This is a genomic window from Leptothrix toolikensis (SeqCode) (genome assembly GCF_057922285.1).
Genome location: NZ_JBYSVC010000016.1, coordinates 1 through 40,991, shown reverse-complemented (window position 1 = coordinate 40,991; position 40,991 = coordinate 1). Strand labels below are relative to the sequence as shown.

Genomic DNA, 40,991 nt, shown 5'->3' with positions numbered 1-40,991 from the left:
CGCTGTCTTACTTGAGCAAGTTCCCGATCGACAAACTCAAGGTCGATCAGAGCTTTGTGCGCGGCATTCCCGCTGACCCGGTGGCGAGCGAAATCGCTTCGGTGGTGGTGGCCCTGGGTCACAGCCTTGGGATGGAAGTGTTGGCTGAAGGGGTAGAGACCCAAGCGCAGTTTGATTATTTGGTTGCCAAAGGCTGCAATACCTTGCAGGGCTGGCTGTTTGCACGCGCCATGGATCCTGCGGACGTGACGCCCTTGTTACGCTTGGGCAAAATTGATCCGGCTCAAGCACTGCCCACGCCAACACCTGCCGGGTAGGCGCTGCGTCAGGCTCTCAACCGAAGATGGGGGTTCGATTTTTTCGGAAGAGATCAAACCATGAGCAAGCTGGATGTTTTTGTCGTTGGCGCAGCGCGCACGGCCATTGGTACCTTTGGCGGTGCCCTTAAAGAAGTACCACCGACCCGCTTGGGTGCCATCGCTGTCAAGGCGGCCTTGGAGCGCAGTGGCGTTGCGGGCGACGCCGTGGGCCACGTCGTGATGGGCCAAGTGGTGGTGACCGAGCCACGCGATGCCTATCTGAGCCGCGTGGCCGCCGTGGAAGCGGGTATCGCCCAAGAAACCCCCGCTTTCAACGTCAATCGACTCTGTGGCTCGGGCCTGCAAGCCATCATCTCGGCCGCGCAAGCCATCGCCTTGGGCGACGCTGACATTGCGGTCGGTGGCGGTGCCGAGTGCATGAGCCGGGGCGCTTACCTGATGCCGGGCGCACGTTGGGGTGTGCGTATGGGCGAAGCGGCCATGGTCGATTACATGGTGGGCATCCTCCATGACCCGTTCCACAAGATCCATATGGGGGTGACCGCTGAAAACGTGGCGTCCCGTTTTGGTATCACCCGCGAGATGCAAGATGCGGCTGCGGTCGAGAGCCATCGCCGTGCTTCGCGTGCTATCGCTGAAGGTCGGTTCAAGTCGCAAATCGTGCCGGTCGAGATCGCCTCAAGAAAAGGCAGCGTCTTCTTTGACACCGATGAGCACGTCAAGCCCGATACCACCATGGAATCGTTGGCCAAGATGCGCCCAGCCTTCAAGAAGGACGGCAGCGTGACGGCGGGTAATGCGTCGGGCATCAACGATGGCGCGGGTGCTGTGGTGTTGGCTTCGGGTGCCGCTGTGGCCGCACGGGGCCTCAAGCCTTTGGCTCGTTTGGTGGCCTATGCCCATACCGGCGTCGATCCGGAAATCATGGGCATTGGGCCGGTCTCGGCGACTCGCAAGGCGCTGGAGCGTGCCGGCTTGAGCTTGGCGGATATCGACGTCATCGAAGCCAATGAAGCTTTTGCGGCTCAAGCGTGTGCGGTGGCCAAAGAGCTGGGGTTTGATCCGGCCAAGCTCAACCCCAATGGCTCGGGCATTTCGTTGGGTCACCCGGTGGCCGCTACGGGGGCGATCATCACCGTCAAGGCGCTTTATGAACTGGAGCGCATCGGTGGGCGTTATGCGCTGGTGACGATGTGCATTGGTGGCGGGCAGGGTATTGCCGCAATCTTTGAACGCACCTGATTCATCTTGTCGCGTTTTGTCGTTTTCCCCCTTGTTCCAGGGGTAAAGCGACGGTTATCTGCCACGAACCGCCCCCATTGTTAAGGGTAGTGAGTGTGCGCTGAGGCCCTTGGTTCGCTACGCTTGGCTCCATAGTCAATGTGATGACACTGGAGCTGAAGTGAGATACCAAGGGCACATCCAATCCTGGGACGAGTCGCGGAGTTGCGGCATCGTCTTGCGTGAGGGCAGTCATGAAGCCCTCTTTGTTCGACTGCACGATTTTCCGCTGGATGAAAATCCGCCGGTGGTGGGGGAAAAGGTCAGCTTCATGCTGGGCCTGGATGCACGCGGCCATCGCCGTGCTAACAAGTTGACGTTTGTGGATCGTCCGCTGGCGCTCAACATCATTGATCCTGCAACGGCTCAGTGGTACCACCACCCCATGGTGGCGCGTGCCAGTGCGCCCAAGGATGGCGGTCCCCTGACGGATATGCAAGATCTGACGGTGCCCGTGCCGCTCTATGGTCCGATGAGCCCCAGTAGCTTGGGGGGATCGTCGAGTCGGGGGGGGCGTGACGAGGTGGATCTGCGCGACCTCAGCTACCCACCGCACCGCAGTCGCATCGTGCCGGGGCTGCTGTTGGTGACGAGCGTGGTGGCCCTGATCTGGTCGGCCCAAGCACTGCTACATCACGCCATGGCCTCTGAAGTGCGTCCGGTGGTGGATCGGGCCAGCTTGGCACAACCCGCGCAAACGCCGATCAGTAAATTTCGCAGCACGGTCCGGCAGGTGTGGACTCAAAGTTCGTAGTTTTGCGACGCATCGCCATCCGGGTGGGTCAGGGTACGCATCAGCAGCGCACGCGTCAGTCGGGGCGAAAGTAACTCGGCCAACGTATAGACAAAGTGGCGCAAGTAAGCGCCCCGTTTGAAGGCGATTCGGGCCGTGTTCCGACCAAACAAGTAACCCACGGGTTTGGCCACCAAGGTGGCCGGCTGGAGCCCCGCCGCATCGAAAGAGGCCGAGAAAGAGGGGTCATCACGGACCGCCATCTCCGCCACGATGCCCACGCCCATGCCGAGCCGGACGTAGGTCTTGATCACATCCGAGTCAATGGCTTCCAAAGCGATTTGGGGATGCAAGCCACGCTGGGTAAAGGCGGCATCGATGCGTGTGCGGCCGGTGAAAGTCGGGTGGTAAGTGATGAGCGGCTCAGCCGCGAGTTGCTCCAGCGTGATGCGCTCCATCTTGGCCAAGGGATGCGCACTTGGGATGACCACCACATGCTGCCATTCGTAGCAGGGCAGGGTGACCAATTCATCGAACTGATCGAGGGCTTCGGTGGCGATGCCGATCTCCGCCTCATCGGCCAGCAACATGCGCGCTACCTGCTGGGGGGTGCCTTGGTGCAAGCTGACCGCTACTTTGGGGCATTGCCGGCGCAAAGCGGCAATGGGCTCCGGCAAGACATAGCGAGCCTGGGTGTGGGTGGCTGCCACCGATAACGTTCCCACCTCTTGCTGCGAAAACTCTTCGCCAATGCGTTTGAGGTTATTGAGCTCGCGCATGATGATTTCGATCGAACTCAGCACTTGATGGCCGGGTTCGGTGATGCGTGTCAAGCGCTTGCCGTGGCGGGTAAAGATATCGACCCCCAACTCCTCTTCCAGCTCCAAGATGGCTTTGGATATCCCCGGCTGGGAGGTGTGCAGGATTCGTGCGGTCTCGGTCAGATTGAGGTTGTGGCGCGCAGCTTCTTGGACAAAGCGAAATTGATGCAGGTTCATGTCGGGGTCGCTGCGTCCTGATCAGCCTGATGCACCAGCGTCAAAGCGGTCTCAGCCAAAGCGCGAATGATCGCCTCGGTTTGACCGATGGCGGGCGTGGCGTCGATCACCACGGTGGGGTTTTGCTCACGCAGCATGTTCACCAGCACGGGCAAGTCGTTCAGGATGTGGCCCCCAACCCCCAAAAACAGCGGCACCACGGTGATTTTTTGGCAGCCTTGCTCAATGAGCTCACGCGCTGCATGGGGCAAATCAGGCTGCATCAACTCCAGAAAGGCCAGCGTTACAGGTTGCTGGGGTGCGCACAGGCGCATGTGCGCAGCAATCGCATGGAACGGTGTCGCCCACGTAGGATGGCGTGCGCCGTGGGCAAAAAGCAGGATGCCGTGCATAAAGGGATCGAAAAGAGAATCAGCGGTAACGCACCAGCCAGCCAAAGGCTGCCAAGGACATCAGGAGGTAAATCAGGCTGGGTGCGCCAGCAGCGAGCCAAGGCGTCCAGTCATGCAGCAAGGCCAGATGGCCCACCACGTTGTTGAGCAGCACAAAACTGATGCCGAGCATGATGCCGCCGAAGACCTTGAAGCCGACCCCGCCGCGCCGGGTACTCAGATAAGCAAAGGGCAGGGCTAAGGCCATCATGACCAAGCAGGCAAAGGGGTAGAGCGCTTTCTTCCAGAACTGCAACTCATAGCGCTGCGCAGCTTGGGCCTGATCCGAGAGATGTGACATGTAGGTATAGAGCGCCAGCGTGGACATGGTGGCCAAGGGCAGCACAGCGGCGGCCACCACATCACGGTCCAAGCCACTCGCCCAAGTCAGGTGCGCTTGGTGGCTGTCGGCGGGCGGTTCTTGCTCCAGTTGCGCCGGCCAGTGGATTTGCGCCACGTCTTCCAGTTCCCAGTGGCCTTCGTCATCGACGTTGGCTCGGGCGGCGTTGATGCGGTGAGTCAGGCGGCCTTCAGCATCGAACTCATAAATGCTGACATCGGTGACCGCACCATCGCTGCGCGCCCCGGCCACGTTGACGGTGTAGTGGTGTTCCTTGCCTTGGGTATCGACATGGATGTCGCGCAACCAGACACCGTGACGCCCAAGCCGCAATCCACCAGAAAACTGCGATTGCATCAAGGTGGCACGCGTTTGACTCCACGGGGTCATGAAGTCCCCCACCACAAAGGTAAGGAGCACAAACCCCATGCCCAGGGTGCTCAGCAGCTTCAAGGCGCGTATCGGATCAAGGCCGCCGGTGCGCAAGATGGTGTATTCGGAGGATTGCGCCAAACGCGCCATGGCGTAGATTGCCCCGATGAGTACCCCGATGGGCGCTAGCTCATAGAAATGCCCGGGCACCTGAAGCAGACAAGCCAAGACGGCATCCAAGAAGGTGTAGCCCTGTTTGCCAACGTTTTCCATCTCGCTGACAAAGTCGATGAAGAAAAACAGGGCCAGAAAAGCCAGCATCACAAACGCGGTGGATGCGATGACTTCACGGTAAAGCAAGCGACGAACCGTACGCATCAGGGGGCCTCATTTCGAAGGCGGCGGGGCGACAAACGGGGTGCCGCCACGCCCAAATCACGCCACCACAACAGGCCCAATGCGCCCAGCAAAGAGGCTCCATGCAGACCGATCAGGCCGCCGATCAGGCCCACGCGACCGGCAGTGATCCAAGCTTGGAGCAGATTGACCAAATTGAGATAAACCACAAACGCCAGTAAAGCCAGCATCAAGGCGGCACTGCTGTTGCGGCGCGGGTTACCTGCCGGCAAGGCCATGCCGAGTAGCGTGAGATTGATCGAGCCAAAGACCAAGCTCAAGCGCCAAGAAAGTTCGGCCTCCATGTCCAAACGATGCTCGTGTTTCAGAAGATCCATGGTGTCGGTGGATTTAGGGGATCGGTCTACGAGCTTGGCGATGTTGGTTTCGCCGATCTTGATGCGGTATTCGTCAAAGTGCGCCACGGATTTGGCCCCCGTGCTTTGGGTGTGGTCCGAGCGGGTGCCGTTTTGCAACACCAAGTAGCGCACGCCCTCGGGGCTGTATTCGATGCGGCCACTCTGCGCGGTGGTGACGGACTCCCGACCTGGCGCCCGATCAACGATGAAGATGTTGCGGCTCGATAGGGAATCAGGGCTGTTGCGGTCGATGAAAAAAATCCGCCGGCCATCGGCGGAGGTCTGAAATTGTCCGGGCGCGACCCGAGAAAGGTCGGACCGCTGCTGATGGCGATCCCGCAGATCGTTGATCTGACGATTGGCCCAAGGCCAAATCACCAGTGAGAGGACAAAAATGGTCAGCACCACGGGGGTTGCCATGCGCAGCACGGGCTCAACGAAGCGAAACAGCGACACGCCGCTGGAGAGCCAGATCGCCATTTCGCTGTCACGGAACATACGAGTTAGCGAAGAGACGATGGCGACGAACAGCGACAAGCTCAGGATGGTGGGCAAATAGCCGAAGGTGGCGTAGCCCAACATCAGGACCACATCCTGCGGTGCCACGCTACCGCCTGCCGCTTCACCGAGGGTACGGATCAGCGCCATGGTGAGCACGGTGGTGAGAACGATGGCCAGTGTGGCCCCGAAGCTGCGTGACAGTTCTTTGCGAAGGGAGGAATCGAATAACATCAGACAACACTCAATCAAGCTGAATTATGGACTTCGAAGTTCTCTCCATCGCATCCGATGCACTGTCGGATCACGTCACGGACACCTTGCTGTTGCTCGTTCCCGCCGAAGAAACGCGCTGGGCCTTGCCGACAGCCCTCAAGGCCGAGTTGCGTCAAGCCGTGGACGCAGGTGATTTGAACCTCAAGAATGGGCAATGCCTGTGCCTGCACCGCCCTGCGGGTATCGCCGCGCAGCGACTGGTGTTGAGTGTGGTGGCATCCGGTCAAATCAAGGCGCAGCAAGCGGCTATCGCAGCGGGCTTGGCACGGGTCAAGACCAGTGGCGCAGGTACTCGCACGCTTAGCGTGGCTTGGGGCGGGGATGAACCCGTGGCAGCGGCGGCTTGGGCTGAAGCCTTGGTCAAGGCCGTTTCGGCCGCAGTTTATGTGTATCGGCACACCAAGCCCAGCGCGACACCCGCGCCTCGGATCACACGCATCGAGCTGCTGGGCTCGGCAGCCAGCATGACGGAGTTGCAAGCCGGTGTGCGTCAAGGTAAGGCGATTGCTGCTGGGATCGAGTTGGCGCGCGAATGGGCCAATCGTCCCGGTAACCATGCCACACCGACCCATCTGGCTGAGCAGGCCATCGCCTTGGGCCAGGCGTTCAAGAAACTCAAGGTGGAGGTGTTGGATACCGAGGCCTTGGCTGAATTGGGCATGGGCTCTTTCCTCGCCGTGGCCCAAGGCTCCGATCAACCGCCCAAGTTCATCGTGCTGAACTATCAAGGCAGCACCAAAAAAGTTGCGCCGCTGGTGCTTGTGGGCAAAGGGGTCACGTTTGATAGCGGTGGCATCTCGATCAAGCCCTCGGCCGAGATGGACGAGATGAAGTTCGACATGGGGGGGGCGGCCAGCGTGCTGGGCACGTTCCGCGCTTTGGCCGAGCTGCAACCCAAGATCAATGTGGTGGGCTTGATTCCAGCCTGTGAGAACCTGCCCAGTGCTCGGGCGGTCAAGCCCGGGGATGTCGTGACCAGCATGTCTGGCAAGACCATCGAAATTTTGAACACCGACGCCGAAGGGCGCTTGATCCTGTGCGACGCCTTGACCTATGCCGAGCGGTTCAAGCCCGCAGCGGTGGTCGATATCGCCACCTTGACTGGCGCTTGCGTGATCGCGCTTGGGCACCACCACAGTGGTCTGTTCAGTGCCGATGAGGCCTTGGCCACTGCGTTGCAATCGGCCGGCGAAAGCGCGCTCGACACCGCTTGGCGCATGCCCTTGGATGAGGTCTACGACGAAGGCCTCAAGAGCAACTTTGCTGATCTGGCCAATGTGGGGCCACGAGCTGGCGGCTCAATCACAGCGGCGATGTTTCTTAAGCGCTTCACGGGTGCCTATCGTTGGGCGCATTTGGACATCGCCGGTACGGCTTGGAAAAGCGGTGCCGCCAAAGGTGCCACAGGCCGCCCAGTGGGTTTGCTGACCCACTATGTGCTGGCTGAAGCCCAAGCCTTGGCGGCACGGAAATCTGCCTGATGGCCACCGTGGCGTTCCATTTCAACGTGGCGCATCGCAACGACTACCTGTGTCGCCTGATTCGCAAGGCGCATCGTCTGGGGGCTTGGCTGTGCGTGACGGCCCCTGCGGCGCGTCTCGATGAGTTGGACCGCCTGTTGTGGACCTTCGACCCCCTTTCTTTTGTGCCGCATCAGCGTGTTCGAGCGCTGTCACCCACCGCCACCTTGGCGCAAGGGCCCGTTTGGGTGCAGTTGGCTGAGACGCCACAACCCCGATGCACCACCGAAGTGTTGGTGAATGAGTCGGGCCAAGTGATTGCGGATACAGCGGGTTTTGCCAAGGTGATCGAAGTGGTCGGTCATGCCGAGGCAGATCGGCAAGCGGCTCGGGCACGTTGGCGCGCCTATGCCGAGGCTGGGTGGACCTTGGAGCGATTTGAGGTGAAAGCGTGAGTTCTTCTGTCCGTATCACAAGCGTGGATATCCCGATTCCGATGTTGACGGAAGTCGTGGATGCCCCCTCCAATCCGGGCTCAGGGGTTTGGTCATCGCCGCCGCCCGTGCTGTCTTCGGTAGATGCTGAGCAGTTGGCACAGCAAGTTTTGCTTGACTTGCATCGTCAGGTGGATCGGATGTTCGAATTTCGGGTGCGAGAGTCGGTCGCACCTGCCGTCGAGAGACTGGTCGATAACCTGATTCTTGAATTGCGCGATGAACTGACGGCCACGCTTCTGGATGTGGTGCGCAAGGCAGTGGCCCAAGAAATGGCGCGGCAGCGGTTGCGTTGAACTTTTTTCGATGAGGTTAGACATGACATTCAAAGTCACAGCAGTACTCGGATCCCTGATCTGGGCTGGAGCGAGTTCGGTCTTTGCTGCCACCGCTCAAGATCCCACCGTGGTGAAGATCGGTCACGTGTCACCCACTAGCGGCCAAAGCGCTCATCTGGGCCGCGATAACGAAGACGGGGCGCGTCTGGCTATCGAGGATTTGAATGCCCAAGGCGTGGTGATCGGGGGCCGCAAGGTCAAGCTGGAGCTGGTGGCTGAGGACGACGGCGCTGATCCCAAGCAAGCCACTGCGGCCGCGCAAAAACTGGTCGATGCCAAAGTGGCCGGGGTGATCGGACACTTGAATTCCGGCACAACGATTCCTGCCTCGAAGCTCTATCACGACGCCGGTATCGCCCAGATTTCACCTTCGGCCACCGCGCCCAAGTACACCTTGCAAGGCTTCAAGACGGCTTTTCGGGTTGTGGCCAATGACGTGCATTTGGGCGGCACCTTGGGGCGCTATGCCATTGAGCAGCTCAAGGGCAAAGTGGTAGCTGTGATCGATGACCGTACTGCTTATGGTCAAGGTGTTGCTGACGAATTTGAAAAGGGTGTCAAAGCTGCGGGCGGCACTTTGGTGGCGCGCGAATCAACCACCGATAAGGCCACCGATTTCAGCGCCATCCTGACCAGCATCAAAGCCAAGAAGCCGGACATCATCTTCTTTGGCGGGATGGATTCAGTGGGTGGCCCGATGTTGCGGCAGATGAAGCAGTTGGGGCTTCAGGCCAAGTTTGTGGGGGGTGACGGTATTTGCACCGCCGATTTGCCCAAACTCTCCGGTGCAGCTTTGAACAGCATCCAAGTGATCTGTGCCGAAGCGGGTGGTGTCGAGGGTGAGCAAAAGAAAACGCTCGAAGCCTTTCGCGTTCGGTTCAAGACTCGCTTCAACCATGAAGTCAAGCTCTACGCACCCTACGTGTATGACGCGGTGCAGGTGATGGTCGCTGCCATGGTGAAGGCGGGTTCCAGCGATCCGGTCAAGTATCTGCCGACGCTGGCGGCGACTCAGGACTACCCAGGGGTGACCGGGCTGATTGGCTTCGATGCCAAAGGCGACATCCGCCACGGCGCGCTCACGATCTATACCTACAAAAATGGGCAGCGTGAGTCCTTGGGCGTTGTGCGTTGAGTTCGTTGATACATCGCCAGGATTCATGGCTATAATGGCGGGCTTCGGAGAGATGGATGAGCGGTTTAAGTCGCACGCCTGGAAAGCGTGTGTGGGTTAATCCCCACCGCGGGTTCGAATCCCGCTCTCTCCGCCAAATTGCGCCAGCATAAAAAAACGCCACCTTTGCAGGTGGCGTTTTTCATGGTGTGGTCGATTCCAGCTTAGCGCTTCGACTTTTCTTGGGTAATCACCCAAACACCGCCCACACGCTTCCACAGCAGTGTTTTTTGGGTTGAATCACTGAAGTTGGTCGATGAGTACGACTGATTGAACGTGATTTCCACGCTGTTCGCACTGATGACACGTGGCTTCTCGTTGCTGACTCGAATTTGAATCGGGCCTTCTTTGCGCAACAGGCGCGAACGGTTGTCCAGCCATTTATCCCGCGTGACCCCCGCAGGGCTGAAGCTTTGATCGTAGAACTTGATGTAAGCATCCACGTCCTTGGCTTGCCAAGCAGCGACCCATGCATAGAGACGATCTCTGACGGTTTTCGCGGCTACGGGTTGATAAGGCGGCTGCTGCAAGCCCAGTGAATTTTCTGGAGACAGGCCACCTGAGCCATCGAGATTGGGGCTCTGTGACTGCGACGGTTGAGTTGGTCCCAGTGTCTTGGGTAAGACCTGTGGTTTAGCCATCTCCGGATCTGACATTGTCGGACACCGTGCGATTTCTTCGCTATCACCATTGTCAGGAGCGGCGACCTCATCGGGACCTCGTGTCAGGTTCAAGGTGCTAAGGAGATCCCCCGTTGCGGCCCGAACCCGCACCCGGGCAATGAACAAATCGTGCTCCGCGTTGATCTTGGCGCGTGTGGCCGCATAGACCTCGTTCTCGGCATTCAAGACATCAATCACACGGGTCTTGGCTCTGCTATCAGACCCGCCCTTGTTGTAGGTCTCTGTGATTGCGAGACGCGCGTCCTTCGAGGCAGCTTCGTTGTTTGTGTAAAAACCGAGTTGTGCCGTCAGTTGACTGACATCGTTGGCCGCGATGGCGGCTGTTTGACGTGCGTCACGACAGGCTTTATCGCGTTGACTGGTGGCTTGCTCAAGCAGCTTGGCTTGTTGACGAATCTTTGCTTGGTCAGAGCCGCCGTTGTAGAGATTCCAATTCAGGGCCAGACCTGCCTTGGTTTCACTCTTTTTATCGGCAATGCCATCCATGTTCTGGCCGACACCACTCCTGACTCGGGCCTCAACTTTGGGTTGATATGCCAAAGACTCACTTTCACTGGTTTGCGCTTTAGCCGCTTGGAGATTGGCAATGGCGGCTCGAACCAGCGGACTTCGATTCGCTGCTTGATCAATCACATTCTTGGCTGACACGGACTGTGTGCTTGCCACAATGGAACGCGCTGCTTCACTGGGATCTTGCAGCACCAGAGTGGTCGATGGCACCATGCCAACGATGCGGCGATAGCGCTCCATGACGTCATGAAGATTGGATCGTTCGGTGTAGAGGTTGGACTGCGCCAAGGATTTACGGGCCTCGGTTTGTTTCGCATTGCCTTTGTTATCCGCACCACCCAACGTGCCAGCGCTTTGGCGTCGATCCAACTCCTCATGCTGAGTCAAGTTTTGTTCAGCCAGTCGTACCAGTGCCAAGGCACGGGCCACATCGGCGTGAGCTCGAACAGCTTCCAAGGCGACTTGCTCGGTGGCATCGACAAATTCAAAATAGCGCGTTCTGCTTGCGTGATTGAAGCGCTCCACTTGGGATTGCGTTGCCAGTCCATCCCACAGCAGCTGGGTGGCGCTGATGGCCAAGCCGGTGACGTTCACCGATTGGCTCTCGGGTACGCGTGTACCCACGCGGTCCCACTTGCGGGCGGCTTCCGAACTCAGATCGACCCGTGGCAGTAGCGCACCACGAGCCACATCGACCTCTTCACGAGAGGCCTGAAAGGCTTGGTATCGTGCGGCGACATCCGGATTGGTGTCGATCGCACAAGAAGCAGCCACGCGCAGCGGACCGCCACTTCTGCTGACTGGAGTGGTCGTGGCTCGCGCATCTGCCGAGCAAAGAACCGCAGAGGCCTGTTCTGAGTCTTTCGTGACAGGTTGCTGCTGCGCATACGCCAATTGGCAAGCCAACGCTGTTGCGCTGAGCAAGAGAGTAGAGATTTTGTTCATCGGCATTGCATCCTCATGACGGCCACATCCCGTGACCCGGCGGTGGGTTCGACTTTTCAGTCAGGATGTGGGCCCGGTGACTTTTGACGGGGCGTTAGGCTGATTTTCCCTGAGCGGAGTATTCCACAACTTGAGCCCCACGCCTGCATGATCTGGCCACCATGCGCCATGCCGTTTGAGCCTCGATGCTCCGCACCTTGTGGGCATGCGCAAAAACAAGGCGACTTGGTTGATACTTCGCCCCATGAATACGGTACGCATGAACGTTGTCCAACGACGCACTTTTTGGGGCGCGAGTCTCTTCGCCAAGCTGCTGCTATGGGCTTTGCTGGGCATCGGGTTGATGGTGGTGGCGCAGGCTTGGAATCCTGATCTGATGCGCAAGAGCTCCAATCTCTATGGGCCTACGGCTTCACGTGTAACCTTGGATCTACAAGATATGATTCAAGCGAGCGCTGATATGAGCGAGGATCGACGAGTTTTGAAAGTTAATGCATTTATTAATACAAGACTAAAGCAAGAGATTGATAAAACCGTTTGGGGCATGAAAGATTATTGGGCCAGTCCGATGGAGTTTTTTTCTAAAGAGCGTGGTGATTGTGAAGATTTTGCTATTGCTAAATATTATTCGTTAATAGCTTTAAATTTGCCGGTAGAAAAACTTAGGTTGGTCTATGTTATGTTTACGCCTAGGCCCGGTGAATTACAGCAAGCTCATTTAGTTTTGGCTTATTACAGAATGCCAGACGAAGAGCCTTATATTCTTGATAATCTGACCGATGAAGTTCGCTTGGCATCCTATCGCCCAGATCTAGAGCCGATGTTTAGTTTTAATGGCGTTGGTTTATGGTGGGGCACCCAAGGAGATGATGCTGGGAATCCTTTGGCGCGCCTATCACCGTGGCGGCAAGTGGTTGTTAAAGCAAAAAATCAAGGTTTTACAAATTAAAGTGCAGCACATGGTATGTGCTGTGCAATGACAGGAGATATTTATGTCGTTGATCAAGCAGATTTGGTCGCTTGTATTGGGTGTCTTGATTTTTGCATGTGCGGGAGGTGTTCTTTTTTCCGTTATATCGGCAAGTAATTATCTTGAAAGTCAATTGGCTCTAAAGAATAACGATACCGCACAAATATTGGCGCTGACGCTTTCTCAAAGAGATAGTAGTCGTACCATGTTGGAGCGAGGTGTTTCAACACAATTTGACACGGGTCATTACAAATCAATCATTCTCAGGTCACCAGGGGGTACGGTAGTCATTGAACGATCAGTAGATATCACTGATTTTGGTGTTCCTTCTTGGTTTTCTGATTTGATTTCCATTCAATCCCCCATCGGAAGAGCTCAAGTGATGTCAGGCTGGAAGCAGCTGGGCACCATTGAGGTGATTAGCCATACAGGTTTTGCCTACGCTGATTTGTGGTCGGGTACGTTGCGTATGGTTGGATGGATGATTGTTTTGGCTGTAGTTGGTATTTTGATTGGGCATCGTGCGGTGCAACGTTTGCGCCAACCGCTGGACCTTCTCGCAAGGCAAGCCGATAAGTTGGTTGAGAATCGTTTTAGCATCCTCCCCAAACCCATTCCGATCCCCAAAACACCTGAATTAAAGCGGGTGGTTGAAGCGGTTAATCAAATGGTGGCGCAGGTGCGGAGTTTATTTGTCGAGCAAGCGAGCCAAATTGAAGCGCTGCGCCGAGCCACGACCTGTGATCCTTTGACGGGCGTTGCTCATCGGCAACATTTCTTGGCGCAGGTCGCAGCGACCTTGGATCAGCAAGAAGGTACGCCAGCCGGCGGGCTCCTGTTGGTGCGGCTCAACAAATTGTCTGATCTGAATGTCTTGGTGGGTCGAGCCAGGACGGATGCTTTGCTCAGAGATATTGCCACCATGCTCGGGCAACCTTTGGATGGCTATACAGATTCTGTTCTGCATGTTGGGCGCTTGAATGGCACCGATTTTGGCCTTTTAGTTGCTGCAACCGATGATTTACGGGCACTGGCTAATGCATGGCTGGAGCGTGTTCGTCAATTGGTCGCCGCGTTTCCTGCCGCCACGGTGACTGTATCGGGTGCGATGTGGCAACCAGGAATCAGCTTGATGCAGTTGATGCTGGCGGCGGATTTGGCGCTGGCTCAAGCAGAAGCCCACGGAAGCAAGGTGGCTGAAGTCGAGGGCGGTCAATCCCTGTCCTCGCTTGCTGGGGGTGAAGCCGCTTGGCGCCGACAATTGGTGGGCGCTTTGACGCATCCAGATCATGCTCGACTGGAAGAGTTTTTGGCGATAGATCGCAACCGCCAGCCCTTGCATTGGGAATCGAGATTGCGTTTGCAGCTGGTCGATGGTGGCATTTTTGAATCGGCCAGTGTGTGGCTGCCGATGGCGATGCGTACCCGTTTGACGGCCCGACTCGATGAGTTGGCCCTGACTTTGGCGTTGCAAGACATCGGCCGGGATGGTCGGCCTCGGGCGATCAGCATTGCGTTGCTATCGCTGCGCAGCCCAGAGTTTGTGCTGCGCTTGGTACAAGGCATCAAGCTTGCCCCCAAAGCCGCAGCGAGTCTGTGGGTGGAAGTGGACGAAGATGCTTTGGCCAGTTATCCGATGGTGACGGCTGAGTTGTGCCGTGTCCTGCGCACTTACAAAGTGCGTGTGGGCCTAGAGCATGCGGGCGAACGCCTACAGGCGATCGGCGTCTTGCAAGAGTGTGGACTCGACTACGTGAAGCTGTCAGCCGATTTCACAGCAGGCGTGGCCCATGACTCAGAGCAAGCTGTCTTGGTGAGGAGCGCGTGTGCCTTGCTGCATGGCCTGAAATTGCAGGTCATCGCTGAAGGTGTCGTGGACCCGTCCGACCTCGAAGCGTTGTGGGCTTGCGGGGTGGACGGTGCCAGCGGTATCGCGACAACTTAAGTAAGCGTTTAAGCGCCACCACCGTGGTGGTTAGTGCTTGCCGTTTGCTCGTAGGGTTGCAGGATCGCTCCCAACGATGGGATATGGTCCAGCGGCCCGGCAAAGCTCAGTGAGGATGACGCCGTCGTCCCCCCACCGGGCAACGCGGTGGCCGTAGTGGCCGCAGGAGGAGGGGCGATGGTGGGTAAGCTGCCAAGGCTGTGGTTGAGCAATCCATCCAACGACAGCTCCGACCCGCTCGGGCCAAAAACATCATGCAAGCTGAGCGCATTGGCATGCTGAGCGTGGGTCACCGCAGCATTGCTCATCAACCCGATGGGTGATGCCACGACCGGAATCGCCGCAGGATTTGTCAGATCGAGCTGGATCGTCGTCGTTGCAGTGCCCCCATGCCCATCATTGGCCCGGATCGCGAAGGAGTCTCCACCGACGTAAAACGGGGTGGGATTACCGGCCGGCATGACCGCAGGGGTATACGACCACGTGCCATCGGGATTGACCGTTACCACTGGCTGCGTCAGTGCCCCCGGCACATTGGGTGCCATCACAAGGCTGAAGGTGACCGCATCACCATCCACGTCGAAAGCACTGACCTTGTCCGTGATGACGGCCGTGTTACCCGGAACGCTGTAGTTGTAGTTCAACGTGCCCGAATTAAAACCAGGCGTCAACGGGTCTGTCGGCGTCGTGATGAAGACGGGCGGATCATTGACCGGCGAGACGCTCACCGTCACGGTGGTGATCGCTGTGGAGTTACCTGCGCCTGAGTTGTCATTGACAATGATCTGGAAGCTTTCGGTGCCAAAGAAGTTAGGCGCTGGTTGATACGTCCAGTGACCATCTTGGGTCACACCGACCACGCTAGCGGGCTGCATACCAGCGGTCGAGCCCAAGCTGTAAACCAGCCACTGGCTCAGGTCTCCGAGCGTGATATCGATGTCCGTCGCCTGAACCACACCTGTCGCTTGGATGTCTTCGGGCGTTGTCGCGGTATAGGTGAGGTTATTGAACACCGGCGTGTCGTTGACAGAGGTCACCCCCAGCTTGACGGTCGTGTTCACGGCTGAGCCGTTGCTGTCAGAGACCTGCACTTGGAACGAGTCAAGGCCGTTGAAGTTGGCGCTTGGTGTGTATTTCCACGTGCCGTCGTTGTTGACCAAGATGGTGCCGTGGGTGGTGGTGCCACTGGTCGCGAGACTGCCGTCGGGCAGCAGCAATCGATACCCGGATGTCAGTGAGCCATCCTCGACGTCCACCGCATGCACTTGCCCGGTGTTGGAGGCATTCGCTGTCGGCGTACTGTCCTCCATGACCTGCTGGTTGTACTCGTAGGTCACCGGCCCACCTGTGGTGTTCGGTGTGGCGGAGAAGTTCGGCGAAAGCAGCGTCTGCTGATAGACAGGTGGGTCGTTGACCATCTTCACGACAATCGACCAAGTGCTTGTTTCAGCACCGGCCGTGATCTGACCACTGCCGTAGTCCGGTGCAACCTGATAGTTCACCACCAATGAAATCGGCCTGCCCGTGGCTGGATCAATCAGCGGGTTGCCACTCGGATCGGCATTGTTGTAGTTCGGTGCAGGGATGAAGGTCAGCACCTCATTGAGCCCCTGGGTGACACGGCTGACGGAAATGATCTGACCGGCATAGTGGTCCGCCGAATCGTAGACCGGGATACCGCCGGTGTACGACAGAACAGCCCCGGTGATGGGGTCTTGCGTGACCGTTCCGTAGTCAATGAAGTGCGATGCCGAGTGGGTTGGACTGCTGTCTTGCAACGTCCAGATCACCACGCTGCTGAGCGGTGTCGTCGAGAATCCATCGTTTTGGATCAGATTCACATTGACCAGAGGGATGTCCTCAAGGGTCACGCTGAAGTCTGGCCTGCTGTCTGTCACCGGGGTGACGGTGATCGGTTTGATCGCGGTGGTTACGGCCCCAAAGGGATCCGTGCTGGTCACAGTCAGCTGTGTAGGGCCGTTCCAATCGGGTGTTGGCGTGTATTTCAGGCCATCAAGGATGGTGTTGATGTCGGCAATCGGTCCGCTAACGGTCACCGTGGGGCTGCCGTTGTTGGTCACGGTCAGTGTCGGCAGTGTGCCCACGTCCAGCACGCCATTGGGCACATTCAACGTGACGGTGGCGGTGGTGTTATCCGGATCACTCAGCGAAATCGCTTTGCCTGGGCCGGTGAAGATGTAAGGCGTGTCTTCCGGCGTGATGACGTTGTTGACGGGCACCGTGGGCAGCGCGACCACGGGCGGGTCATTGACTGGGGCGATGATGATCGTGGCGGTGGCGGGCGTGGCATCTTCCGCGTTCAGGGCATCAATGGCTGCGTAGGTGAGCGTGGTGGTGCCATTCCAGTTGGGTGCCGGCATGAAATAGGCCGGCCCACTCAAGATATCGCCCGCAAGCACGGGCTGGGTCATGGCCACGTCTTTGTAGAGCACCCCCTCCGTGGCAGCCGGAAGCGTCAGCACGTGAAATCCCGTGACAGCATTGTCAATATCCGTGCCGGAGAAAAGCACAGGAACCGGGGTGACCGGATCTTCTGCGCCGTTGGCTGTGATGTTTTGTGTCTCAGGAGGGTCGTTCACCGGGGTGACGATGATCGGCTTGGTGCCTGTGGCGGTGCCACCCAACGGATCGGTGCTCGTCACCGTCAGCAGATCATTGCCGTTCCAGTTGGGTGCGGGCACGTATTGCAGCCCATTCAAAACGGCATTGATATCGGCGATGGGGCCGCTGAGGGTGACCGTGGGCGTGCCATTGTTGGTGAGCGTCAATGTTGGGAGCGTGCCGACATTGAGGACACCGTTGCCCACGTTCAACGTGACAGTCGCGGTGCTGTTATCCGGGTCACTGAGCGAAATCGTGTTGCCTGTGCCAGCAAAGAGGTAAGGCGTGTCTTCCGGCGTGGTGACTTGCCCATTGTTGGTGGGCACCGTGGGCAGCGTGACCACGGGCGGGTCATTGACTGGGGCGATGATGATCGTGGCGGTGGCGGGCGTGGCATCTTCCGCGTTCAGGGCATCAATGGCTGCGTAGGTGAGCGTGGTGGTGCCATTCCAGTTGGGTGCCGGCATGAAATAGGCCGGCCCACTCAAGATATCGCCCGCAAGCACGGGCTGGGTCATGGCCACGTCTTTGTAGAGCACCCCCTCCGTGGCAGCCGGAAGCGTCAGCACGTGAAATCCCGTGACAGCATTGTCAATATCCGTGCCGGAGAAAAGCACAGGAACCGGGGTGACCGGATCTTCTGCGCCGTTGGCTGTGATGTTTTGTGTCTCAGGAGGGTCGTTCACCGGGGTGACGCCGATGGTCACGATCGACGTGGTTTGCCCACCCCGGCCATCCGATGCAAGCACCGCGAAGCTGTCCGTGCCATTGAAATTGGCCGCCGGGGTGTACGTCCATGTGCCATCTGGATTGACGGCTACCGTACCGTTGCCGGGGTTGGCGGCGATGAAATAGCTCAGCACGTCACCATCAGGGTCCGTGGCTGCCACCCGACCACTGACGGTGGTGTCTTCGGGAATGGTCAGGTTGTAGTTGCCGCTATTCGGGTCGAAATTGGGGTTGCCGTTGTCGCTGTAGATGGGCGCGTGGTTGATGGCCTGTGCCACGCCAATGGGCGTGGCCAAAGGCAAGGCCCGAACCGCCATGGCATGGCTGAAGGTTTGCGGGCCAACCGTTTCGTTGAGCCGGGCAACCGCCAAGCCGGCAGCGACCGCATCCAGCTCACCCCCATCACCTAAAACGTTGCTGGGTACAGCCAGTGCGCCTGGTGCCGCCAGCCCACTTTGAATTTGCACAATCCCGTCGGGCGAGGTCATGACGACATCGCCTTTGCTGACGGTGTCACCTTCATTCAGCAAGCTGATCATGCCGTTGGCTTTGCGGATGATGGCTGTGCCGGCAATAAACAGCACGGGGCCTTCGGGCAAGCGGGCAGGAACATAGCTCTGATCCAGGTAAACCTGAGCCCAACCCGGATTAACCACGCCGGCATGCAGACCCTTGGGTTGCACATGGGGGCGAACGGTGTGTTTGATCGTTTTCGTCGTCATCTTGTACCTCTTTGGTGTGCAGGTCGCAGGACAAAAGCCGACGCCTTCCCCGCAACGATTCCAGCCTCTGCGCAAGGATACCCGGATTGCCCGGGCCCCTCAATGCTGCTGTATCAGCGTTCGCGCAGGGCGTAGGCGTGAGCTTTCAAAACGGGTTTGAGCAAATAGCCGAGGACCGATTTCTTGCCGGTCAAGATATCCACCTCAGCGGTCATGCCGGCGATGATGGGCATGCTCTCGCTCAGGTTGGGGTGATCGGTGCGTACACGGATCACATAGAAGGCGTTGCCGCGTTCGTCCACTTGGGTGTCCGGGCTGATGTTCTCCACCTTGGCTTCGAGTCCGCCATAGATCGAGAAGTCGTAGGCCGAGAATTTGACGGTGGCGATTTGCCCCGGGTGAATGAAGGCAATGTCTTTGGGCTGTACCCGTGTTTCAAGCACCAGCGCGTCGTCTAGGGGCACGATTTCAACCAAATCCTTGCCCGGTTGCACCACGCCGCCCACTGTGTTGGCCAGCAAACGCTGCACCCGACCGCGTACCGGGGACTTGACTTGCGCTTTATCCACCTTATCCGCCAAGGCGATGGCCCCTTGGTTGAGGGCATTCAAACGGCCAAGAACCTCAGAAAGTTCTTTGCGGGCGTCGTTTCGAAACGACAACTCGGTTTCATGGGTCTTGCGTTGAGCCTCAGAAATAGCCGATTGCACCCGGGCGATGGTGGCGGTGCTTTGTTCAAAGTCGCCTTTTTGCCGCACCACTTCGCGCTCCAAGCGCAGGATATCGAGCTCGGAGATGGACCCGCTGCGCAAAAGTGGGCGCAAGGTCTTGAGCTCCTTTTGCGTCAGAACAAGGGATCGTTGCGCGGTATCGTTGCGTGAGCGCACTTCAAGTAGTTCTTGCTCTTTCTGCGTCACTTGCTGGTGATTGATCGACAGCAGGGCTTGCAATTCACTGACGCGGGCTTGGTAGAGATTGCGCTCTTCGTCGATGATTTGCGCCTCATCTTTGTTGCCCGGGCTGGGTGAGGGTGGGCGGAAGGCCGTGCCTTCGGCCAAAGCTTTGAGGCGCAGCTCACGGATATGCAAGGCAAAGACCTGTGCTGCACTTTCGCGCACGCCCGAGGTGGCGCGGGTTTCGTCGATGCGCAGCAACAATTGGCCGGCTTCGACTTGCATGCCTTCGCGCACCAGAATTTCCGACACCACACCGCCGTCCATGGACTGCACCACTTGGAGTTGATGGGACGGGATGACTTTGCCGTCGCCCCGGGTGACCTCATCAATCGAGGCCCATGCGGCCCATGCAATCAGCACGACGACGACGACCACCGAGGTACGTACGATTTTTTGGGCGCGCACGGTGCGTTGGCGCGAAAGAAGCTCTTCGGCCTCGATCTCGAAACCACGCACCCCAGTGGTGTCGGCCAACGGGTCCACGGTGACGTGCAGGCGGTCCCAAAAGCCCCTTAGGCGCGCAAGCGTTGTTTGAATATTCATCGTCATGCTGAGGCCCTCGTAATTCGGCCTGCTTGCAGGGCTTCGATGATCTTGTCACGCGGACCATCGGCCAAGATGCGACCGCCATCGACAACGATGAGTCGCTGCACCATGGCGAGCATGGACGTGCGGTGGGTCACCAGCACCACGGTTTTGCCTTCGGCGAAATGGCCGATGCGCTGGGTGACTTGCGCTTCCGTCGAGAAATCCATCGCGCTGGTCGGTTCATCAAGCAACAAGATGGGCGCGTTATGCAGCACCGCGCGGGCAATGCCCACGCCTTGACGCTGTCCGCCCGAGAGTAAATCGCCGCGCTCGCCCACGGGCATGTCGTAGCCGCGTGGATGCTGATGCACCCAGTCGCTCACACCGGCCGTTTCTGCGGCGGCAAGAATGGCGCGGTCATCGGCGTGGGGCATGCCAAAGGTGATGTTGTCGCGCAGGTTGCCCATGAACAAGGTGACGTCTTGGGCCACGTAGCCGATGTTGGCCCGGATGTCGGCCGGATCAAGCTGGCGCAAGTCGATACCGTCGATCAACACTGCGCCTTGCTGCGGGGTGTACAGACCCAGCATGAGCTTTTGCAAGGTCGATTTGCCTGAGCCGATGCGCCCGATCAGCGCGACCTTTTCGCCGGGTTGGATGCGAAAGCTCACGCCGCTCAAGGCGTTGTCATCACGGTTCGGGTAGCTGAAATGCACGTCGCGGAATTCAATCTCACCGCGCAGCTGCTGACGGTGCAAGAAGCTCTGTCCTGCCTCACGTTCAGTGGGGCGTTCCATCATTTCATTGAGGGATTCCAGCGCCGTGCGCGCCGTTTGGTATTGCAGCAGCAGGCTCACGATCTGGCTGGCTGGGGTGAGCGCCCGGGAGGCCAAGGTTGATCCCGCGATCAGGGCCCCCAAGGTCAGGTCATGGGTGCTGATCAGGTAAACGCCGATGATGATCACCGCCAAGGAGACCACTTGCATCAACCACTGGGTGCCGTAGTTGGCTTGGCTGGAGAGCGAGCGCATGCGCACCGTCATCAAGGCCAAATGGGTGTTGATGCGCTCCCAGCGCGCTTGGATCACGCCTTCGGCGCGCTGCGTCTTGATGGTGTCGATGCCGCCCAAGGCTTCGACCAAAGTGGCGTTGCGCTGCGCACTGGCCGCATACGTGCCCTGCGAGAGTTCATGCAGCCGGTATTGCAAGATGTAGCCCGAGCCGACGATCAGCACAAAGGCCACGATCACAGGCAGCAGCAGCCAAGGCGAGATCCACGCCAACACCAGCAAAAAGAGCAGCCCGAAGGGCAGATCGACCAGCGCAGTGACGGTGGAGGTGGCAATGAAGTCGCGCACTTGCTCAAAGCCGCGCAGGTTCGAGGCAAAGGAGCCCACCGAAGCTGGCCGGTCTGCCATACGCATGCCCAACACCCGCTCCATCAGCACGGCAGAGAGCCGCACGTCGATGCGCGCACTGGCCTCATCGATGAAACGGCTGCGCAGTTTGCGCATGTACAAGTCAGCCAGCAAGGTGATGAATAGCCCGATCGACAGCGCCCAGAGCGTCTCGATACCGTGGTTGGGCACCACGCGGTCGTAGACGTTCATGGTGAAGATGGGGAAAGCCAAGCCGAACAGGTTGATCAGCAACGCCGCCCACAAAATGTCTTGGTAAACCCCACGCTGGCTGAAGATCGCGCTCCAGAACCAATGCCCCTGGAAGATGGGACGACGGTGTTTTTGCTGTTCTTGGACGTTTAACTGCGGGCGCACGAACACCGTCAAGCCGGTGTAGCGATGGATCAAATCCGCCCAAGGCATCAGCACCGCCCCCTGACCGCTTTCGGGCAGTAGCACCCGTGCGTCGCCTTCGGGGCTCAGGCCCAAGAAGACGCAGGCGTCGTCGTCGTGCAGCAGCAGGATCACGGGCAGCACGGCCGTCTCAAAAACAGCATCCTTTTCACGCTGAAGCTTGGCCACCATGCCGGCTCGGGCTGCTGCCCGCTCAATCATCGCCAGTGGCAAGCGCCCGTGGGTCATGGGCAGACCCGCCGCCAGCGACGCGCGTGAGGCATGGGCACCGTGCAGGCGACAAATTTCCAGCAAGCAGTCGAGCAGGGGGTCGGGGTGAATCAGGTCTTCGCGTAGGCGGTTCGGCGCTGCGGGTTGGGGCTGGGGCCGAGGGGGGGGGGCTGGATTAGTCGTCGTGTCCGTCATGGTCGATGGGGTCGATGCAAGAGCCTGCGTGGGCCGTGGCCCAGCGGGTGTCGATGTCGATATCGATGCAGTGAATATCGAACCGACCTTGTCGGTAGTCGTTGAAATACTGCTTCAGCGCCGTGCGTACCGTCCGAAACGCCAAGGTCTCCCAAGGAATCTCGTCTTCACGATAGAGGGCGACTTCCAAGGTTTCTGGCCCGGGATCGAAATGGGTATCGAGCAGTTGAGCGCGGTAAAAAAGATGCACCTGACCGACCGAGGCCAAGTTCATCAGCGCAAACAAGCCTTGCAGCTCGATATGCGCGCCGGCTTCCTCGCAGGTCTCGCGCAGCGCGCCCTCCGCCGTGGTTTCGCCCAGCTCCATGAAGCCGGCAGGTAGGGTCCACAAACCCCGGCGCGGTTCGATGGCTCGGCGGCACAGCAAAACGCGATCCGCCAAGGCCGGGATGGTGCCGACCACGTTGAGCGGATTTTCGTAATGGACTTCGCCACACGCTGCACAGACCGCACGTTCGCGGTTGTCATCGGGAGGGGTCCGGTACTCGACCGGGGAGCCGCAAGAGCGGCAATGCCTGATGCGGCGGACGGGCTGCATGGCGGGCAGTGTAATCGCTCAATCCGGCTATGCTTGGCTCTTTGCGCGCCTCGGCACCATGCCCAACGCTCCTGTTTCCTTGATCCCGACGTGGCCGGTCTCGGCCCGTGTCGGTGCCTGCCTGAGTACTCGTTTGGGCGGTGTGAGCCAAAGGCCTTTTGATAGCCTGAACTTGGGCGATCACGTGGGGGATGCCCCGGAAGATGTCGCCCTCAATCGGGCTCGCTGGACGGCGACCTTGGGCGCTGAACCTGTTTGGTTGCGTCAGGTGCATGGCGTGGACATTCAGGTGATCACTCGGGCGACCCAAGCTGCGCTGCATGGCGTCGAAGCGGACGCCGCGCTCACCACCGAGGCGGGGGTGGCTTGTGTGGTGGGGGTGGCGGATTGTTTGCCGATCCTGTTGTCGTCGGTCGATGCGCGAGGCGTTGCGGCGATCCACGCCGGCTGGCGCGGCTTAGCGCATGGAGTGGTTGAGAACACTTTGCGCGCCCTGTGTGAGTCAACCGGGACGGGTCCAGAGTGCATCGTCGCTTGGCTTGGACCGTGCATCGGTCCAACGGCCTTCGAGGTCGGGGCCGAGGTTCATCAAGCCTTTGATGGTGCAGGGATGGGGCAACGGCATTTTGTTCCGGGTGGTTCGCCTGACAAATGGTTCGCGGATCTGGCGGGCTTGGCCCGTGATCGCCTACAAGCGTTGGGCATGGCTTCGGTGCATGGCAACGATGGCAGCGCGGCGTGGTGTACGGTGCTTCAGCCCGAACGCTACTTTTCGCATCGCCGCGATCAGGGGCGCACTGGGCGCATGGCCGCCGCGATCTGGATCAAGCCGCAGAAGGTTGGCACCGTTGGCACGGCTGGACAACAAGCTTCATGAAAGCTCCAAGGTGCAGGATCGCCGGCCTGAAGAATCCATGAAATCACGACACTGCCGTCTGTTGAGGTCTGTGTCTGGAGGAGAGACATGAGCACTGCACGCAAGACATCATCCCGGGCAAAACCGTCCGCTAAACCGTCCGCTAAATCGACCGAGGAGCCGACGGCTGCTACGACGCCGCAGGCCGCCCCGGCTGATCGAGTGACCCCCGTCTTGTCCTTGGGTGAAAGCTTGGGCAAGTCGCTGCAAGGTTTTGCCCATTTGAGCTTGGCCCCCGATGCGCTGGGTCGCATCCAGTCCGACTACCTGCGTCAGGTCACGTCGCTGTGGAACACCACGCTGACTGCGCCCGCCGAAGCCCCTAAAGTGAAAGATCGCCGTTTTGCGGCTGAAGCTTGGCAGCGCAATCCGGCGTCGAGCTTCTTGGCCTCCGCGTATCTGCTTAACGCCAACGCCTTGTTGAACTTGGCCGATGCCGTCCAAGGCGATGAAAAGACCCGCCAGCGCATGCGCTTCGCCGTGCAGCAGTGGGTCGATGCTGCCGCGCCGTCGAACTTTCTGGCGCTGAACCCGGAAGCACAACAAAAGGCGGTGGAAACCAAGGGCGAGAGCATCACCCACGGGGTGGCGCAGTTGCTCAAGGACATCCAGCAAGGGCACGTCTCGCAGACCGATGAAAGCCTGTTCGAAGTGGGGCGCAATGTGGCGACCACCGAAGGCACGGTGGTGTTCGAAAACGAACTCTTCCAGCTCATCGAGTACAAGCCCCTGACCGAGCAAGTCCACGCCAAGCCGATGTTGTTTGTGCCACCGTGCATCAACAAGTTCTACATCATGGACTTGCAGCCGGACAACTCGCTCATCCGCTACACCGTGGCCCAAGGTCACCGGATGTTCGTGCTGAGCTGGCGCAATCCCGATGACAGCTTGGTCAACACGACGTGGGACGACTACATCGAGCAAGCCGTCATCAAGGCCATTCATGTGGTGCAAGAGATTGGCGGCACCGAGACCATCGACACGCTGGGCTTCTGTGTTGGCGGCACCTTGCTGACCACGGCCTTGGCGGTCTTGGCGGCGCGCGGTGAACAACCCGCTGCCAGCATCACCCTGCTGACCACACTGCTTGACTTCAGCAACACCGGCATCCTTGATCTCTTCATTGATGAAGCGGCCGTGCGCCTGCGCGAAGTCACCCTGGGGCTGGATGCGCCCAATGGTCCCGGCATGCTCAAGGGCAAGGAGCTGGGTGCCACCTTCAGTTTCCTGCGTCCAAACGATCTGGTCTGGAACTACGTGGTCGGCAACTACCTCAAGGGCGAAACGCCGCCGCCGTTCGATTTGCTCTACTGGAACTCGGACAGCACCAATCTGCCCGGCCCGATGTACTGCTGGTACCTGCGCAACACCTACCTTGAAAACAATCTCAAGGAACCGGGCAAAACCACGGTCTGCGGCGAAGCGGTTGATTTCGGTGCCATCAAGGCCCCGGTGTACCTCTACGCCTCGCGCGAGGATCACATCGTGCCGTGGGACTCGGCGTTCATGAGTACCAAGCTGCTCAAGGGACCGAAGCGCTTTGTGCTCGGTGCCTCGGGTCACATTGCCGGCGTGATCAATCCGCCCGCCAAGAAAAAGCGTAACTACTGGACGGCACCCAAGCTCACTGCCAACGCGCAGGACTGGCTGGACAGCGCCACCGAGCATCCCGGCAGCTGGTGGACCGATTGGTCTGACTGGCTTGCCAAGCACGCCGGCCCTCTGGAGCCGGCACCCAAGACACCCGGCACGGCCCAATATCGGCCGATCGAACCAGCGCCGGGTCGGTATGTCAAACACAAAGTTTGATGACCCATCAAGAGGAGACTTTCCATGACAGATATCGTGATCGTTGCCGCCACCCGCACAGCTGTGGGTCGTTTCGGTGGTTCCTTGGCCAAGGTGGCCGCGCCTGATCTGGGCGCTGTGGTGTTGCGTGAGCTGCTCAAGCGCAGCCAGCTGAGCAGCGAACAAATTGGCGAAGTGATCTTCGGCCAAGTGCTGCAAGCGGGTTCGGGCCAAAACCCGGCGCGCCAAACCGTGATCAAGGCCGGCTTCTCGCAAGGCGTGCCGGCCATGACCATCAACAAGGTCTGCGGCTCGGGCTTGAAGGCTGTGATGTTGGCGGCTCAAGCCATCCGTGACGGCGACAGCGAGATCGTCATCGCTGGCGGCCAAGAAAACATGAGCGCCAGCCCGCACGTGATGCTCGGTTCGCGCGACGGCACCCGCATGGGTGATGCCAAGCTGATCGACTCGATGATCGTGGACGGCCTGTGGGATGTGTACAACCAGTACCACATGGGCATCACGGCTGAAAACGTCGCCAAGAAGTACGGCATCACCCGCGAGATGCAAGACGCCTTGGCGCTGGCTTCGCAGCAAAAGGCAGTGGCCGCTCAAGACGCGGGCCGCTTCAAAGACGAAATCGTTGGCGTGTCGATCCCGCAGCGCAAGGGCGATCCGGTGGTGTTTGACACCGACGAATTCGTCAATCGCAAAACCACCGCTGAAGTCCTGGCCGGTCTGCGCCCCGCCTTCGACAAGGCTGGCTCGGTGACCGCTGGCAACGCTTCCGGCCTCAACGACGGCTCGGCTGGCGTGATGGTGATGAGCGCCAAGAAGGCCGAAGCCTTGGGCTTGAAGCCCCTGGGCCGGATCGCTTCTTACGCCAGCGCTGGGCTGGATCCGGCTTACATGGGCATGGGCCCTGTGCCTGCCGCGCAAAAGGCCTTGGCTCGTGCTGGCTGGAAGCCCGCTGACCTCGACTTGCTCGAAATCAACGAAGCCTTCGCCGCTCAAGCCTGCGCCGTCAACCAAGAAATGGGCTGGGACACCAGCAAGATCAACGTCAATGGCGGTGCTATCGCCATCGGCCACCCGATCGGCGCTTCTGGCTGCCGTATTTTGGTGACCTTGCTGCATGAAATGCAGCGTCGGGATGCCAAGAAGGGCATCGCCTCGCTGTGTATCGGCGGCGGTATGGGCGTGGCCCTGACCATCGAACGTTGAGCGTTGATTTCTCAGCGGCATCACAAACACCAACCAATTTCTTCAGGAGCACAAACATGACTCAAAAAGTTGCTTACGTCACCGGGGGCATGGGTGGCATCGGGACGGCCATCTGCCGTCGCTTGCACAAAGAAGGTTTCAAGGTCATTGCCGGTTGCGGCCCGACCCGTGACTTCGACAAGTGGCTGGCCGAGCAAAAAGCAGAAGGCTTCACCTTCTACGCTTCGGTCGGTAACGTTGCTGACTGGGATTCGACCGTTGAAGCCTTTGCCAAGGCCAAGGCTGAGCACGGCTCGATCGACGTGTTGGTCAACAACGCCGGCATCACCAAGGACCGCATGTTCTTGAAGATGACCCGTGACGACTGGGACGCTGTGATCAGCACCAACCTGACCTCGATGTTCAACGTCACCAAGCAAGTGGTGGCTGACATGGTTGAAAAGGGCTGGGGCCGCATCATCCAGATCTCGTCGGTCAACGGCGAAAAGGGTCAAGCAGGTCAAACCAACTACTCGGCTGCTAAAGCCGGTATGCACGGTTTCACCATGGCTTTGGCTCAAGAAATGGCCAACAAGGGCGTGACGGTCAACACCGTGAGCCCAGGCTACATCGGCACCGACATGGTCCGCGCCATCAAGCCGGAAGTGTTGGAAAAGATCGTCGCCACGATCCCCGTGAAGCGTTTGGGTACGCCGGGTGAAATCGGCTCGATCTGCGCTTGGCTGGCTAGCGAAGACTCCGGCTTCACCACCGGCGCTGACTTCAGCTGCAACGGCGGCCTGCACATGGGCTAAAAAAAGGCTCCTTCGGGAGCCTTTTTTACGCCTGAAATATCACATCAGCATCGTGTTGCGAATCAGCCCGACGGCCACGCCTTCAAGGGCAAAGTCGATCTCATCGGACTGGATATGGATGGTCTCGAAATCGGGATTCTCTGGGGTTAGCTCAATGCCGGCCTTGGTGCGCCGATAACGTTTCACCGTCACATCGTCGCCCAAACGCGCCACCACAATTTGGCCGTTTTTGGCTTCGGTGGTTTTTTGCACCGCCAGCAAATCACCATCCATGATGCCAGCGTCGCGCATGCTCATGCCGCGCACCTTGAGCAAGAAATCAGGCCGGCGCGAGAACATGTAGGGCTCGACGTTGTAGACCTGATCGATGTGTTCCTGCGCCAAGATCGGATAGCCCGCCGCGACCCGACCCACCAAGGGCAAGGCAAGCATCTCCGACGACACGCCCAGCGGCAGATCAAACTGCTTGCCGATGCCTTTGATGCGTGAGGCGTTGAGGGCTTGCAGTGTTTCGGACTTGAGGCGAATGCCGCGCGATATGCCACCGAGTAACTCGATCACGCCCTTGCGGGCCAAGGCTTGCAAGTGTTCTTCAGCGGCGTTGGGCGAGCGAAAACCCAACTCGGCTGCGATCTCGGCGCGGGTCGGCGGTGAGCCGGTGCGGGCGATGGTGCTTTGAATCAGTTCCAGAATTTGTTGCTGCCGGGCAGTCAACCGAGGGCTGTCATCGGTGTGGGGATCCATGGTGTCCTCTTGGGGCCTGAATTGTGTAGGATCATCGGCTGTATGTTCATCCAGTGGCTGGATTTTTATACAGGCGTGCATCTATGACAAGTTCTTCCATGAACTCCGACACCATCGTCGTTTTGGGGACCGGCGGCACCATCGCCGGTCGAGCGGACCGAGCCACCGATCAGCTGGGTTATGTGGCCGCACAACTGGCTGTCGCGGATCTACTCAAAGGTTTGGGGCCGGTATCGCCAGCCGGTGAGCGCTGGCACGTCGAGGCCGAACAGGTGGCGCAGCTCGACAGCAAAGACATGTCACACGCCGTCTGGCAAGACTTGACCACACGACTGGCGCATCACTTGGCGAGGCCAGAGGTGCAGGGCGTGGTGATCACCCACGGCACCGACACCCTCGAAGAAACCGCTTACTTCTTGCACCGCGTTTTGGCACCCATCAAGCCGGTGGTGTTGACGGCGGCGATGCGACCCGCTACTTCCTTGCAAGCCGATGGCCCACAAAACTTGGCCGACGCCTTGAGCGTGGTGGCGACCGCTGCGCAAAGTGGCGCAACGGGTGTGTTGGTGGCCATGGCTGGATATATCCACAGTGCCATGGACGTGCGCAAGCTCCATACCCATCGACTCGACGCATTCAGCTCTGGCGATGCCGGGCCGCTGGGCGTGATGGAACAGGGCCGCTTGCGGCGTTTTCGTCCTTGGGCAACCTTGGATCCTAAAGCTCAGGCTGTGTCCACGCCTTATGGTTTGGATCTGGTTCACACGCCGGTGAACACTTGGCCCAAAGTAGTGATCTTGCTCAGCCATGCTGGGCTTGAAGAAGAGCTGCTCTGCGCGCAACTTCAAGCGTGGATCCAGGCCGGAGTGCGAGGCGTGGTCTTGGCTGGCACGGGCAATGCGACCTTGCACCATGCCATCGAGTCAGCCCTTGAGCACGTTGACCCCGACCCAACGCGGCTGGCCCGTATCCTCAGCAGCCGTTGCGCCCTGGGCCCGATCCTGCGGGCTGATCCTGCCGACATGCTCATCAGCCTCACGCCTGTGCAAGCTCGGATCGAGTTGATGCTGCGCTTGATGAGGGTGCCTCACTGAGGCTTGACGCTGAAACTTAGTTTCATGATACTTGCACTTCTGGTTTCAAAGGGGTGTCATGAAGTCTGCTGTGGTCGAAATCACTGAACGCATCCGTGAGCGCAGCCAAGGGTTGCGATCGGCGTATCTGCGGCGTGTCGATGCGATGACGCAGCGCGCACGCGGGCCAGAGCGCTTGGGCTGTGCCAACGTCGCACACGCCTTTGCGGCGCTGCCGGGCTCGGACAAGTTTCGGGTGGTGGCCGAGAAGGGCCCCAACATTGGCATCCTCACGGCCTACAACGATGTGCTCTCAGCCCATCAGCCCTACGAGGGTTACCCGGCGCTGATCCGCGACGAGGCGCGCCGCCATGGTGCGACCGCCCAAGTGGCGGGCGGTGTGCCGGCGATGTGCGACGGCGTGACGCAGGGCTATCCGGGCATGGAGCTGAGCCTGTTCTCACGCGACACCATCGCAATGAGCACCGCCATCGGCCTGAGCCACGACACCTTTGATGCGGCGCTGTTGCTGGGCATCTGCGACAAGATCGTGCCGGGGCTTTTGATCGGTGCTTTGCAGTTTGGTCATTTGCCCTGCGTGTTTGTGCCTGCCGGGCCGATGGCGTCAGGGCTGTCGAACGGCGACAAATCGAAGGTGCGCGAACAGTTCGCCCAAGGGCTGGTTGGACGCGGTGATCTGCTCAAGGCCGAGTCAGCGGCTTATCACGGTGCGGGCACTTGCACCTTTTACGGCACCGCCAATTCCAACCAGATGCTGCTTGAGGCCATGGGCCTGCATCTGCCGGGGGCCGCTTTTGTGCATCCGCACGACGGCTTGCGCGAGCACCTGACCCGTGCGGCGGTGCAGCGCGTGCTGGCGCTGCGCAGCGAGCAAGCCCCCATTGGCAAGATCGTGGATGAGCGCTGTATCGTCAACGCGATGGTGGCGCTGTTGGCCACGGGCGGCTCGACCAATCACCTGATCCACTGGGTGGCGGTGGCGCGGGCGGCGGGCATCTTGATCGACTGGACCGATTTCTCCGACCTTTCAGCGGTGGTGCCGCTTTTGGCGCGGGTCTATCCGAACGGCGCAGCCGATGTGAATCAGTTCCAAGCGGCCGGTGGCCCGGGTTTTGTCATCCGTGAGCTGCTTGATGCGGGTTGCATGCACGGCGATGTGCTGAGCGTGAACGGCCCAAGCTTGCGGGCCCAAACCAAGTTGCCGGTGGCTGCGGCTGACACGAGCCAAGGCGTGCGCTGGATCGAAGCGCCGATGCGCAGTGGCGATACCAGCGTGGTGCGTCCGGCCTCCGACCCCTTCAGTGCCAGCGGGGGCTTGAAGCTCTTGGCCGGCAATTTGGGGCGGGCCGTGATCAAGGCCTCAGCGGTGCCCGAGGATCGCCACATCATCGAAGCCCCAGCCATCGTCTTTGACACCCAAGACGCCCTGCAAGCGGCCTTCAAGGCGGGCGAATTGGAGCGCGACTTCATCGCCGTGGTGCGCTTCCAAGGCCCGCAGGCCAACGGCATGCCCGAGCTGCACAAGCTGACCCCACCGTTGGCGGTGCTCCAAGGCAAGGGCTTTCGGGTCGCGCTGGTCACCGACGGGCGCATGAGCGGGGCTTCGGGCAAGGTGCCCGCTGCCATCCACGTCAGCCCCGAAGTGTTGGCTGGCGGTGCGCTGGGCAAAGTGCGCACGGGTGATCTGCTGCGTCTGGACGCTGTGGCCGGCACGCTGGACGCGCTGGTGCCGGCGCACATTTGGGCTGAGCGCGTGATCGCTGTGTTGCCCGACGAGTTGGCTGAGAACAACGCCCACGGCCTGGGCCGGGAACTCTTTGGTGGTATGCGCCGTAACGTGCGCACCGCCGAAGAGGGCGCGGTGACTTGGCTCTGAATCTGCTTCGACTTCAAAGGAACCCCATGAAAACCATTGAACTGGCCCAGTACGGCCCGGTGATCCCTGTGATCGTTTTGGACCGTCTGGAAGACGCGGTGCCTTTGGCCCGTGCGCTGGTGGCGGGCGGTGTACGGGTGTTGGAAGTGACGCTGCGCACCCCCGTGGCGCTGGCGTGCATGGAGGCCATGATCCGCGAGGTGCCGGAGGCTATCGTTGGTGCGGGCACGGTGCGTTCGGTGGCTGATGCCGAGGCGGTCAAAAAGATCGGCGCGCGCTTTGCCGTCAGCCCGGGCTACACCTCGGCCATCGGCGAGGCTTGCCTAGAACTGGACCTACCTTTGCTGCCGGGGGTGTCCACCGCCAGCGAGGTCATGACGGCCAACGCCGACGGCTATCACTTTTTGAAGCTGTTCCCAGCCACGGCGGTCGGGGGCTTGAACCTCCTCAAAGCCTTTGCCAGCCCCTTTCACGATGTGTCGTTTTGCCCCACCGGCGGTTTGACGCCCGAGAACGCGCCACAGTTCCTCGCGCTGCCCAACGTCAAAGTCTGCGGCGGCTCGTGGCTCACGCCGGCCGATGCGGTCAAGAACGGCGACTGGGCGCGCATCACGGAGCTGGCGCTGGCTTCGCACGCTTTGCGCACAGGGGTGTCACGCCCATGATGAAGAGGGCCATCGTGGCCGCCGCAGGGTTGACAGTGATGCTGCCGGCCTTGGCGGCCCCACCTGCCGCCGTGCCTGACGACCTGATTCGCCAAAGCACGCTCGCAGGCACGGTGTTCCACGACTGCGCTTTATGCCCGCAAATGGTGGTTGTGCCGGCGGGCAGCTTCCTGATGGGTAGCCCCGAAACGGAGCTTGGGCGTGAGGTCTACGAGGGGCCACAGCACAGGGTGATGATCCTGAAGCAGTTTGCTGTGGGGCGATTCGAAATCAGTCGCGACGACTGGCAGATTTGTGTGACCGATGGTCCCTGTGAGGCGCAATCTTCAAGCACCGGCATGGGCGCTGTACCCGGGGCAGGGCGTTTGCCCATGGTGAATATCGCGTGGCGAGAGGCCAGCCAGTACGCCGAGTGGCTCAGTCAGCGCACAGGACAAAACTATCGACTGCTCAGTGAGGCGGAATGGGAATACGTGGCTCGCGCTGGTTCTCAAAGCGCTTACGCCGGTGGGGGCGCGCCCCTCCTTGCGCATCATGAAGCCGAGGACGAAGGTGTCGAGCCCCGTCTTGGGGCTTGGCATGTGGGCAGTTTCAAGCCCAATGCCTTTGGCCTCTACGACATGCAAGGCAATGTTTGGGAGTGGGTGCAAGACTGTTTTCATGCAAGTCTTGCGGGTGCGCCGGCGGACGGATCAGCTTGGACGGAACACTGTGACCAAGGTGCGGCAACAAGTGGTAGTGACCCCTATGTGGCCCGGATGGCACGCGGCGGATCTTGGAAAACTCCCTCCGTGCATCTCCGCCCAGCCCATCGAGCTTGGGCACATAGCGCTGAAGTTGATATCGGTTTTCGGCTGGCACGGGCTCTGAAACCCTGATCAGTGATCAGGGTCATGTCAACGCTGCACGATGTCCGGGAGTTCGATTTTCACTTCAAGCACATCAAAGTTGTCTTGGCGCTCCCGATGCACTTTGATGTCGCTGGGGTCGATGGTGACGTACTTAGAAATGACCGCAAGCAACTCGCGCTGCAAAGCCGGCAGATAGTCGGGGACGGCTGCCCCGCGACTGGAGCGTTCGTGCGCCAAAATGATCTGTAAGCGCTCCTTGGCGACACTGGCCGTTTTGTCTTTGTCGCCGAGAATGAATGACAGCAGTCCCATGGACTTACCTCCGACTGAACAGTCGCTTGAACAGACCTGGCTTGGCTGTTTCGATGAATCGCATGGGTCGCTCTTCACCCAAGAAGCGCGCCACCATGTCTTTGTAAGCCTCAGCGATGTCACTATCACCCATGTGGATCACCGGCACGCCTTGGTTGGAGGCTTGTAAGACCGCCTCGGATTCGGGAATTACACCGATCAGCGGAATACGCAGGATCTCGTGGATGTCATCCAGCGAGAGCATCTGACCTTCTTCAACCCGTGCGGGGTTGTAGCGGGTGATCAGCAAGTGCTCTTTGACCGGCTCGCGACCTTCGACAGCTCGGAGTGTTTTGGAGCTGAGCATGCCCAAAATTCGATCCGAATCGCGCACCGAAGAGACTTCGGGGTTGGTCACCACCAAGGCTTCATCGGCATAGTGCATCGCCATCAACGCGCCTGTCTCGATCCCTGCGGGCGAGTCGCACACGATGAACTCGAACTCCATCTCCATCAACTCGTTCAAAACCCGGCCGACGCCATCTTTGTCGAGCGCATCTTTGTCACGGGTTTGGGATGCGGCCAAGACGTAGAGCTTGTCGCAGTTTTTGTCCTTGATGAGCGCTTGGTTAAGGTTCACCTCTTGGTGGATGACATTGATCAGGTCATACACGACGCGGCGTTCACAACCCATGATGAGATCAAGGTTGCGCAAGCCCACATCAAAGTCGATCACGACGGTCTTATGCCCGCGCAGGGCCAGCCCTGTTGAAAAGCTGGCACTTGTTGTGGTCTTGCCGACCCCGCCCTTACCGGAGGTCACCACGATGATTTTGGTCATCGTTTGGGATCCTTTCTAAATTTTTTAGCGTTGTAAACGCTCACCACTTTATAGCTTCTATCAACAGGCTCTCGCCGTCCAGCCAAATTTGGGCCGCCTTGCCCAAGACCTCCTCGGCTAGGGGGGATTCTGTGGTTCGATAGATACCTGCGATGGCAATCAATGAAGGTTCCATGACGGTCGCAAAAATGCGTGCTTGCGTGTTGCCGCGTGCTCCGGCAATGACTTTGCCTCGCAAGGGACCATAGACGTGGATGTTGCCGTCGGCGATCAATTCGGCCCCAAAGCTGACCATACCCATCACCACCAAATCACCGCCTCGGGCGTAGACCTGTTGTCCGGATCGCAGAGGGCGATCAATGAACAAAGTGGGGGCGACGATGCTTGGCGCGGCACTGGCTGGGGTTGGCGTTGGGGGTTGCGTGTATTCCGATGCATCGATCAGTCCCACGTTTTTGGCGGCCGCCATCTGGCTGGGATTGCCGCCGCGCACACCCACCGTGATCAAGTGGAATTGGCGCAGCAGCTGGATCAAGGCCTCAAAATCTGGCCCGCTCTCACTGGCTGAGATGGCTGCCAAGTCCACGATGACGGGATCGTGATCGAGCAATTGCGGACTGTCCTGAAATTGCTGCGCCAATGCATCGGCCAAGGCCCGCAGATCCGTGGTTTTCAGGATCAAAGCGACCAAGGTCATCGCTGCACTTTTCAGTTCGAAGGGTGCGTGGGTCTTTTTGGAAAAAGCATGGGCCATGGGTGGTGCGCACGTCGAATGCGTGCGTCGAATGAGGCGCGCAGTTTAATGGTCTTGGGACTGGATCTGTAACCGATCCAGCAACATCGCATCACCGTAGCTGAAAAAACGGTAGCGTTGCTCGATGGCAAGGCGGTAGAGCGCACCCATCGTATCGAATCCGGCAAAGGCACTGACGAGCATCAGCAAGGTACTGCGTGGCAAATGGAAGTTGGTGATCAGCCGGTCCACCACCTGAAAGTCAAACCCTGGGGTGATAAAGATCTCGGTTTCGCTCGCTCCGGCCTGCAACACACCACTGCGCGCCGCCGATTCGAGCGCGCGCAGGGTGGTGGTGCCGACCGAGACCACCCGTCCACCGGCTGCCTTGGTGCGGGCAATGGCTTCGACGGTCGAGGGCGGTACCTCAAAGCGCTCACTGTGCATGCGGTGCTGACTCAAATCCTCGACGCGCACGGGCTGGAAGGTGCCCGCGCCGACGTGCAAGGTGACGTGGGCGCTTTGAACACCGCGTGCGGCAAGCTGGTCAAGCAGGGCTTGATCAAAATGCAGCGCCGCTGTGGGGGCGGCTACGGCACCGGGTTGGCGGGCAAAGACGGTTTGATAGCGCCGCTCGTCATCCGCGTTATCCGCGTGGGTGATGTAGGGTGGCAGGGGCACATGGCCCAGGCGATCCAAGATCGGCAGCACCTCGCTGGGCAGGCGCAGGTGGAACAAGCCGTTATCGGGACCACAGCGCCCAAGGACATCGGCCTTGACCCGTTCCCCCGTGACCTCGTTGTGGAACCAAATCCTTTGACCCACACGCGGTGATTTGCTGGCCCGCACATGCGCCCAGATATCACCGGGTGTGGCGAGGAGACGTTCCACCAAAGCCTCAACGGCTCCGCCGGTGTCCTTGGTGCCATAAAGCCGGGCGCGGATCACGCGGGTGTCATTGAAAACCAGCAAGTCACCCGGGCTGAGGAGGTCGGGCAAGTCGCGAAAGATGCGATGGGTGGGTGGCAGCTGACGGCCATCGAGCAGGCGCGAGGCGGTGCGTTCAACCGCTGGACTTTGGGCAATCAGCTCTTGGGGGAGTTCGAAATCGAAGTCCGCCACAACATGATGGCGGGGTGCGTGAGAGAGGGCATCGTTCAATAGCATGCAGAATTGTTTCATGCCTGAACAGCTTTTATCGCCATCACCTCTGTCAGCACCCCAGCGCGCCCTGCAAAAACTGGGTCTCGTCCGTGACATGGACTTGGCGCTGCACATGCCTTTGCGGTATGAAGATGAGACGCGCCTGAGCCTGATGGCCCAAGTGCGTGATGGCGAGACGGTGCAAGTCGAAGGGTTGGTCCGTGAGGCCCGCATCGAAACGCGCACTCGCCGGCAATTGCTGGTGACGGTGCATGACGGCAGCGCCACCTTGCTGCTGCGCTTTGTACATTTCTATCCCTCGCATCAAAAAACCTTGGCCGTGGGGGCGCGCGTGCGGGTGCGTGGCGAAGTTCGCATGGGTTTTGCGGGGCGAGAAATGATCCATCCCACCTTCAAAGCGGTCCAAGGGGATGTGCCGCTTGCCGCAGCGCTGACGCCGGTCTATCCGACGGTGGCGCAATTGCCACAGGCTTATTTGCGCCGCGCCATCGACAACGCTTTGCAGCGCGCTGATCTGAGCGAGCTGATTCCGGCGGAGCTGGTCCCTGCGGGTCTGCCGGCGCTGCGTTCAGCGGTGCATTTTTTGCACAAGCCCCCACCCGATGCCCCGCTTGCGGCGCTGGAACAGCGGATGCATCCAGCCTGGCAACGGCTCAAGTTTGAGGAGTTGCTGGCGCAGCAAATCTCGCAGCAACTGGCCCATGAGGCCCGGGCGCAGCTCAAAGCCCCGGCGTTGCGCGCCGTGCCTGAGGGTTTGCCCACGCAATTGCTGGCGGTCTTGCCGTTCACCTTGACGGCGGCCCAGCAACGGGTGGTCGAGGAAATCGCCGGCGACTTGGCTACCACCGCCCCCATGCACCGACTGCTTCAAGGCGATGTGGGCTCTGGCAAAACAGTGGTGGCGGCCTTGGCGGCAGCGGTGACGCTGGATGCGGGTTGGCAATGTGTGCTCATGGCCCCGACCGAAATCTTGGCCGAACAGCACTGGCGCAAGTTGGTCGAGTGGTTGGCTCCTTTGCGCCTGCGCGGTGCGCCGATCCAAGTGGCGTGGCTCACTGGCAGCCGCAAGGGCAAGGCGCGGGTGCAGGAGCGGGCGAGGGTGGCTTCAGGGGAGGCGCAATTGATCGTGGGCACCCATGCCGTGATTCAAGACGAGGTGCAATTTGCGCGTCTGGGGCTGGCGATCGTCGATGAGCAGCACCGTTTTGGCGTGCAACAGCGGCTGGCGCTGCGCCGCAAGCTCACCGATGCCGGGCGAGGTCTAGAGCCGCACTTGCTGATGATGACCGCCACGCCCATTCCGCGCACCTTGGCCATGAGCTATTTCGCCGATCTGGACGTCAGCACCATCGACACCTTGCCGCCGGGGCGCAGTCCCATCGTGACGCGCTTGCTGCCTGAGTCGCGGCGCGATGCTTTGATTGAGCGGGTGCAGGCGGCGGTGGCGCAGGGGCGGCAGGTGTACTGGGTGTGTCCGCTGATCGAAGAAGTGGAAGCTACCGAGGATGACAAGCCCAAGACCGATCTGCTCGGCCGGCCACCGCTGGATTTGGCCAATGTGACGGCCACCCATCAAGAACTTTCAGAGGCGTTGCCGGGCGTGGGGGTGGGTTTGCTGCATGGCCGTTTGCCGGCGGCGCAAAAGGCGGACGTCATGGCACGCTTCAGCGCCGCTGAATTGGCAGTGTTGGTGGCGACGACGGTGATCGAAGTGGGTGTCGATGTGCCCAACGCCAGCGTGATGGTGATCGAGCATGCTGATCGTTTCGGCTTGGCGCAGTTGCACCAGCTGCGCGGCCGAGTGGGGCGCGGTGCCACGGCCAGTGTGTGCATGCTGCTGCACGGTGCAGCGGTGTCGGCCACGGGGCGAGATCGGCTGCGGGCCATGGTGGAGACCCAAGATGGTTTTGAGATCGCCCGGCGCGACTTAGAGATTCGCGGACCCGGCGAGTTGATGGGTGAGCGTCAATCAGGCGATAACTTGCTGCGCTTTGCGGATTTGCAGCAAGACGAGCCCTTGCTGGTCAAAGCGCGCCAAGCGGCTGCCACACTTTTGAAGCGTCAACCTGCCAAGGCTCGGGCGCACATGCTGCGCTGGTTGGGGGGGCGGATGGAGTTGCTTAAAGCCTAAAGCGCTTAAAGCGAGAAGGGGATCTCGGTGATCATTTTCAGCGTCCACGTATCGGCCACCGGGGTCAGGCCCCGGCCGATGCCGAAGCTGAATTCCCACGGTTTGCGATCCAGATCCAAGGTGAGAAACATTCGCCGGTCTTGATCGCGATCCGCCAAGGGTTGACCGACCCGACCTAAATCGGTGTAGAGCTCGACACCGGGCGAAAGGGTCGGATAGCTTTTCAGTGCGTGGGTCGCCTTGATGCTGAAGCTCAACTCAGGGCGCTGGCTGGCGTTGGGCCCATCGATTTCTGTACCTATGTTGAAGTTGGTGCTGATCACACTATGTGGGCCCCGATAACCACCGATCAGCTTGGTCTCGGTGCTGTACTTGGCTGGGTCGTATTCGGGTTTGACATGGGCCAGCTCGAAGTTGACACCGGCAAACCAGCCGCCCAGTGCGGCATCGGGTTGGACGGGCAGCCATTTGATGCGGCCTTTGAGCCCGGCAAATTGGTAGTTTCCTTGGGCATCCATGACGGTGGGTACATACAGCCCTAACTCCACAGTTCGGGTCCATCCCCAAGAAAATTCGGGCGTCAGGCGCCAGCCGTGCAGCGAAACCACCTCGCCGGGGTAGCTGGGGGTGGCAGAGCCACTGGGGGTGGTGTTGATGTGCAGTTCAACACCAAATTCACCGACTTCGTTGATGCTGTCGTCATAGACCTGCACTTCATCTTGCAACGCCGCTTGGGTGATGGGACTGGCGACCAACCCCATAACCAAGGTCGTGGCCAAGACGACAAAGCGGGCGGGAAGCATGGGAGTGGAGCGCATGGGGTCAAGATCACGGTGACTTAGGGCTCCGAGCTTAATCGAATTCTTAATGTTGAGCTGTCCGCACTGATGGGGCTCCTGCTCCCTACAATCGCGCCCACCATGCCCAACCCACCTCTATCTTTGCCCACCATGCCCGCCTCGGCTGCCGTGTCGTTTCATCAACTCAGCAAGAGCTACGCTGGCCCACGTGGCGCTGTGCAAGCCTTGTCGGCGGTGAGTTTCGAGATCGAGCAAGGCGAGTTTTTTGGTTTATTGGGTCCTAACGGTGCCGGTAAAACCACCTTGATCAGCTTGCTGGCCGGTTTGACTCGGGCCAGCTCAGGCTCGGTCACGGTCATGGGCCACGATGTGGTGCATGACTTTGCAGCTGCGCGCCGGGCCTTGGGCATCGTGCCGCAGGAGCTGGTGTTCGACCCCTTCTTCTCGGTACGCGAGAGCTTGAAGATTCAAAGTGGCTACTTTGGTGTGCGCCACAACGACGCTTGGATCGACGAGTTGTTGCACAGCTTGGGGCTCACCGACAAGGCCGACACCAACATGCGCCAGCTCTCGGGTGGCATGAAACGCCGGGTGATGGTGGCCCAAGCCTTGGTACATCGTCCACCCGTGATCGTGCTTGATGAGCCCACCGCTGGGGTGGATGTGGCGTTGCGACAAACCTTGTGGCAATTCATCGCCAAGCTCAACCGCGAAGGTCACACGGTGCTCTTGACCACCCATTACCTTGAAGAGGCCGAAGCCCTGTGCGGACGCATTGCCATGCTCAAGCAAGGGCGAGTGGTAGCCCTAGAGACGACATCTCAATTGCTGGCCGGTCGGGCCGCAACGATGTTGCGCTTCAAGACCGACAACGCCTTGCCGGTCACCTTATCGGCCCCGTGTCGGGTCACGGGTCGGATGGTGCAGATCACGGCGCACGATGCGGTCGAGGTCGAGGTGATCTTGGCCCAATTGCGTCAAGCAAGCGTCCACATTGAAGATCTTGAAATCGGTCGGGCCGACTTGGAGGATGTGTTCCTAGACATCATGCAAAACGCCCCCACCTCAGCAGCCGATGCGCAGACGCAACCATGAAAACACCGACACCCTATTACGGTCCTTTGACGGGTACCTCTGTCCTGTTTTACAAGGAGGTGCTGCGTTTTTGGAAAGTTGGTTTTCAGACCGTGGCCGCTCCGATCCTGACAGCGGTGCTGTACCTGTTGATCTTTGGTCATGTGCTAGAGGACCACGTCAAGGTCTATGACGCAGTGGGCTACACCCACTTCCTGATTCCTGGTCTTGTGATGATGAGCGTGCTGCAAAACGCCTTTGCCAATAGCTCATCGAGCCTGATTCAAAGCAAGATCACCGGCAACTTGGTGCTGCTGCTGGTGACGCCGTTGAGCCACCATGCTTGGTTCGTCGCTTATGTGGGGGCTTCGGTCGTGCGTGGTCTGGTGGTGGGTTTGGGTGTATGGCTTGGCACCGTTTGGTTCGCACCTCAAGGGCCGGCTGAACCGCTCTGGGTGCTTGTTTTTGCCGTTCTGGGCGCAGCGATGCTGGGCGCACTGGGTTTGATTGCTGGCTTGTGGGCCGAGAAGTTTGATCAGTTGGCCGCGTTTCAAAATTTCATCATCGTGCCGATGACTTTTCTGTCCGGTGTCTTCTATTCGATCCATTCCTTGCCCGAGCGTTGGCAAACGGTCAGTCACTTCAACCCGTTTTTTTACATGATTGATGGCTTTCGCCATGGTTTTCTCGGGGTGAGCGATGTCTCGCCTTGGACCAGCCTAGCTGTTGTGGTCAGCAGTCTGGTGGTCGTGGGCACGTTGGCCCTGCGGCTGCTGGCCAGCGGCTACAAGCTACGGCAGTAAGGCTGCCTTGTGAGGCCATGGGTGAAGGTGTAACAATGGCGGCGACCAAGTTTTTAAGCGCATAGGGTTCACGATGGAAACCTACTTGCTGGATTGGGCGCATGTGCTGTTGCGGTGTTTGCACGTCCTCACTGCCATGGTCTGGATTGGCTCTTCGTTTTTCTTCCTTTGGCTGGACAACAGCTTGATGCCCGCCGAAGGCGAGGGGGATCGTGAGTTAGGCGTGTCGGGGGGGTTGTGGGCTTTGTATGGCGGGGCGTTTTACAACGTGCGTCGATTCCCCCTCGGCCCGCGCCGGGGTGCCG

36 protein-coding genes and 1 tRNA gene are annotated in these 40,991 nt (G+C 59.5%); 22 read left to right on the top strand and 15 right to left on the bottom strand.

Going from position 1 to position 40,991, the window contains the following annotated elements; all coding sequences use genetic code 11:
• The 3 genes from AC3VI7_RS04360 to AC3VI7_RS04350 form a co-directional block, all read left to right on the top strand.
• A partial coding sequence (locus tag AC3VI7_RS04360; RefSeq protein WP_489671403.1) for an EAL domain-containing protein occupies window positions 1-317 on the top strand: 317 nt, incomplete at its 5' end.
• 60 nt (window positions 318-377) lie between these two features.
• Window positions 378-1,562, top strand: coding sequence for an acetyl-CoA C-acyltransferase family protein (locus AC3VI7_RS04355; protein WP_489667931.1), 1,185 nt, complete (start codon window positions 378-380; stop codon window positions 1,560-1,562).
• Window positions 1,563-1,722: 160 nt separating this feature from the next.
• Window positions 1,723-2,355 (top strand): hypothetical protein, encoded by a 633-nt coding sequence (locus AC3VI7_RS04350; RefSeq protein ID WP_489667930.1) that lies wholly within the window; start codon window positions 1,723-1,725, stop codon window positions 2,353-2,355.
• Here the strand turns inward: AC3VI7_RS04350 and AC3VI7_RS04345 are convergent.
• The 4 genes from AC3VI7_RS04345 to lptF are packed head-to-tail and all read right to left on the bottom strand — an operon-like array spanning window position 2,343 to window position 5,962.
• Window positions 2,343-3,332 carry a CysB family HTH-type transcriptional regulator gene (locus AC3VI7_RS04345; protein WP_489667929.1) on the bottom strand — a complete coding sequence of 330 codons (990 nt, stop codon included), beginning with the start codon at window positions 3,330-3,332 and terminating at the stop codon, window positions 2,343-2,345. The genes AC3VI7_RS04350 and AC3VI7_RS04345 overlap by 13 nt on opposite strands.
• Window positions 3,329-3,724 (bottom strand): sirohydrochlorin chelatase, encoded by a 396-nt coding sequence (locus AC3VI7_RS04340; protein WP_489667928.1) that lies wholly within the window; start codon window positions 3,722-3,724, stop codon window positions 3,329-3,331. The genes AC3VI7_RS04345 and AC3VI7_RS04340 overlap by 4 nt, the downstream gene beginning before the upstream one ends.
• A 19-nt stretch (window positions 3,725-3,743) precedes the next feature.
• Window positions 3,744-4,853: an LPS export ABC transporter permease LptG gene (gene lptG / locus AC3VI7_RS04335; RefSeq protein ID WP_489667927.1), complete on the bottom strand. Its 1,110-nt coding sequence runs from the start codon at window positions 4,851-4,853 to the stop codon at window positions 3,744-3,746.
• Window positions 4,853-5,962 carry an LPS export ABC transporter permease LptF gene (gene lptF, locus AC3VI7_RS04330; protein ID WP_489667926.1) on the bottom strand — a complete coding sequence of 370 codons (1,110 nt, stop codon included), beginning with the start codon at window positions 5,960-5,962 and terminating at the stop codon, window positions 4,853-4,855. Before lptF ends, lptG begins: the two co-directional genes overlap by 1 nt.
• 26 nt (window positions 5,963-5,988) lie before the next feature.
• Here lptF and AC3VI7_RS04325 point away from each other — a divergent pair, with 26 nt between their 5' ends.
• The 5 genes from AC3VI7_RS04325 to AC3VI7_RS04305 all read left to right on the top strand — a co-directional run bounded on the left by AC3VI7_RS04325 (window position 5,989) and on the right by AC3VI7_RS04305 (window position 9,567).
• The gene (locus AC3VI7_RS04325) at window positions 5,989-7,485 is read left to right on the top strand and encodes a leucyl aminopeptidase (protein WP_489667925.1); all 1,497 of its coding nucleotides are present in this window, start codon (window positions 5,989-5,991) and stop codon (window positions 7,483-7,485) included.
• A complete protein-coding gene (locus tag AC3VI7_RS04320; protein ID WP_489667924.1) occupies window positions 7,485-7,919 on the top strand; it encodes a DNA polymerase III subunit chi in 435 nt (144 codons plus the stop codon). Before AC3VI7_RS04325 ends, AC3VI7_RS04320 begins: the two co-directional genes overlap by 1 nt.
• A complete protein-coding gene (locus tag AC3VI7_RS04315; protein ID WP_489667923.1) occupies window positions 7,916-8,254 on the top strand; it encodes a hypothetical protein in 339 nt (112 codons plus the stop codon). Before AC3VI7_RS04320 ends, AC3VI7_RS04315 begins: the two co-directional genes overlap by 4 nt.
• A gap of 22 nt (window positions 8,255-8,276) precedes the next feature.
• Window positions 8,277-9,431, top strand: a complete 1,155-nt coding sequence (locus tag AC3VI7_RS04310; RefSeq protein ID WP_489667922.1) for a branched-chain amino acid ABC transporter substrate-binding protein — start codon at window positions 8,277-8,279, stop codon at window positions 9,429-9,431.
• A 46-nt stretch (window positions 9,432-9,477) separates the two neighbouring features.
• A tRNA-Ser gene (locus tag AC3VI7_RS04305) sits at window positions 9,478-9,567 on the top strand.
• 67 nt (window positions 9,568-9,634) lie between these two features.
• Here AC3VI7_RS04305 and AC3VI7_RS04300 read toward each other — a convergent pair.
• Complete coding sequence (locus AC3VI7_RS04300) at window positions 9,635-11,608, bottom strand: TolC family protein (RefSeq protein WP_489667921.1); 1,974 nt, start codon at window positions 11,606-11,608, stop codon at window positions 9,635-9,637.
• 244 nt (window positions 11,609-11,852) lie between these two features.
• On the opposite strand from AC3VI7_RS04300, the gene AC3VI7_RS04295 reads away from it, so the two are divergent.
• Together AC3VI7_RS04295 and AC3VI7_RS04290 are read left to right on the top strand one after the other, a co-directional pair.
• Window positions 11,853-12,557 (top strand): transglutaminase-like cysteine peptidase, encoded by a 705-nt coding sequence (locus AC3VI7_RS04295; protein ID WP_489667920.1) that lies wholly within the window; start codon window positions 11,853-11,855, stop codon window positions 12,555-12,557.
• 43 nt (window positions 12,558-12,600) lie between these two features.
• Window positions 12,601-14,523, top strand: coding sequence for a bifunctional diguanylate cyclase/phosphodiesterase (locus AC3VI7_RS04290; RefSeq protein ID WP_489667919.1), 1,923 nt, complete (start codon window positions 12,601-12,603; stop codon window positions 14,521-14,523).
• Between the two features lie 8 nt (window positions 14,524-14,531).
• Here the strand turns inward: AC3VI7_RS04290 and AC3VI7_RS04285 are convergent, their stop codons facing one another.
• The 4 genes from AC3VI7_RS04285 to AC3VI7_RS04270 all read right to left on the bottom strand — a co-directional run bounded on the left by AC3VI7_RS04285 (window position 14,532) and on the right by AC3VI7_RS04270 (window position 22,897).
• Window positions 14,532-18,596, bottom strand: a complete 4,065-nt coding sequence (locus AC3VI7_RS04285; protein ID WP_489667918.1) for a tandem-95 repeat protein — start codon at window positions 18,594-18,596, stop codon at window positions 14,532-14,534.
• 113 nt (window positions 18,597-18,709) lie between these two features.
• Window positions 18,710-20,101, bottom strand: a complete 1,392-nt coding sequence (locus tag AC3VI7_RS04280; protein WP_489667917.1) for an HlyD family type I secretion periplasmic adaptor subunit — start codon at window positions 20,099-20,101, stop codon at window positions 18,710-18,712.
• Window positions 20,098-22,299, bottom strand: coding sequence for a type I secretion system permease/ATPase (locus AC3VI7_RS04275; protein WP_489667916.1), 2,202 nt, complete (start codon window positions 22,297-22,299; stop codon window positions 20,098-20,100). Before AC3VI7_RS04275 ends, AC3VI7_RS04280 begins: the two co-directional genes overlap by 4 nt.
• Window positions 22,280-22,897: an NUDIX hydrolase gene (locus AC3VI7_RS04270; RefSeq protein WP_489667915.1), complete on the bottom strand. Its 618-nt coding sequence runs from the start codon at window positions 22,895-22,897 to the stop codon at window positions 22,280-22,282. Before AC3VI7_RS04270 ends, AC3VI7_RS04275 begins: the two co-directional genes overlap by 20 nt.
• Here AC3VI7_RS04270 and pgeF point away from each other — a divergent pair.
• The 4 genes from pgeF (at window position 22,896) to phbB (ending at window position 27,619) form a co-directional block, all read left to right on the top strand.
• Window positions 22,896-23,774 carry a peptidoglycan editing factor PgeF gene (gene pgeF, locus AC3VI7_RS04265; RefSeq protein WP_489667914.1) on the top strand — a complete coding sequence of 293 codons (879 nt, stop codon included), beginning with the start codon at window positions 22,896-22,898 and terminating at the stop codon, window positions 23,772-23,774. The two genes, AC3VI7_RS04270 and pgeF, sit on opposite strands and share 2 nt — an antisense overlap.
• Before the next feature lie 87 nt (window positions 23,775-23,861).
• The gene (gene phaC / locus AC3VI7_RS04260; RefSeq protein ID WP_489667913.1) at window positions 23,862-25,622 is read left to right on the top strand and encodes a class I poly(R)-hydroxyalkanoic acid synthase; all 1,761 of its coding nucleotides are present in this window, start codon (window positions 23,862-23,864) and stop codon (window positions 25,620-25,622) included.
• 24 nt (window positions 25,623-25,646) lie between these two features.
• Window positions 25,647-26,825: an acetyl-CoA C-acetyltransferase gene (locus tag AC3VI7_RS04255; RefSeq protein WP_489667912.1), complete on the top strand. Its 1,179-nt coding sequence runs from the start codon at window positions 25,647-25,649 to the stop codon at window positions 26,823-26,825.
• A gap of 56 nt (window positions 26,826-26,881) precedes the next feature.
• Complete coding sequence (gene phbB, locus AC3VI7_RS04250; protein ID WP_489667911.1) at window positions 26,882-27,619, top strand: acetoacetyl-CoA reductase; 738 nt, start codon at window positions 26,882-26,884, stop codon at window positions 27,617-27,619.
• Window positions 27,620-27,658: 39 nt separating this feature from the next.
• On the opposite strand, the gene lexA is transcribed toward phbB, so the two are convergent.
• Entirely contained in the window at window positions 27,659-28,363 is a 705-nt protein-coding gene (gene lexA / locus AC3VI7_RS04245) for a transcriptional repressor LexA (protein ID WP_489667910.1), read from the bottom strand.
• A gap of 98 nt (window positions 28,364-28,461) precedes the next feature.
• On the opposite strand from lexA, the gene AC3VI7_RS04240 reads away from it, so the two are divergent.
• The 4 genes from AC3VI7_RS04240 to AC3VI7_RS04225 are packed head-to-tail and all read left to right on the top strand — an operon-like array spanning window position 28,462 to window position 32,876.
• On the top strand, window positions 28,462-29,457 hold the full coding sequence (locus tag AC3VI7_RS04240; RefSeq protein WP_489667909.1) for an asparaginase: 996 nt from the start codon (window positions 28,462-28,464) through the stop codon (window positions 29,455-29,457).
• A 58-nt stretch (window positions 29,458-29,515) separates the two neighbouring features.
• Window positions 29,516-31,333: a phosphogluconate dehydratase gene (gene edd / locus AC3VI7_RS04235; RefSeq protein WP_489667908.1), complete on the top strand. Its 1,818-nt coding sequence runs from the start codon at window positions 29,516-29,518 to the stop codon at window positions 31,331-31,333.
• 26 nt (window positions 31,334-31,359) lie between these two features.
• Window positions 31,360-31,998 (top strand): bifunctional 4-hydroxy-2-oxoglutarate aldolase/2-dehydro-3-deoxy-phosphogluconate aldolase, encoded by a 639-nt coding sequence (gene eda / locus AC3VI7_RS04230; RefSeq protein WP_489667907.1) that lies wholly within the window; start codon window positions 31,360-31,362, stop codon window positions 31,996-31,998.
• Window positions 31,995-32,876 carry a formylglycine-generating enzyme family protein gene (locus tag AC3VI7_RS04225; protein WP_489667906.1) on the top strand — a complete coding sequence of 294 codons (882 nt, stop codon included), beginning with the start codon at window positions 31,995-31,997 and terminating at the stop codon, window positions 32,874-32,876. The genes eda and AC3VI7_RS04225 overlap by 4 nt, the downstream gene beginning before the upstream one ends.
• An 18-nt stretch (window positions 32,877-32,894) precedes the next feature.
• Here AC3VI7_RS04225 and minE read toward each other — a convergent pair whose 3' ends face one another.
• The 4 genes from minE to queA are packed head-to-tail and all read right to left on the bottom strand — an operon-like array spanning window position 32,895 to window position 35,881.
• Window positions 32,895-33,161, bottom strand: a complete 267-nt coding sequence (gene minE / locus AC3VI7_RS04220) for a cell division topological specificity factor MinE (RefSeq protein WP_489667905.1) — start codon at window positions 33,159-33,161, stop codon at window positions 32,895-32,897.
• Window positions 33,162-33,165: 4 nt separating this feature from the next.
• The gene (minD, locus tag AC3VI7_RS04215; protein WP_489667904.1) at window positions 33,166-33,981 is read right to left on the bottom strand and encodes a septum site-determining protein MinD; all 816 of its coding nucleotides are present in this window, start codon (window positions 33,979-33,981) and stop codon (window positions 33,166-33,168) included.
• 40 nt (window positions 33,982-34,021) lie between these two features.
• Window positions 34,022-34,735 (bottom strand): septum site-determining protein MinC, encoded by a 714-nt coding sequence (minC, locus tag AC3VI7_RS04210; protein WP_489667903.1) that lies wholly within the window; start codon window positions 34,733-34,735, stop codon window positions 34,022-34,024.
• 45 nt (window positions 34,736-34,780) lie between these two features.
• Complete coding sequence (gene queA, locus AC3VI7_RS04205; RefSeq protein ID WP_489667902.1) at window positions 34,781-35,881, bottom strand: tRNA preQ1(34) S-adenosylmethionine ribosyltransferase-isomerase QueA; 1,101 nt, start codon at window positions 35,879-35,881, stop codon at window positions 34,781-34,783.
• A gap of 13 nt (window positions 35,882-35,894) precedes the next feature.
• Between queA and recG the strand changes: the two genes are divergently transcribed.
• Complete coding sequence (recG, locus tag AC3VI7_RS04200; protein WP_489667901.1) at window positions 35,895-38,009, top strand: ATP-dependent DNA helicase RecG; 2,115 nt, start codon at window positions 35,895-35,897, stop codon at window positions 38,007-38,009.
• 5 nt (window positions 38,010-38,014) lie between these two features.
• On the opposite strand, the gene AC3VI7_RS04195 is transcribed toward recG, so the two are convergent.
• Window positions 38,015-38,827 carry a hypothetical protein gene (locus AC3VI7_RS04195; RefSeq protein ID WP_489667900.1) on the bottom strand — a complete coding sequence of 271 codons (813 nt, stop codon included), beginning with the start codon at window positions 38,825-38,827 and terminating at the stop codon, window positions 38,015-38,017.
• Between the two features lie 132 nt (window positions 38,828-38,959).
• On the opposite strand from AC3VI7_RS04195, the gene AC3VI7_RS04190 reads away from it, so the two are divergent.
• The 3 genes from AC3VI7_RS04190 to AC3VI7_RS04180 all read left to right on the top strand — a co-directional run.
• Window positions 38,960-39,904 (top strand): ABC transporter ATP-binding protein, encoded by a 945-nt coding sequence (locus AC3VI7_RS04190; RefSeq protein ID WP_489667899.1) that lies wholly within the window; start codon window positions 38,960-38,962, stop codon window positions 39,902-39,904.
• Between the two features lie 26 nt (window positions 39,905-39,930).
• Window positions 39,931-40,686, top strand: coding sequence for an ABC transporter permease (locus tag AC3VI7_RS04185; protein WP_489668001.1), 756 nt, complete (start codon window positions 39,931-39,933; stop codon window positions 40,684-40,686).
• A gap of 73 nt (window positions 40,687-40,759) precedes the next feature.
• A partial coding sequence (locus AC3VI7_RS04180; protein ID WP_489671402.1) for a urate hydroxylase PuuD occupies window positions 40,760-40,991 on the top strand: 232 nt, incomplete at its 3' end.

Excerpts from the sequence above, each read along its gene's own strand:
- queA (WP_489667902.1), bottom strand. The coding sequence starts at position 35,881 with ATGCTATTGAACGATGCCCTCTCTCACGCACCCCGCCATCATGTTGTG.
- AC3VI7_RS04320 (WP_489667924.1), top strand. The coding sequence starts at position 7,485 with ATGGCCACCGTGGCGTTCCATTTCAACGTGGCGCATCGCAACGACTAC.
- minD (WP_489667904.1), bottom strand. The coding sequence starts at position 33,981 with ATGACCAAAATCATCGTGGTGACCTCCGGTAAGGGCGGGGTCGGCAAG.
- AC3VI7_RS04190 (WP_489667899.1), top strand. The coding sequence starts at position 38,960 with ATGCCCGCCTCGGCTGCCGTGTCGTTTCATCAACTCAGCAAGAGCTAC.
- minC (WP_489667903.1), bottom strand. The coding sequence starts at position 34,735 with ATGGCCCATGCTTTTTCCAAAAAGACCCACGCACCCTTCGAACTGAAA.
- AC3VI7_RS04290 (WP_489667919.1), top strand. The coding sequence starts at position 12,601 with ATGTCGTTGATCAAGCAGATTTGGTCGCTTGTATTGGGTGTCTTGATT.
- AC3VI7_RS04355 (WP_489667931.1), top strand. The coding sequence starts at position 378 with ATGAGCAAGCTGGATGTTTTTGTCGTTGGCGCAGCGCGCACGGCCATT.
- AC3VI7_RS04255 (WP_489667912.1), top strand. The coding sequence starts at position 25,647 with ATGACAGATATCGTGATCGTTGCCGCCACCCGCACAGCTGTGGGTCGT.
- edd (WP_489667908.1), top strand. The coding sequence starts at position 29,516 with ATGAAGTCTGCTGTGGTCGAAATCACTGAACGCATCCGTGAGCGCAGC.
- AC3VI7_RS04195 (WP_489667900.1), bottom strand. The coding sequence starts at position 38,827 with ATGCGCTCCACTCCCATGCTTCCCGCCCGCTTTGTCGTCTTGGCCACG.
- AC3VI7_RS04285 (WP_489667918.1), bottom strand. The coding sequence starts at position 18,596 with ATGACGACGAAAACGATCAAACACACCGTTCGCCCCCATGTGCAACCC.
- phbB (WP_489667911.1), top strand. The coding sequence starts at position 26,882 with ATGACTCAAAAAGTTGCTTACGTCACCGGGGGCATGGGTGGCATCGGG.
- lptG (WP_489667927.1), bottom strand. The coding sequence starts at position 4,853 with ATGCGTACGGTTCGTCGCTTGCTTTACCGTGAAGTCATCGCATCCACC.
- AC3VI7_RS04270 (WP_489667915.1), bottom strand. The coding sequence starts at position 22,897 with ATGCAGCCCGTCCGCCGCATCAGGCATTGCCGCTCTTGCGGCTCCCCG.
- lexA (WP_489667910.1), bottom strand. The coding sequence starts at position 28,363 with ATGGATCCCCACACCGATGACAGCCCTCGGTTGACTGCCCGGCAGCAA.
- eda (WP_489667907.1), top strand. The coding sequence starts at position 31,360 with ATGAAAACCATTGAACTGGCCCAGTACGGCCCGGTGATCCCTGTGATC.
- AC3VI7_RS04300 (WP_489667921.1), bottom strand. The coding sequence starts at position 11,608 with ATGAACAAAATCTCTACTCTCTTGCTCAGCGCAACAGCGTTGGCTTGC.
- AC3VI7_RS04275 (WP_489667916.1), bottom strand. The coding sequence starts at position 22,299 with ATGACGGACACGACGACTAATCCAGCCCCCCCCCCTCGGCCCCAGCCC.
- AC3VI7_RS04240 (WP_489667909.1), top strand. The coding sequence starts at position 28,462 with ATGAACTCCGACACCATCGTCGTTTTGGGGACCGGCGGCACCATCGCC.
- AC3VI7_RS04225 (WP_489667906.1), top strand. The coding sequence starts at position 31,995 with ATGATGAAGAGGGCCATCGTGGCCGCCGCAGGGTTGACAGTGATGCTG.
- minE (WP_489667905.1), bottom strand. The coding sequence starts at position 33,161 with ATGGGACTGCTGTCATTCATTCTCGGCGACAAAGACAAAACGGCCAGT.
- recG (WP_489667901.1), top strand. The coding sequence starts at position 35,895 with ATGCCTGAACAGCTTTTATCGCCATCACCTCTGTCAGCACCCCAGCGC.
- AC3VI7_RS04345 (WP_489667929.1), bottom strand. The coding sequence starts at position 3,332 with ATGAACCTGCATCAATTTCGCTTTGTCCAAGAAGCTGCGCGCCACAAC.
- pgeF (WP_489667914.1), top strand. The coding sequence starts at position 22,896 with ATGGCGGGCAGTGTAATCGCTCAATCCGGCTATGCTTGGCTCTTTGCG.
- AC3VI7_RS04295 (WP_489667920.1), top strand. The coding sequence starts at position 11,853 with ATGAATACGGTACGCATGAACGTTGTCCAACGACGCACTTTTTGGGGC.
- phaC (WP_489667913.1), top strand. The coding sequence starts at position 23,862 with ATGAGCACTGCACGCAAGACATCATCCCGGGCAAAACCGTCCGCTAAA.
- lptF (WP_489667926.1), bottom strand. The coding sequence starts at position 5,962 with ATGTTATTCGATTCCTCCCTTCGCAAAGAACTGTCACGCAGCTTCGGG.
- AC3VI7_RS04340 (WP_489667928.1), bottom strand. The coding sequence starts at position 3,724 with ATGCACGGCATCCTGCTTTTTGCCCACGGCGCACGCCATCCTACGTGG.
- AC3VI7_RS04310 (WP_489667922.1), top strand. The coding sequence starts at position 8,277 with ATGACATTCAAAGTCACAGCAGTACTCGGATCCCTGATCTGGGCTGGA.
- AC3VI7_RS04325 (WP_489667925.1), top strand. The coding sequence starts at position 5,989 with ATGGACTTCGAAGTTCTCTCCATCGCATCCGATGCACTGTCGGATCAC.
- AC3VI7_RS04280 (WP_489667917.1), bottom strand. The coding sequence starts at position 20,101 with ATGACGATGAATATTCAAACAACGCTTGCGCGCCTAAGGGGCTTTTGG.